Genomic DNA, 56858 nt, shown 5'->3' with positions numbered 1-56858 from the left:
CCGGTCGCGCACCTGCTGCTCGACCAGGCTCTCGAACTGCCCCGTGAGTTTCAGCACGCGGATGAAATCTTCCGTGTCGATCGCTTCGTCGTCGATCCGTACGATTGTCGTCATTGCGTTCCCCTGATTTCCGATTCCCGAAATCTGAACTGGTGAATATCTTCAGCCAGCGACCTGCCGGAACGGGTCCAGCGCGAAATCGATCAAGCGCCGCTCGCGCACTACGATTTCGGCGGTTGCCGTCATACCGTAGCGCAACGGATACGTCGCGCCGCCAATCGAAAAATGATCGCGCGCGAGACGCACGCGACCCTCGTAAACCGGTTCCTTCGTCTGCACCTGCGGCTTCGTGGTTGGCGAAATATATTCGAGCGTGCCGTCCACCACGCCATAGCGCTGGTACGGAAACGCGTTGAACTTCAGCTTCACGGGCAAGCCTTCATGCAGGAACGCGCGGTCCTGCTCCGCAATCGCCACCTTCACGACCGGGCGCGCGTTGGCCGGCGCAATGCCGCCTAGCGGCGTGTTCGCCTGGATCTTGTCGCCGGGCTGCGTCGTCGTCACGTCCGTGATCACGCCCGAGACCGGCGCGAGCACGAGCAGGAAGTTGTCCTTGTCGATGTTCTCGAAGCGGATGCGCGCCGCTGCGTCGGCGGCAAGGCGCGCGGTTTGCACCTGCAGGCGCAACTTGTCCTCGGTATTGGCGATTTCGCGCTCCGTCGCGTCGTATTCGATGCGCAGTGACGTGAGCTGCCCGGCACTGCCTTCGAGCTGCGCCTTCGCCTGAGCGAAGTCGTGGCTCGTTTGCGCTTGCAATTCGCTGAGCCGCGCCTGCGCGATCCGGTAGTTGTTATCGGCCTGCAGGAACGCGCTGCGCTTTTCCTCGACCTGGCTTTGCGAGACCCCGCCGCCGCCGGGCAGCGCGAACAGCCGCTCGTACTTGTCCTGGTCTTCCTTCGCGAGGTCACGCACGTGGCGCGCGTTGTCGATATTGCCGCGCGCTTCGTCGAGCTGGGCGTTCTCGGCCTGCTGGAGCTTGCTCGTGCCTTCCGCCACGCGCGTTTCATGCAGGTGCGTTTCCACGTCCATCTGCGCCTTGAGCGCCTCGGCTTTGCGCTCCATGAGCGCCTTCTTTTCGGGGAACGCCTTCCAGTCGCGCTCGGCGTCGTCGAGTTTCAGGCGCGCGTCGAGCGCGTTGGTCGCCGCCTGGATCGCGCCGCGTGCATTGATGCGGCCAATGACGTCGTCCTTCTCCACGGGCTGACCTTCGGCGATGTAGATATCCACGAGTTCCCCATCCACGGGCGCGTAGATGCGGCGCACCTCGGACTCCGGGGCAAGCGCGCCCTGCGCGCTCACGATGACGTCGGCGCGGCCGACGAACGACCACAGGAGGCCGCACACCACGAGCGCCACCATCGTGATGATCGTCGCTTCGATGAGGCGCCACGGACGCGCGGTGAGGATCGCCACCCCTTCCTCGCTGTGGTCGCCCAGCGCCTCGCCGAGCGGCCGCGGCGGTTCGGGCGCGGCATGCCCATCATGCATGACGAGCGCCTTGCGCAGGCGCTCAATGAGCTGGCGCGGATTCACCATGCCCTCCCGCTAGCGCAAGCTTTTCGAGCGCGCCCGCATGGGCCGCGAACGGCGGCGTGGCGAAGTGAGCGGCGGCCAGGCGGTCGTGCACGGCCTGCACATGGCCCGCGTGCGCCTCGCTGTCGATCTGCTGATACTGGTCGACGTCGGTGCGCACGGCATCGAGCCCCGCGAGGCGCGGATAGCGCTGCGCATAGTCGCTCAGCATCGCGGTGAGCGCGTCGAAGCGGTCGCTCGCGAGTGCGCTGTCGATTGTCTGCTGGATGCGCTCGAGCGCGGCTACATACACCGAGTCGTCGCTCTGCAGCTTGCGCAGGTGGCTGAGCGAATCGGCATACACGGCGGCAAACGCCGGCACGTAGGCCGAAATCCGGTCGAATGCACGCTGATGCTCGCCGGGGTCGTCGTTCCAGCGGCTCGTCAGCGCATGGATCGGCGCCTCGTCGCGATAGATGCGGATCGGCGCCTGCGGGCCGCCCCGTCCCTGCACGAACGATTGCAGTGCGCCGATCCAGCCGATGTTTTCCACGAGCGACGCGGCGTCCGGGTTGTGGCGCGCGAGCGTACGCATGTCCTCCACGATGGCACGCGCACGGTCGAACGCGCGAGCGTTGATCGCGGCGACCCAGTCGGGCACGTCGGCCTTGATGAGCGCTTCCGTCCCCATCGCGCGCCACGTGCTGTCGTTCGGGTGGCGCGTGAGATATTGATCGGCCATGCGCGCCGCGCTTTCGAACTGTCCGCTCGTGAGCAACGCCTGCATGTCGCGCTGCGGCGCACCCTGGAAATACGTGAGCGCAACGAGCGCGACGATCACGGCAATCGCGCCGCCGCCCCAGCGCGCGAACCCGCCCATGTTGATCTTTCCGCTGCCGCCCAGCGCTTCGCTCAACTCACTCAGGAAGACCTCGATCCTGCCGCGCCGGCGTCGCGCGTCGTGGCCCGGCTCCGGCGCGGGTTGCGGCGCATCGGGATTGATTTCGTCGTCCTGGGCAGGCGCGGGCGGCGTGCAGAAAATATCGAGAAACGAGTGCGCGCTGCCAATGAACGTCGTGCGGTCTGCATCTTCGGCGAGCACCGAGGCGCGGCGCTCGCGCGTCGCCGTCACGGTGGCATCGCTTCCACTCGTGCTTTCGAGGCCAACCCGGTAGACGAAGTGCTCGCCGCCAAAGGCGATCCGCTGGCCGTCTTCGAGCTTGACCGCATGATCGTCGAGTCGCTGTCCGTCAAGGAACGTGCCGTTGGTGCTGCCCAGGTCTTCGACGTACATCGCATCGTCTTCGGCGTAGATGTGCGCATGACGGCGCGACAAATAGTTCACCTGGTGCGGATACGCGTCGTGATACTGCGAAAAGGTCTCGTCGGCCTTGCTGACGAGGAACGGAAAGCTCGTCACGACAATCTGCTGCAAACCCAGATCGGCGCGCACCGGCGTGAGCGTCACCACGGTCGCCCGCGCGGGCGCCCGCACCGTACGCGGCGCGAAGCTCACGCGAAACGCGAGCGCGCCGGCAAAGCTGAGTTCGTCGCCGTCTTTGAGAACGTGAGGCTTCTGGGTGACTTCGATGCCATTGACCGCCGTGCCGTTCTTGCTGCCTAGGTCGGCCACGTAGGCCGCCGCGCCCTCGCGGAAGATGCGCGCATGACGGCGCGAGACATCGACGACTACCTCGGGCTTCGCCTCGGCAAAAGGCGGCTGGGTCCGCCCGACTGCGAAAAGATCCTTGTCGATGCGGATCTCGCCCAGCTCTGCATGCGATATCGGCCGCAGCACGATATCGAACGTTCGGTCGAGCGATGTCTGGCTCTCGGCAATGGAAGCGGCGTCAGGCACCATGATTCCGCCAGCGATCAGCAGTTGTGAGCCGGGACGCGCGTGGCGCAGGCGCCGCGTGCGCACTGACTCTCCGTGTGGAGCCGCGCGCCTTGCACATGGCGATCGGGGTGTGAGAAAAGTGTAGGCGACTGTTGGCTGGAGTCAAACAACTGACGCGGCCCGCTGCGACCAGCGCGCTCACTTGACGGGCGCTGCCGACACAGCGGAATTCGAGGCCACGCTGGCGACATCGACGTCGGGCCAGCCGCCGCCGATTGCCTTGTAGAGGGTGACGGTGTCGCTCAGGATCAGTTCATGGTTGGACAAAAGCGACTGTTCTGCGTTTGCGAGCGAACGTTCGGACTCCAATACTTCGAGCTGCGACACCAGCCCCTCCTTCAACTGCGCCTCGACCTGCGCCGCGACGGTGCGCAGCCGCTCGTTCTGCTGCAGCAGTTCGATGCGCTGCTTCTTATGCGCGTCGAGGTTCACGAGCGCGTTCTCGACTTCTTCGAACGCCGTGAACACCACCTGGCGATACTGCTCTTCGGCGACCTTGCTCTGGGCCTCGGTCGTCTTGATGTGGGCATGCACGCTGGGGTCGAACATCGGGAAGTCGATGCTCGGCATGAAGCTCAGCGTGAACACCTTGAATAGATCGGAGAGCGAGAACGCGGCCGTACCGGCGCGGCCCGTAAGACTGAGAGTCGGCAATTGCGCGAGCCGCGCGGAACCGACTTCGTCATATGATTCGAGAATGCGGTACTGCGCGGCCACCACATCGGGACGGCGCCCCAGCAGCTGCGCGGGCAGGCCCATGGGCACATCCGGCAACTTCACGCGCTCGCGCAACTGGCCCGACGGCATCTTGAACTCGCCGGCGGGCACGCCGACCAGCGTGGAAAGCGCGTTTTCGGCGGTATCGCGCTCGCGGTGCAGTTCGAGCAGTTCGTTCGTGACGCCATTGACTTCCGCGCTCTGGCGCAGCACCTCGGTCTTGGGCGCGACACCGTTTGCGTACATCTGCTGGTAGATGGTGAGAATCTGCTTGTTCCGCCTGAGCGTGTCTTCCTCGTCGCGGATCTGATCGTCGAACTGGAGGATCTGGAAATAAGTGCTCGCCACTTTCGTAACGAGCGTCAAATAGCCTGCGCGCCAATCCGCTTCGCTAGCGTGATACTCGGCCTTTTGAGCCTGCACGCTTTTTTCGACTTTGCCCCAGATATCGATGTCCCAGTTGACCTGAGTGGCGACGTTATAGGTCTTCGAGAGCGCTAGCCCCGTGCTCTTCTCATAGTCGATACCCGCGCCCGCGTCGACCGTGGGAAGTGCACCGGCCTGCACTTCCCCGATCTGCGCGCCGGCTACGCCAATGCGCGCCGCCAGCACCCGGATATCGATATTGCCCGCAATCGCCTTTTCGATGAGTGTATTCAGGTAGGGATCGTCGAACTCTGTCCACCACTGCGGATTGACCGTATCGGCCGCGGAAAACGTGCGGCTCGTATGCGCCCAGGCGTCCTTCTCAGGCATGTCCGGGCGCCGATACGCAGGCGTGCCCAGATCCGTGCAGCCGCACAGCGCCACGGCACACAACCCGGCCGCTCCGACGACGCGGGTCAGCCAGCGCGACGCGCCGCGACATACGTGCGCGGCGGACGGCGAGAGCAGTGTGTTCACGATCGACTCCTTAAGGGAAAGGCGGCGAAGGACGCGACGAAGAAGCGGTGTGCAGCGGATGCGGTGGAGGGCGGCGCCGTGGAGGCGGGTAAGCCTCCACGGCTGGCAGCACGATCAGAAGTTGATCGTGTTGTGAGCCGTTTGCACGGGGTTGGTCGAAGCGTGGAGGTTGTTCACGAACGCCACGTCGTTGCCCGTGTTGGACAGGATGGTGTTCGTCTGGCCGATCAACTGCGATGCGGAGAAGTTGGTGGAGTCGACCTTCACGCTCGGCATCGTCGGGTAGCAGACGGGCCACAGGCCCAGGCCGCCGCGCACGGCGCTCATTTCACGGCGGTCGAGTTCTTGCGCGACGCTCAGGTCGGCGATCATCAGCTTGCTCATGGCAGTTCTCCAGGAATGGATGCAACACTGTTGGGATTGTGAGCTGCATGGTTGCGGGCTCGGGTCCAACAAGGCATGAGGCGTGCCAGATGCACGAGTGCGCGTGCGCACGGCGCGCATCGCCCGTCGCATAAGGACTGTTCTGGAATTCCCGGAGTCTCACACGCGGCGCGTGGCGCGTGCGCGTCGTGCGTGGTGACGGGCGCGCGCCAACGCGTCGATCGGCTTATGTTGGCGCGCTACGAACACTGTTTGCTGGGGGAAAGTGAAAGCGTCGCAAACGTTCGAATCATCCCGCAACATTCGCGATCGATTCGTATGGATCACTTAACGTAAATGGTGATCTTCTTCGAGTACACCGGCGGGTTGTGCGGCACGTGGTGGGCGTCGCCCATCAGCAGCTGCAGCGTATGTTTGCCCGGCGGCAACTGCAGCATCGTTTCGGTCTGGCCAGCGCCGAAGTGAAGGTGATTGCGATCGGATGGAATGGGCTGATCCATCGGCGGCAAGTCCGTATCGACGAGCAGGTGGTGGTGGCCCGTATTGGGAAACTCGACTTCCGCGGGCGCCACGCCCATGTTGCGCAGGCCGAACCAGACGCGAAATGGCCGCCCGGCCGGCATGACCTGGCCGTCGTTGGGCCAGCCGATATAAACGTGCGCGTTCGGGTCGACCGGCGTCGTGCCTGCTTGCGCCGCACCGCCCGCGAGCAGCACGAGGCTGGCAGCAAAAACGAGGAACCTCTTCATGGCGTGCACTCCCGCTTCTTTTGCGCTGCGGCTAAAGCCGGATGTCCTTCGCTACTTGACCGTGACCGTGATCTTCTTCGAGTAGACCGGAGGATCGTGCGGCACGTGATTGTAGTCGCCCATCAGCAACTGCAGCGTGTGCTTGCCCGGCGCAAGCTCGACCCGGGCTTCCGTTTCGCCCGCGCCGAAATGCAAATGATTGCGATCCGACGGGATCGGCTGATCGAGCGGCGGCAGGTCCGTGTCGATGAGCAAGTGATGATGGCCCGTGTTCGCCTTGTTGATCCCCTTGGGGCAAACGCCCATGTTGCGCAGGCCCATGCGAACCCAGAACTTGCCGGTGGGAATCGTCGCGCCGTCGGGCGGCCAGATGATGTAGACCTCCGCGCCGGGCGGCGACGGGGTGCGCTCGGCAAACGCGAGGCGCGGCATCAGAACGGCCGCTGCCAGGGCCAACAGGGTTGCTCTTCGTTGCATCTTCGTGCTCCTTGTTCGGCAGACGGCGCGCCGCTTTGGAGTTCGGTGCGTGTTCTACAGCTTAGGACGGATTCAAGCGGACGGAGATAAATCGGCGCGGCGCGTGCGGGTGCCACCGAGTTACTGCATCGCGCGGCGTGCGTGCTATTTTGTAGTTGTGCGCAGGCAGTGCCTGTGCCGGCGGCGGCCCGCGTTTCATGCGAGCGCGGCTGGCGACTGCAGCGGGGTAGCGCACCGTCGGCATTGAAAGGCGATGACGCCTGGGTATGCACCCGGGTTGGCACCTGATAGGGAGAACGAACATGTGGCGGCTAGTGTTGCCTGTGTGCCTCTTGATCTCGCTAGGCCTGACTTCGACGCTACGTTCGGCCGCGCCGGCAGCGCATGACCGTTCGGCTCCGGCACGCGAGCAGCTGCGTCTCGAGCCGCAAGGTCCTGGCCGGTACGCAAGCGCCCACGCCGGACATGAGCGCCTCACCGATGCCGGCGCAGCGCGGCAACGCTATGGCGTCGCGATCGTGCGCGTTGGCCTGATGCCGAAAGACACCTCCCAGGAATACGAAATCACGTTCTGGAATTCGATCAAGGACAGTCAATACGCGAGCGACTATGAGGCGTATCTGAAGGCCTATCCGAACGGACGCTTCGCGCCGCTCGCGCAGGCCCGCCTGACGCGTTTGCGTGCGGAGGCATCGAAACCCGCTGCAGCCTCCGCCACGCCCGCTGCTTCCACCCCGCACCCGGCTAACACCCCCGCGGCCGCCGCTCCCACCCCGGCACCCGCGCCAGCGCCTCAGGCAAAGACACCGCCGCCCCCACCCGCGCAGACCACGGCAGCGCCCGCCTCCGCACCGCCGGGCGCCGCGACGAACGCGGCAACGGCTGCAGCTGCGGCGGCAGTTGCTGCCAAGGGCAATCCGGCCATTTCGAAGCCGGGTCCCCACGACATTCAGGACTGCCCATCTTGCCCGGTGCTGGTCGCGGTGACGCCCGGCAACTTCACCATGGGCATCGACACCGACGACGCCTCGGAGCGGCCCGCGCACCACGTGACGATCAGCCATAGTTACGCGCTCGCGAAGTATGCGGTGACGGTGGCGCAGTGGAACGCGTGCGTTGCCGCGAGCGCCTGCCCGCGCCTGTCGAACGAGAACAACGCCTCGCCGAACGCCCCCGTGCGCGACCTGAGCTGGGACGACGCGCAGCAGTACGTGAAATGGCTTTCGAAGATCAGCGGCAAGCCCTACCGCCTGCCGACGGAAGCGGAATGGGAATATGCCGCGCGCGCCGGCACCGAAACGCGCTACTGGTGGGGCAACGACATGCGCAAGGGCACGGCGAACTGCAAGGACTGTGGCCCGCCGTGGCACGTCGAGGCGCCCGACGACGTCGGGTCGTTCCCGGCCAATGCGTTTGGCTTCTACGACATGGCCGGCGGCGTTTGGGAATGGGTCAGCGACTGCTGGCACAACTCGTACAAGAACGCGCCGAACGATGGCCACTCGTGGGACGAGCCCAACTGCCAGACGCGCGTGATTCGCGGCGGATCGTGGCGTGACGGCGCGGGCTATATGCTCGCCGCCACGCGCTTCAAATACGACAGCAGCGTTCGCTACGAAGCCAATGGATTTCGCGTAGCGCGCGACATGAAATAATGCGGATCGCGCTGCGGGTCTCGCCTGGAGACGCACATGGCTTGCGATGTTCCGATCACTCGCCGGACATTCCTCAAGGCCATGGGGAGCGGCGCGGTCACGATGTCGGTCAGCTCCATCACCGCGTTCACGGCCGCCAGCCCAACCGTACCTGGCGCGACGCGCGCCCACTCCGCACTACCGCCGCCGAACGGCACACCCGACTGGGCGCCGGAGCCCGGCAAGGCGCGCTGGCGCATCGAGGGCGTGAGCAAGGTCACGGGTGCGAAGATCTACGCGCGTGATTACAAGGCGCGCGACTTCGAAGGCTGGCCGAAAGAAGAAAACTGGCTATATGCGCTGAGATGCAATTGCGTCGACAAGAATTTCGAAGGCTTCGATCTGAGCGTATTGCCGCGCAATCTTCGCCCGATCGCCGTGGTATCCAACCAGACGTTGAATGACAATCGCATCTATCTCGCGGCCGAAAAGGATCCGGTCGCTAGCCAGGATATCTATCTTTTCGCGCAGAAGGGCAAACCTGCCAATTGCTACGGCCAGCCCGTCGCCTTGTTGATCTTCGAAGACTTCGATACGTATCGCCGCGCAAAGAAACTGCTCGATTTCAACGAGTCCGTGATCCGTTACGGCGCAACGGTACCGGAAAGCGCCATCACCACTTTGTATCCGTCCGCGTCCAAGGTTTATGTGCGCGACGACGCGAGATCGTTTTCGAACCTCCAGCGTAGCAGCCTCCCCTTTGAGAAGTTCACCAAGGCACGCGACAGCGCAAGTAAAGAAATTTACGATCTGGCCAGCGCCAGGGTCGACAGCAAGGCCTGGCACCAGTTCGATGGCGCCTTCAGAACGCCCGCAATCGATCCCGTCTTCATGGAACCGGAGTCGGGACTCGCGTGGTTTCAGGCGGATTCCGGTTGTCTGAACCTGGTGCTCGGCACACAATCGCCGCGCGGCGACTGCATATCCGCATGTAAGTTGTTCAAGGACAGCAATATCAACGTCAAGCACGTTCACGTGATCAGTTGCTACCCAGGCGGCGGATTCGGCGGCCGCGACGAATCGTATTTTCCCGTTTATCTCGCGCTCGCCGCGCCCTTCGCGAAGGGGGCGTTGCGCTGGCAGCAATCGCGCTATGAACAATTCCAGGTCGGATTGAAACGCGCGGAGACGGATTTCACGGAGTCCATCTGGCTCGACGAGAGCGGCAAGCTCCAGGCGCTCGTCAGTTCCTTCAGCTTCAATGGCGGCGCCAAGGAAAATCTCACAGGCCCCGTTGGCGACCTTGCTGCCATGAGCGCCATGAGTTGCTACGACATTCCGCGCGCCATTGCGCAAAGCTCCGTGAGTTATACGCCCGCGTTGTTCGGCGGCTCGCAGCGCGGCTTCGGCGGTCCTCAGGCTTACCTCGCCATCGAAACGCTCATGGACGAGGCCGCCCAGGCGCTGCACAAAAGTCCATTCGACATCCGACGCACTAACCTGCTCCGCAAGCAGCACGGCAAAACGCTCACTGGCGCACCCATTCTGTTCCATCTGCAACTCGCCGAGCTGCTGAACCAGCTTGAGGCCCACGAGTTATGGCGCAACAGGGAAAGCGTGCGCGCGCAACGCCACGCGCTCGGCTTACGGTATGGTGTTGGGCTCGCCATGTCGAACCAGGCCTACGGTACCGGCAAAGACGCCGTATTCGCGATGGTGCAGATTCAGCCGAACGCGGGCCTGCATGTGCTCACGCATTACACGGACATGGGCAATGGCGCGGCGACGACGTTGGCCCTGGCGCCTGCGGCGTGCCTTGGGCAGAACGCGCAGAAAATCACCATGAACGAAGTCGAGGCGTTTCAGATACCGGGTTTCGATTACACAAAGCTGGGCATCCTGGATGCCACCGGAAGCAAAGCGATTTCGGCCCCCTTCGGTTCTTCGAGCGCCTGCCTCGGTGCGTTCCATCACTTTCAGGCCGTAGATCGCGCCGCGATGGTGTTGATGCTGCAAAGCGTGCTGCCTGCCGCACGCGCAATATGGAACAACCCGCACATCGAGCGGCATGACCTCACGTGGACAAATGGCAAGCTGACCGCGGCCGGTCACCCGGCAATCAGCTGGCCCGCGTTGCTCGACGAGATCAACCGCCAGCAGTTGCCTACCGTGGCCGCCGCCCATGTGACCTATGCCGGCGGATTCTGGAGAAGCCGGTACACGTTCGCCTCGGGCGCCGTCGAGATGGACTGCGACTTCATAGCCGTTGGCCCCGATACGCACCATCTCGAGGGCTTGCCTCACGGCAAGTTGCTGCCGCCACGCGATACGTTCAATTTCGGGCGCACGAACTATGCGCCTTCGGCAGCGCTCGTCGCGGTGTCCGTGAACCCCGAAAGCGGCCACGTAAAGGTCGAAGAGGTCGTCACGACACTCAGCGCCGGCCGCCTGATCTGTCCTGAAATCGTGCAAGGTCAGTCGCAAGGCGCGGTGGCCATGGCGATGAGCAATGTGCTGAGCGAAGCGTGTCCGCTGGGCAATCACGGCCCCGGCGACGGCACGTGGAACCTCGACCGCTACCTCATCACGCGCATGACCGACGTCCCGCGGCAGGAACTGATCGCGCTGCCGCCGCCGGAAGGGGACCTTCACAGCGCGCGCGGCATCGGCGAGGCCGTGATGTGCCCCATTGCGCCGGCACTGCTGAATGCGCTGGCCATGGCAACCGGGCATCGCTTCAGGGAAACCCCCGTCACGCCCGACAAGATACGCGAGGCCCTGCAGTGAACGAAGCCGACGTCAAGATTCACGTGAACGGACGCGCCGTGACGGTACCGGCCGCCGATACCGACATGAGCCTCGCCGAATTCCTTCACGAACGCCTGGACCTGACAGGGACCAAGGTGTGCTGCGGCATTGGCGCGTGCCGTGCGTGCACCGTGGGCCTGCGCAGCAGCCAGGACACGCTGATGGAGAAGACTCTGGCGTGCGTCACACCAGTAAGCGCTGTCGCGAATCAATATATCTTTACCGTGGAGAGCCTCGCGGACGGCGACAGGCTTTCGCCGCTGCAGCAGACTTTCCTCGAATCTTTTGCGTTTCAGTGCGGCTACTGCACGCCCGGTTTTCTGATGGCCGCAACCGCCATGCTCGAACATGTGAAGGCGTACCGCATCAGCGGAGACCAGCTAGAAACGGAAATCGACACCTGGGTGGGCGGAAACCTGTGCCGATGCACAGGCTACGTGAAGTATCGCGAGGCGATTCGCAAAGTTGCGCAAATGCAGATGAAAAGCGGAGGATGACCATGTCTGTCCGCGTCCGCCTGTTCGCTCTGTGCTTCCTCTTCGCCGTGCCGCTTGCCGCTTTTACGCATGAGCAGACCTTGCTCGAATACGCCGATCAATGCGTGAAGGAAATTGGCGAAATCCCGCCGTTCAACTGCAATGACGGAACGGATATTCCCATTACGATCGATGGAAAGCCGCCCGGGCCAAACGAGTCCCCGACGCGATGCGACAAGCCTTCATTGCTGAGTCCAACTTCGGAAGCAAAAGGTCAATGCATTCCGTTTTCGAAGATCCTGAATCTATCGCGCGGCAACACGCAAATTTCCGCGTATTGCCGGCGCGACGCGCTGCGCCCCGATAACGACCCGCACTATGACGGCGTAGTCGTCGTGATGCATCACTCAGGCAGCGGCAGGACCTGCTGGTTCGAGGCGAAGCCACAACCCACATCGCAAGCCAGCGTGTCCGCGAGTGGTGGATTCGTGGCGACCCGCGTGCCGCCGCCGAACGAGAGAAAGCCACCTGCAGGACACACCTCCGCAGTCGAATTCTGGGCGACACCCGCAGTGGTCGCCTCCGAAAAGCCCACCTGCCTCCAATGCCACGACGCAGGCCCCTTCATCTTCAGCCCGTATATCGGGCAAGTGTGGGACAAGGTGCCCACCGACCCATGGGGTAAGTATTCGAGCATCGGGCAGGCTTTCTCGTCGTTTCACCTCATGACGATGAGCACACCGGGCAACACCTGCATTGGCTGTCACCGCATCGGCAGCGAGCAGAGCTGCACCGCCTTTCTCGGGCTCTCTGTGGGCAATCAGAAAGCGCCTGGCAACGACCGGCTCGCCAACAGCTATCCATGGGACCACTGGATGCCGACCGACAACGCCATGAGCAATGAACAATGGGACAAGGCAAATCTCGCGTCGGTCAAGGCCTTGCTGGACTGCTGCAAAGACGCGGCGCACAAGGACCCGAATTGCACGTTCACACCCATGCCTTCGAGTTCGAACAACCGGTCATTGCATTGAGCGCGCCCGGTTCAGGTCGGCATGCCGGCCCAGTAAGACACGGCGTCCTGCCGATCGAACACGAACGTCTTGAGCGCGACCTGGCTCTCGGGAGAAAGCGTGTCGAATTCGAGTCCGTGCAGGGTGAGTCCTGCCTGCGGGTTATCGGCGCGCAGATTGCGAATCACGGCGACGGCCTGGAACGTCGCCCCGACGTTCCCCGCTTCGATCGGAAACACCACGCATATGCGCTCGCCGACCTCGCCGATCTTGCGCCCGGCGGCGAGCGACATCCCCAGCACGCTGATATCGCAGCCAATGCCGAGCCGGTCCAGTTCCGAGCCCGTCAGGTCCACGCCATAGCGCACCGCGAGTTGCGTGCGCACGCGCACGGCCCGGCGTTCGCGCAGCCGGCGTATCGTGCCCGGTTCGGAGAGCACGAGATAGCGGAACGGATGCGTGCAGACCGCCTCGACGGTGCAGACGAGCCAGAACACGGCTTGTGTTGCGATCGCAACGATCTCGACCTGTTCGCCCTGAAACGGCTCCCACGCGGGTTTGGCCGCGGCGGGCGGCGTGACGAACATCGCGCCGCCGGGCCGGAAACCGATCAGCCGGCACGGCAGCATCTCGCGCCCCATGCCCGCCTGGCTGCGTATGCCTAGCAGCGCGCCAATGGCGAGATTCATGTCGTCCAGCGTCAACGGCCCTTTGCCACGCTCGCCACGGTCGGCCAGGCTGTCTTGCGTGCTCGCTAGACTCGCCTCGTCTGCCGTGTTGCGATAAGGCTGGAAGTGCGCGAAGAGGAAGTCGCGCTGCTCGCCGTTCAGCATCCCGCCTTGCGGCAGCAGCATCGTTCCATCATGGTGAAACACCGCCAATGGCAGCGGCGTTTCGAGGGGCAACTGCCCGGGGTCCGCGAGCAGTTCCAGCGTTTTAGACGCAGTACCGCTGCCAGGCTCGTGAAGGTGCATGACCGATAGCGTGTGAATTTGTTGGTTTTGTTCGATGCTGCATTGTGACCGAAATATAGTGACAGATGTCAATAAATATGCGGCTATCTCGGGTCTTGTTTAACGAAATATCCATGCCACATAAAACCCGCGATTACGCGCCACAATATTTCTATTTCCGGATCGTCTACACGGGTATGGAACCGCCGCCCACCCCCAGCCCGCCGAGTACGCAGGACCGCGAAATCGCCGACACCGTCGCCCGCGAGCGCCCCAGGCTGCGCAATTTCATCCGCCGCCGCGTGATCGACCAGGACGAAGCCGACGACATTCTTCAGGACGTGTTCGAAGAACTGGTTCAGGCGTGGCGGCTGCCTGAGCCCATCGAGCAGGTTGGCGCGTGGCTCTTTCGCGTGGCGCGAAATCGCATCGTCGACCGGTTTCGCAAACGCAAGGAAGTGCCGCTCGTCGAGCCGCAAGAGGGCGAAAGCGAGTATCGCCTCGACCTCGCGCTGCCCTCGCCCGACGCCGGCCCTGAGGCCGCTTACGAACGCGCAGCGATGCTCGACGCACTGCGCGCCGCGCTCGACGAATTGCCCGCCAGTCAGCGTGAGGTGTTCATCGCGCACGAACTGGACGGGCGCAGTTTCAAGGAGCTGGCCGCCGCGAGCGGGGTGGGCGTGAATACGCTGCTCGCGCGCAAACGTTATGCGGTGCTGCATCTGCGCGAACGTTTGCGCGCGTCATGGGACGACCTCGAGATTTGAACCGAAGGAGAATGGAATGAAGTTTCGCCGCAAAATATTCGCCAAGGCGCTGCTGATGGTGGCGGTCATCGCACTGCTGGGCGCAATCGTCATGGGCCTGTGGAACTGGATCGCACCGGCGATCGTCGCCAATGCGCATGCCATCGACTATCCGCGCGCAATCGGACTGCTGGTGCTGTGCCGGATCCTGTTCGGCGGTTTCCGCGGGCATGGCGGCTGCCGCCGACGCATGCACTGGCACCAGTGGCAACAATGGCAGCACATGACGCCCGAGGAGCGCGAGCAACTGCGCAATGGCGCCGCGCCGCCCGCGCAATAAACCCGTGCCAGCCTCGCCCCGCCTCGGGCTGGCACAATCCCTTCATTGTCGATCCGCCAGGAAGCTCCATGCCAGATGTCGCCGCCCGCCGCCCTTCCCGCGTCGCGCCCCTCTTCGCCCTTTTGCCCTTCCTGCGCCCCTATGCGGGACGCTGGGCGCTTGCTTTCCTCGCGCTCCTGACCTCGGCGGGCGCGACGCTCGCGCTGCCGGTGGCATTCAAGTACCTGATCGACCGTGGCTTCGCGAGCGGCGATCGCACGCATATCGACCGCTATTTCATCGCGCTCTTCGTGGTTTCGCTGATCCTCGCCGCGGCGACGGCGCTGCGCTTCTACTGGGTCTCGTGGCTCGGCGAGCGGGTGACGGCCGACATGCGGCGCGCCGTGTACGACCACGTGATACGCATGAGCCCGCAGTTCTTCGAGACCACCCAAACGGGCGAAGTGCTCTCGCGCCTCACCACCGACACGACCCTGATCCAGACCGTGGTGGGCACCAGCCTCTCGCTGGGCCTGCGCAACGTGCTCCTCACGGTCGGCGGCGTGGCGATGCTCGTCGCGACGAGCCCGGTGCTGTCCGGCTACATCATCGCGACACTGGTCGTTGTGGTCGCACCTATCGTCATCTTCGGGCGGCGCGTGCGGCGGCTTTCGCGCGCGAGCCAGGACAAGGTGGCGAGCGCAAGCGCCCTGGCTGGCGAAGTGCTCAACGCCATGCCCACGGTGCAGTCGTATGCCCAGGAGTCGTTCGAGACAAAGCGCTTTGGGGGCGCCGTGGAAGCGGCCTTCGAAACGGCGCTCACACGCATTCGGGCGCGTGCCGGATTGACGGCCGTGGTGATCGTGTTCGTGTTCGCCGCCGTCGTGTTCGTGCTCTGGCTCGGTGCGCAGGCGGTACTGGCCGGGCAGATGAGCGCCGGCCAGCTCTCCCAGTTCATTCTCTACGCGGTGTTCACGGCCGGCGCCGTGGGCGCCGTTGCCGAAGTGTGGGGCGATCTGCAACGGGCCGCGGGCGCCACCGAACGGCTGCTGCAACTGCTCGCCGCGCGCTCGCCGGTGGCGCAGGCGGCGGCAACCGTGCCGCTGCCCGCTCATGGCGCGGGCATCCGCTTCGACAACGTTGGCTTCTCCTACCCTTCGCGCCCTGGCATTGCCGCGCTCGACGCCTTCTCGCTCGACGTGCGCCCGGGCGAACATGTCGCGCTGGTCGGTCCGTCGGGCGCGGGCAAGACCACGCTCTTTCAATTGCTGCTGCGCTTTTACGACCCGCAATCGGGCAGCCTCAGCATCAACGGTGTGCCGACGCAACAGGTGTCGCTCGCGGCACTGCGCCAGGCGATCGGCGTCGTGCTGCAGGAGTCGGTGATCTTCTCGGGCAGCGTGCTCGACAACATTCGCTACGGCTCGCCCGACGCGACGCTCGAAGCCGTGCAGCGCGCCGCCTCCATGGCGGCGGCAGCCGGCTTTATCGAGGAACTGCCGCAAGGCTACGACACGTTCCTCGGCGAGCGCGGCGTGCGCCTTTCAGGCGGTCAGCGTCAGCGCATTGCCATTGCGCGCGCGATCCTCAAGAACCCGCCCATTCTGCTGCTCGACGAGGCCACCAGCGCCCTCGACGCCGCGAGCGAACGCCTTGTGCAAACCGCGCTGGACAACGCTGCCCAAAACCGCACGACGCTCGTCATCGCGCATCGCCTCGCCACCGTGCAGCAGGCCGACCGCATCATCGTCATGGAGCAGGGCCGCATCGTGGCGCAAGGCCGGCATGCGGACCTGCTGCAGAGTTCGCCGCTTTATGCGCAGCTCGCGGCGCTGCAGTTCGGCGCGCAGCACGCGAATACCGTCACGTAACCATCAACCGGGCCGCCTGGGCGCGATTCGCGATTGCCTGCCTGCGTTGTCGAACGTTCGCAAATCGAAGCGCCGCCCAAGCGTGGGTTAGCGCACATTCAAAGCTTTCAGAAAAATTAATCCTGCTTCCTGTCAATCCGCCCTCTCCGTTTGCGGCGATCGTCGCCGCCATCACCTCAAAATAATCCACTCAGCCTGAAGTCGAACGGGGTCCTTCGCCAGCATGCTTGCGAAGTGTCTTTTCTGCGATGAATTACTTAGGAGAACGATGATGAATCCCCAAGGTACACCGCGCAACCTCGTCGGAGCCCATGCGGGAATGAGCGGCCTGAACGAAGAGTTGACTTCGATTTTCCCGCCGCGCTTCAATCACTATGACCCTGCGCACCTCGCCGTACTCGCGCGAGGCATGCAGTCAGCAGCGGACACCGTATCGAACGATCCCGACCCGGAGGAGAACCTTTATGTACCGGCCGGCTACACGTATTTCGGCCAGTTCATCGATCACGACCTGACGCTCGATACCACGTCGCAGCTAACCTTGATCCGGGCGCGCAAGACCGGACAGCTGCCGACGAACCTGCGCACGCCGCGCTTCGACCTCGACAACGTGTACGGCCCAGGACCCGACGACGCGCCCTACATGTATGCGGACGAAAACCACCCGCACAAAGGGATTTATCAGGGCGCCTCGCTGATCGAAGGTCACGACGATCTGCCGCGAACCGGGAATGCCTATAACGCTCGGGCGATTATCGGCGACAAGCGCAACGACGAGAATTCGATCGTCTGCCAGATCCAGATGCTGTTCCTGCGTTTTCATAACCGCGTGGTCGCGCGGCTCGCGAAAGCCGACGTCACGCTGCGCGGAAGCGATCTGTTCGAAGCGGCGCGCGCACAGGTGCGCTGGGCGTATCAGCGCGTGCTGGTCGAAGACTTCCTGCGTCGGATCGTCGATTCGTCCGTCGTCGATGCATTCGTGACCGCGCACGAGCAGGACCGCGCGCATGCCTACAAGCTTTATGGTCCGGGCCCGGCGAGACGCAACCTGCCGCGCGAATTCACCGGGGCCGCGTACCGGTATGGCCACTCGGGCGTGCGCAACGGCTATGTGCTGAACGACAACTTCAGTGCACCGATATTCGACGGCACGAATGCCAACAAGGACAGCCTCGTCGGTTTCGACCGGCTGCCCGAAACACACGTGATCGACGACTGGCAGCGCGTCTTCCCGCGCGAGCATCCGTTGCCGGGCGAGAAAGGCGGGCCCGGACTCGATGGCGCGAACAAGGCCGCCCCCGGCGTTGCCGACAATGCCTCGAACGACGTCAAGCGTCTGCAATACGCGTACAAGTTCGATCCATCGATCGTCGATCCGCTTTCGAAACTTCCGCACAGCGTGTCCGATGTGCCGATTCCCGACGCGGCAAACAATCTCGCATCGGCGAAGGGCTTTCGTTCGCTGGCCATGCTCAACCTGTTGCGCGGCAACGTCTATGGCCTGCCAAGCGGTGAAACGGTGGCGAGCGCGCTCGGCGTGACGCCGCTCGGTCCCGACGAACTCGTGGTGCGCACCCAGGTTTCGAGCGATCCGTCGAAGACCTTCCGCTTCGATCGCATTGCCTCGCTGAATGCGGATGGCGAGAGCCCGGCGCTTGGCGACACGTTCAAGGACGATACGCCGCTATGGTTTTATATCCTCGCTGAAGCGCAACGGCCGGTGCTCGAACTCGCGCCCGTCGGCGAGACGTTCAGTGAGGACGACATGCTCGGCACGCAGGACGGCAAGCTCGGCGTCGGCGCATTGACGCGCCTTGGCCCAGTGGGGGGCCGCATCGTCGTCGAGGTGTTTTACGGGCTGCTGGACGAGGACCCGGATTCGATCATCCATCGCATTGGTAGCGCGCCCGCGCTCGAAGCCGAGATCTTCAGCAACGCGCCCGCCACGTTCTCGCAGATCATCGCTTTCGCGACCGCCGGCGAATGGCGGCTGATACCGCTGAAGGCGGTCGTCGACCTGGCGGCCTGAAGTCCCCGCTACCGAGGGGCGGCCAGGCGCGCGACGCTGCGCACCTGGCGCGGCAGCACGATATACATGCCCCATGCCACGAGCAGTATCGCGCGCAGTGCGTTTGCAAGTGGCTGCGCAGAGGAGACCCCTACATTGGTAATGGCGAGGCTGGCCGGCAAGGTCCACGCATACGTGATCAAGCCGAGCAGCGTGGCGCGCCAGAAGCCGAAACGCCTGGGTGCGGGCATGGCGTGCGCGGCCAGTCCGCGCCGCACCATGTACCCCACGAGCGGCAGGCTGAGCAGCAAATATGCGAGCATGGGCACGATGAAGGGCATGCCGGCAATCGCAAGCGAAATGGCCGGCGAAGATTGCGCGAGGTCGTGCGGCACCCGGTTCGCGGCGAACGCCATGAGCGGCGTCGCGATCTTTCCGAGCGATAAGCGCAACACGGAGAAGGCCACCACGAAGAGCAGCGCGCTCGCGAGCCACTGACGCCAGGCGCAGGACCACCAGAGATAAAGACGCCGGCCGAACGACACCCCGGGATTCAGCGTAAACAGCGCCCACTTGTCCCGGCGCGCGCCGATGCACGCGAGCACGACGAACAAAATGCCGGCGACGACGAATACGTGCTCATTCCATACCGTCAATTGCGCGTGCTGATCGACACTCGCCGAAGCCGGCGTGTTCGAGGCGAAATTCTGCAGATGCCGCGCAATATACTCAGAAGGGCTGAGGGCCTGCGAGGATAGCGGTGGAGTCATCGCGCCTCCGTCTTCCGTGATGCACTGCCGCATGGCGATTTCGTTCAAAAGCGCACACTGCATCACAACGTGATATATCATCGAGCTGTATCACGACGTCTCAACCCATGCCGATCAGGATGGAGCGATAGCGAGGGACGTATCACTTCCACCCGATCCGGCGAAGCCAACATCCCGGCCGATCGGGGCACGTTTTTTGCGCACCACCGGGACCCTGGTCATGCGTTTTGCATTGGCCATATCGCCCTTGCCTTGGGGGTGCGAAATGAATGCCGATCAACCGGGAGCCACGCTCCTTTCGGACGAAGACGCCCAACGCCAGTTGCGCCGCGCCGTAATTGCCAGCACCATCGGCACGACGATCGAATGGTACGACTTTTTCCTCTACAGCATTGTCACCGGGCTTATCTTCGCGAAGCTGTACTTTCCTGAATCCGACCCGCTAGTCGGCACCCTGCAGGCCTTTCTGATCTATGCCGTGGGCTTCGTCGCACGGCCAGTCGGCGCGGCCATTTTCGGCCACTATGGCGATCGCGTCGGCCGCAAAGCCACGCTGATCGTCACGCTGCTGCTCATGGGAGTCGCCACCTTCGCAGTGGCCTTCGTTCCGACCTATGCCTCGATCGGCATCTGGGGCGCCGTTCTGCTCACGGTGCTGCGCTTCATCCAGGGCGTGGGCGTGGGCGGCGAATGGGGCGGCTCGGTCCTGATGTCGATGGAGTGGGCGCGCACCAATTCGCACCGCGGCTTCGTTGCTTCCTGGCCGCAATTCGGCGTGCCGGCGGGACTCTTCATCGCCAATCTCGTGGTGCTCGCCGTCAGCGCGTTCTCCGGAGACGCCTTCATGACGTGGGGATGGCGGGTGCCGTTCCTGCTGAGTATCGTGCTCGTCGCGATCGGCCTCTATATCCGGCTGAGCATTCTCGAAACGCCGATCTTCGCGAAGCTCCTCGCCGAGAACAAGATCGAGAAAACGCCGATGCTGGAGGTCATTCGCCGCCAACCCAAGGACATTCTCCTCTCGGCGTTGGCGCGCATGGCCGAACAGGCGCCGTTCTACATCTACACGGCCTTCGTCTTCACGTATGGCGTGAAGACACTGCACGTTTCGCGCGACCTCATGCTCACTGCGGTTCTGGCTGCCGCCGTGCTGCAGTTCGTGACCATTCCGTTCTTTGGGCACGTGTCCGACCTGATCGGACGCAAGCGCATGTACATGATCGGCGCGTTGGCCGCGGGCATCTTCGGCTTTATCTACTTCGGCATGCTGGATACGAAAAACACGGCTTTGATTTTCGCGGCCGTGGTGCTTTCGCTCGTGCCGCACGCCATGCTCTATGGTCCGCAGGCGGCGTTCATCGCCGAATCGTTCACGGGGCGGCTGCGGTACAGCGGCGCCTCGCTCGGTTATCAGCTGGCTTCCGTGATTGCGGGCGGCCCGGCGCCGCTGATCGCAACGGCGCTCTTCGCGTATTACCGCACGGGTTATGCAATCGCGATCTATATCGCCGTGTGCGGTGTGATCAGTCTGCTCGCCGCCTGGCGCATGGGCGATTACACGAACAAGGATATTTCGCGCGAATACGACGACGCGCGCGGAACAGGCGATCACGGGCACGCTTCCCGCCCCGCATGATCGGCTGCTGAAAAACACAGCGCGCCCCTTCCCGACGAATCTGGCAGGGGCGCGCTTCTTTCTACCGATCAACAACGATCAGCGATCCTCAACGGTCAAACCTTCGGTGCCTTGTCGAGCACCACGCCCGTCGTCGGATCGAGGTACAGCCTGCGATCTTCGTGGCCGCGGCCGCGGCGGTCGAAGTCGAACATGCCCATGATGCTGCCTGCCGTCGCATCGAACGAACCGCCACCGATGCGCTGACCGTCAAGCCAGTTGTCTTCGATGAAACGCACCACGGACGCCTGGTCGATCAGCGTATGGTCGACGTAGTTCTCGCGCGCCCACGGCGAGATCACGACGAACGGAATGCGCGTGCCCGGACCGCAGCGGCCGTTCACGGGCTTGCCGTTCAGGCCGGCGGGCGCCGAACCCGTGCCGCAGATGCCGGCGGCCGTCAGCTGGTCGGCCACGCTGTCGTACGAAGCGCTGGTGGGCTGCGCGTAGGCATGGTCGTACCAGCCGTCCGAGTCATCCCATGCCACGATCACGGCCGTATCTTCCCAGTCATGCTGATCCTGCAGGAAGTTCACGACCTTCGTGACGAAAGCCTGCTCGTCGAGCGGATCCGAATAACCGGCGTGGCCGTCCTGGTAGGCCGGAGCCTTCAGGAAGCTCACCGACGGGAAATTGCCCGCCTTCACGGCAGCGAAGAAGTCGTCGGTATCGTACTGGTGATTCGCCGGGTCGGGGTTGCCGTTCTTGCCCTCGGTGTGACCGATCGCGGCGAGCGAGCTCGGACGCAGATGCAGCGGGTTCGAGGTCGAAGCATAGTACTGGAACCAGTTGTGGTGCGGAATATAGTCGGCGGTAGCCGAGCCCACCACCGGCGAGACCGTGCTGCGCTTGCAGCCGGTCGTGCCGTTGCTGTTCGTCGTCGCGAGGTTGAAGCCTCCCATGAAGCCGCCCCACGAAACGCTACGCGCGTTCAGCAGGTCGCCGATATTCTTGCCGGTCATCTGCGCCTGGTCGGTCGCGCTTGAGCAGAGGTCGTAGGCCGGATCGACGTCGTTGATCATCGTAAAACCGTTCTGCCCGTCGTTCACATAGTACGAACCGGCGGTCGAAGGCTTCTTGGTCGTGAGCACAACCTTCATGCCGTTGGTCTGGCCCGAGACCACTTCGAGCGCACCGGGCGTCGACGGACCGTAGGTCGACGTATAGGCGTTATCGCTCATCGCGAAGTGCTGCGCGTAGTTCCACAGCGCCGTGACGGTGTTGCCGTCGTAGTAGCCCATCACCTGGCCCTTCGTGCCGAACGCGCCGGCGCCGCCGCTCGTGCCGTTACCCGTGTACAACGGGAAGAGGTCGGCATGGCCGTCGTCGTACGCCTGCTGCTCGGCCGTATAGGCGTGGTTCTGGTCGGCCGTGGCCGCCTGGGTCCGATCCAGACGGAACGGATTGGCAGCGCCCGTGCCATTGGCCGCATTCGTGAAGTTCGGATTCTTCGTCAGCAGCGTGCCCGTCAGACCGTTTACTTCGGGCGTGCCCGGTTGCGCCTTGAATGCAGGCTCGCCGGACGGGTTGGTCGCATGCGGGTAGGTCGCGAAGTAATGGTCGAACGAGACGTTCTCGCCATAAATCACGACCAGGTGCTTGATCGGAGTGGCGGTGTGATTGTGTTCCGGATGATTCTTGTCGTGATCGTCACCAGCACTCCACGCAATTGTCGATGCGAATGCTGCGGCTGTGAGCGAACCAACTGCGACGTGACGCCATTGCATTTTCGGCTCCTGGTTGGTTTCGTATTGTCGGGATCACCGTGAAGCCGGGTGAAGGCGTTATGCAGCTCGCATCGTGGCGCTCATGCCAGCTGAATGCGGAGGCTACACGGCATGAGGATTAAAGCATCGGGTTATGAATGCTCAGCGTCAGACTCCTTACGAAATATTTTCGATTGGAAAGTTTGGCGCTGAATCGGCACTCGGCATTCGATTGGCACGCTCAGTTGCCGACGCAACGATAAAGGCCACCGTGATTTCAGGTATGAAGATTGCTCACCGCGCGCGCCGGTTAGCAAACGAGCTGAACAAAATGAATTGAGCCGCAGTGCGGCGGCCGGCAATGGAACAGGCGGCCTAGATGAAACTGACGCCGCCGTTGACGGCAATGGTTTGCCCCGTGACGAAGCCGTTGCCGACCACCATCAACACGACCTGTGCGACCTCATCGGCTTCACCGAGGCGGCCGACGGGCAGCCGCTCGGCGATGTTCGCGGCTTTCAGCGGCGCGGCCATCTCCGTGTCGATGGGCCCCGGCGCCACGGCGTTCACGGTCACGCCTTCCCGTGCCACGCGTGAGGCGTAGCCACGCGTCAAGCCTTCGAGGCCCGCCTTCGAAGCGTTGTAATGAACGCCGACGAGGCCTGCGCCGCGCGCGGCGACGGACGAAAGATTGACGATGCGGCCCCAGCGGCGTGCGCGCATGCCGGGCAGCACCGCCTGCGTGCAAAGAAACGCCGACTTGAGATTGACGGCGAGCGTATGGTCGAATTCGGCCTCCGTAATCGACTCGATGTCGCTGAACGTGCCCGTGCCGGCGTTGTTCACGAGCACATCGACCGCTCCGAGGCGGCGCTCGATCTCGCCAATCATGCTGGTGACGTCACTCGCCGACGACACATCGGCGCGCACCGCGAGCGCGCGGCCGCCGGCGCTTTCGATCTGCGCGACGACCTGGTCCGCTTCGTCAGCGCGCTGCCGGTAGTTCACGCCAACCGCCGCGCCAGCCGAAGCCAGTGCCAGGGCAATGGCCCGCCCGATCCCGCGCGAGCCGCCAGTCACGAGCGCAACGCGATGATTCAGGTCGGGCAACAGAGCGGACATGGTGGACTCCTTCTGCGGTCGGTTTGCATTTTACAGCCGCCCTTGCGCAAGACGCTCGCCTCGACGCGCTCACGGCGCCGTGCCAATGCCGCCGCCCGGGCCCGCCAGTTCGCCGTCTACGCCCAGCTCAGCCGCGTGGCCGTGGGCGTTCACGCGGCCGCCACGGCGCGAAAACGGCGGCGTGCGCAGCTTCGCGCGGCGACGCGGCCCGGAAACCGGGTCCAGATAGAACATGACGAGCGTGCCTGCCGCGGCGGCCGCTGCGAGATGGAACAGTGCCTTCATGGATGCCTCTCGATAGTTGCAACGCATGCAAAGCGCGGAATGCGGCGCGGTCGACTTGATTGAGTCGACCGGCCATTGCATCGATCCGCGCAGCCATTATGCCGCTGACAACTGTGCGTGAGGCGCCTGCATGGCTTCCGCTCTCAGGAAAAGCCCTCATCCCAGCGTGTATCGCGCACTTGCACCATGCCCGCTTCCACGCGCACCGCGAACACCGCGACGTCCTCATACGCGGGCGGCGCGAGAACCTTGCCCGTCTTGATGCAAAAACGGGCGCCATGGCGCGGGCAAATCACCTCGTCGCCCTCCACGGCGCCGCCCGTCAGCACGCCGCCGTCGTGCGGACAGGTATCCTCGATCGCATAACAGGTCCCTTCGAGATTGAATACGGCGACCGCCGTGCCGTCCACATCGACGCTGCGTACGGAACCCGGTTCAAACTCGGCGTATGGCGCCACGTCCACCCAGTCGGCCATATCAGAGCATCCCCAGTTGCAGCAGCGCCGCTTCGGACATGCGCGCTCTCGTCCACGGCGGGTCCCAAACCAACTCGACGTTCGTTTCGCTCACGCCTTCCACTTCGTTCACGTATTCTTCGACCGTGCCAGGGAAGGTTTGCGCGACCGGGCAGCCCGGCGCGGTCAGCGTCATGCGGATCATCACGTGCCCCGTTTCGGCATCCACGTCGAGTTGATACACGAGCCCCAGATCATAGATGTTCACCGGTATCTCCGGATCGAACACCGAGCGTAACGCGTCGATCACGCGTTCGCGCAAGTCGTTGCTCGCCGTTTGCGTATTCATCGTCATATGCCTCCAGGCCCGCGCGGCCTCATTCCGTCGATACGGTTCCGCGCTCGTCGCGCAACGCGGCGTGCAGCGTGTGCCACGCCAGCGTCGCGCATTTGATGCGCGCCGGAAATTCGCGCACGCCCGCGAGCACCGCGAGCTTGCCGAGACCTTCGGCAGAGGCCGGGCGGTCCGAAGGCGCCGTCGCCATCGCGTGGAAGCGTTCGAACAGCGCCTCGACTTCCGCCTGCGTGCGGCCCTTGAGCGCTTCGGTCATCAACGAAGCCGAAGCCGTGGCGATCGCGCACCCCGCGCCCTCGAACCCGGCTTCCTTGACCACGCCGTCCTCGATACGCAGATACAACGTGACGCGGTCGCCGCACAACGGGTTGTAGCCTTCGGCGCTATGCGTCGCGCCGGGCACCGTGTGGCAGTTCCGCGGCCGCCGGTAGTGGTCGAAGATCGTTTCCTGGTACAGGTCGCGCAAGTCGCTCATAGCGGGAACACCTCCTCCACGCGCGCGAGGCCGTCGAGCAGCGCGTCGACTTCGGCGCGTGTGTTGTACAGCGCAAACGAAGCGCGCACCGTGGCCGGCACGCCATAGCGGTCCATCACCGGCATCGCGCAATGATGGCCCGTGCGCACCGCCACGCCGCACTGGTCGAGTATTGTGCCGATGTCGTGGGCGTGCGCGTTCTCCATGACGAACGAGAGGATGCCGAGTTTTTCTTTCGCCGTTCCGATCCTTCGCACGTTAGGCATTCCACGCAATGCTTCGTCGGCATACGCGAGCAGATCGGCCTCGTGCCGTTGCGCTACTTCCAGGCCAATTGCACTTATGTAGTCCAGTGCCGCGCCGAGCCCGATCGCCCCCGCAATGTTCGGCGTGCCCGCTTCGAACCGCCATGGAATCACGTTGTACTCGGTCTTCTCGAACGTCACGGAGCGGATCATGTCGCCGCCGCCCTGCCATGGCGCCATGGCTTCCAGTAGCGCAGACTTCGCGTACAGCGCGCCAATGCCGGTCGGGCCATAGATCTTGTGACCCGAGAACGCATAGAAGTCGCAATCGAGCGCGACTACGTCCACGGGAACATGCGCGATCGCCTGCGCGCCGTCGACCAGCACCGGCACGCCGCGCGCATGCGCAAGTTCGATCATCTGTGCAAGCGGATTGATACTGCCCAGCGCGTTCGACGCATGCGACACCGCCACCATGCGCGTGCGTGGGCCGAGCAGGCGCGCGTAGGCGTCGAAGTCGAGCGTGCCGTCGTCGTCGATCGGCGCCACCTTCAGCACCGCGCCGGTCTGCGCGCAGACAAGTTGCCACGGCACGATATTCGAGTGATGCTCCATCGCGGTGATGAGCACTTCGTCGCCGGGCTCAAGGCGCGGCCGCGCGTAGCTTTGCGCCACCAGATTGATCGCTTCCGTGGTGCCGCGCGTGTACACGATCTCCTTCTCGTGCGTCGCGTGAATAAAACGCGCAATGCGCGCGCGGGCGCCCTCGTAGGCATCGGTCGCGCGCTGCGATAACAGATGCACGCCGCGATGCACGTTGGCATTGTCGTGCTCGTAATAGGCCTGCTCGGCGGCGATCACGCTCGCGGGCTTCTGCGTGGTCGCCGCGTTGTCGAGGTACACGAGCGGCTTGCCGTGCACGCTTTCCCGCAGAATCGGAAAGTCGCGGCGCCAGGCCATGACCGCTTCGGCGTCGGGAATGCCCACCGGTTCGAGTAGATTCATGACAGTCCCCGCAGGTACTCGCCACCGGGCAGGCGCGCGAGCAACTGTTGCGTGAGCCGGCCGCGCAGCGCGGCGCTTTCCACGCGATCCACGCTCACGCGCGCGAACGACCACACGAGGAGCGCGCGCGCCATGCGCTCGTCTATGCCGCGCGAGCGCAGGTAAAAGAGCGGGCTCTCGTCGAGCTGGCCGACGGTCGCGCCGTGCGTGCACTTCACGTCGTCGGCGTGAATCTCCAGTTGCGGCTTCGTGTCGATCTCGGCGTTGCGCGAGAGCAGCAGATTGTCGTTGCCTTGATGCGCATTCGTCTGCTGCGCGTCCTGATGCACGATCACGCGGCCGTCGAACACCGCATGCGACGCGCCGTCGAGCACGCCGCGATAGTATTCCCGGCTGGTGCCGCGCGGCATCTCATGGTCGATGCGCGTGTGATGATCCACGTGCTGCCGCGCGCTCACGAAATACAGGCCGTTCAGGTCGACTTGCGCGTCTTCTGCGTCCAGACGCGTGTCGATCTGCGTACGCGACAACGCGCCGCCGAACGCGAACGAGTGCGAGGTGAAGTGGCTCGCCCGCCGCTGCGAAACACCGACATGCGCGATATGAAACGCGCTGCGCGCCTCCTGCTGGATGCGGCAATGCTGAACGTCGGCCTCTTCATCGGCGACAATTTCCGTGGCGGTGTTGACGAAATAGGCTTCGTCGGTAATGCCCGCGAACTGCTCGACGATCGAGCAACGCGCCCCGCGCTCCGCGACCACCGCGTTGAACGGGTGCATGGCAAGCGCGGCCTCGCTGCTGAAGAACAGCACGTGCAGCGGCCAGTCCAGCGCGCAGCCGGGCGGCAGCACGACCATGTAGCCGTCGCTGCGAAACGCGCCGTTGAGCGCCGCAAAGCCGTCCTCGGGCGCACGCCGCGCCATGATCGATTCGACCCGCTCAGGAATCCTGCGCATTGCCTGCGCGAGCGTGCCGACGAACGCGCCTTCCGGCAAGGGCGGCAACGACGAGAGCTTCGGCACGTGGCGGCCGTTCACGAACACGATACGCCCGCCCGCGTCGGCGGGCACGAGGTCGTCGATCAGGCGGGCGTAGTCGGTCTGCTCGCCGTCCGAAGGCATGAAATGCCAATGCGGCTTCGCAATCGGCATCACATTGGTGTATTTCCACGCTTCGAGTTGCGTGCCGGGAAAGCCCAGCGTCTCGAACCGGTCGAACGCGTGCCGTCTCGCCTTGCGCAACCACGGCAGCTCGACGCCAGCCAGCGTCCCCGCCATCGTGCGGAAGGCGTCGCGGTAATGCTCGCGCGTTGATTCGCTCATCGTTGCTCCCTGGCGGCTGCCGTGTGTTGCGTGCCGGCGCCCTGCCCCGCTGCCGGTTCGTCGCCATCCTGGCCGCCGAGCCAGCCATAACCCTTGCGCTCCAGCTCGAGCGCAAGCTCATGCGAACCCGAGCGCACGATGCGCCCCTGTGAAAGCACGTGTACCTGGTCCGGCACGATGTAGTCGAGCAGGCGCTGATAGTGCGTCACGAGCACGATGGCCCGGTCCGCGCTGCGCATCTGGTTCACACCACGGGCGACGAGTTGCAACGCGTCGATATCGAGCCCGGAATCGGTCTCGTCGAGAATGGCGAGACGCGGCTCCAGCACCGTCATCTGCAGCACCTCGTTGCGCTTTTTCTCGCCGCCCGAAAACCCTTCGTTCACGCCCCGGTAGAGCAGGTCTTCCTTCATCTCCATGGCCGCCATTTTTTCCTTCACCAGTGCGAGAAAGTCCATGGCGTCGAGTTCCGCCTCGCCACGATGCTTGCGCTGCGCGTTGAGCGCGGCCTTGAGCAGATAGATATTGCTCACGCCCGGTATTTCCACCGGATACTGAAACGCGAGAAAGAGCCCGCGGCGCGCGCGCTCGTCGGGCGCCAGCGCGAGCAGGTCGCAGCCGTCGTACTGCACGCTGCCCCCCGTGACCACGTATTGCTCGCGCCCCGCCAGCACATGGGCGAGCGTACTTTTGCCGGAGCCGTTCGGCCCCATGATCGCGTGAACCTCGCCCGCATTCACGCGTAAATCCACCCCGCGCAGAATCGGCTTGCTTTCCACTTCGGCATTCAGATTGCGAATTTCCAGCATTCTTTCCTCCCTCTCAACCTACGCTGCCTTCCAGGCTCACGCCCAGCAGCTTCTGCGCTTCCACGGCGAATTCCATCGGCAATTCCTTGAGCACGTCCTTGCAGAAGCCGTTGACGATCATCGACACCGCGTCCTCTTCACTGAGCCCGCGCTGCCGGCAATAGAACAACTGGTCTTCGCCGATCCGCGACGTCGATGCTTCGTGCTCGACTTTCCCGCTCGGGTTCTTCACCTCGATATAGGGAAACGTGAAGGCGCTGCAGCGATCGCCGAGCAGCAGCGAATCGCACTGCGTGTAGTTGCGCGCGTTCTCGGCCGAGCGAGCCATTTTCACGAGGCCTCGATAGGCGTTCTTGCCGCGGCCGGCCGAGATGCCCTTCGAGAGAATCGTGCTGCGCGTGTTGCGACCGATATGCACCATCTTCGTACCGGTATCGGCCTGCTGATAGTGATTGGTGAGCGCCGCCGAATAGAACTCGCCGATCGAATTGTCGCCCTGCAAGATCACGCTCGGATACTTCCACGTAATGGCGGAGCCGGTTTCCACCTGGGTCCACGAAATCCGCGCGTTCGCCTCGCGGCAGTCGCCGCGCTTCGTCACGAAGTTGTAGATGCCGCCGCGCCCTTGCGCGTCGCCCGGATACCAGTTCTGCACCGTCGAATAGCGGATTTGCGCGCCTTCCAGCGCAACGAGTTCCACCACGGCGGCGTGCAGCTGGTTTTCGTCGCGCATCGGCGCGGTGCAGCCTTCCAGGTAGCTCACGTAAGCGCCCTTGTCGGCCACGATGAGCGTGCGCTCGAACTGGCCCGTGTTGCGCGCGTTGATGCGGAAGTACGTGGACAACTCCATCGGGCAGCGCACGCCCGGCGGGATATAGCAGAACGAGCCATCGCTGAAGACGGCCGAGTTGAGCGTCGCAAAGAAGTTGTCGGTGTACGGCACGACCGAGCCGAGATACTGGCGCACGAGGTCCGGATGGTCGCGCACCGCTTCCGAAAACGAGCAGAAGACGATGCCAAGCTCGCCCAGCTGCCGCCGGAACGTCGTGGCAACCGACACGCTGTCGAATACCGCGTCCACGGCCACCCCCGCGAGCATCTCGCGCTCCTGCAGCGGCACGCCGAGCTTTTCGTAGGTGCGCAGGAGTTCCGGATCGACTTCCGCGAGGCTCTTCGGGCGGTTTGCCTGGGTAAGCGGCGCCGAGTAGTAGGCGATGTCCTGGAAATCGATGGGCGGGTGTTCGATGCTCGCCCAATGCGGCTCGGTCATCGTGAGCCAATGCCGGTAGGCGGCGAGCCGCCATTCGAGCATGAAGTCCGGCTCCTGCTTGCGCGCCGAGATAAGACGGATCACGTCCTCGGACAAACCGCGCGGCAACGTGTCCGACTGCACGTCCGAAACGAAACCGTGACGATATTCCCGCCGCAGCAATTCCTCGAATGTTTTCGCTTGTGTATCCATGACGTTATTACGGTCTCCTTTACACTCATGACCTCATTCTAGAACCCCTGGCAAAACCCTGGCATGGCCGGGGTTTAAGCAGAGCACATAAGGCGCGAAGCAGGCACGCGCGATGCGGAAGACCCTGTTGACAAGAGAGAAATGACAACGCATCCGCGTGAAGCCGACCCTTCCACTACTGGCCGTCAGTTTCTTCGCCGCGGACGTACAGGCGGGCGCGGGCCCCTTTCTCGGCATCTATCTCCAGGCGCATGGCTGGACGCCGGAAACGATCGGCACCGTGCTGACCATGGGCGCGGTGATCGGCACGCTCGCGACAGTGCCCGGCGGCGCGCTCGTCGACGCCATTTATCACCGCCGCGCGGTGGTCGTCGGCGCCAGCCTGTTGACCATCGTGGCCGCTTGCGTGATCTGGCTTTCGCACGGCTACTGGCCGATCGCGTTTTCGCAGATCGCCACAGCCGTCGGGGGTTCGGTCATGGGCCCCGCGTTGACGGGATTGACGCTCGGCATGGTCGGCCGCAAGAACTTCGACCGGCAATACGGGCGCAACCAGGTCGCGAACCATGCCGGCAACATCATCGCCGCGGCGTTGTCCGGCGCGCTCGGATGGTGGCTCGGCGTTGCCTATGTGTTCGTGCTGGGCGCGGCATTCGGTCTCGCGTGTATCGCGTCCGTGCTGCTCATTCCCCCGCGTTCGGTGCACCGGCACTACGCGCGCGGCCTCGTGCACGACGACGAAAAAGATCGTTCGCAGGTGCGCGCCGAACGCATGCGCATGTTGTTGCATTGCCGCCCCCTGCTGTTGCTCGCGGCGTCGCTTGCCGCGTTCAGTCTCGGCAATTCCGCCATGCTGCCGCTCTATAGTCTTGCCGTCGCGGCAGCCCATCACGGCGACGCTAACCAGATCACCGCCGCCAACATCATCATCTCGCAGATCGTGATGCTCACCGCCGCGGTCTTCGCAAGCCGCATCATTCGCCGCTGGGGCTTCTGGCGGGTCATTCTCGCGACGCTCCTCACGCTGCCGCTGCGCGGCGTGTTCGCCGCGTGGCTGGCGTCGCCGTGGGGCATCCTGCCCGTGCAGGTCCTCGACGGACTCGGCTCCGGTTTGCAGAGCGTCGCCATCCCCGCGCTCGTGGTGCATTTGCTGCATGGCAGCGGCCGCGTGAATCTCGGTCAGGGTGCGGTGCTCGCGGTGCAGGCAGCGGGCGGCTGCCTGAGTCCGCTGCTGGGCGGGTGGCTCGCGAACCGCTTCGGCTATCCAGCGGCGTTTCTCGCGCTCGGCAGCCTCGCCGTCGTCGCGTTGGCTATCTGGGTCACGCAGGGCGCGACCATCCGCCGGTCGTGCGACACGCGCCGCGACGAACTGGAACAACTCGCCGACGTCGACACGTCGGCGTTGTTTCACTGACGACGATGGCCGCACGTCCACGCTTGCGGGCACGCGATTCGCGGCACCTTGCAGGGCATGACGATGAAGACCAGGGAGGAGCCATGAAGCCACTGCATGTTCCCGTCTGGGGCGCGATCGCCTGTTTGGCGCTCGCCGCGTCCTCGTTGTCCGTCAACGCACAGACCCAAACGCCCGCTCATCCCCCTGCGCCGCCGATGGTGAAACCGCCGGCAGCCGTGCCAGGCACGGCAAGCGAATCGAACCCCGCCAACCCCGATAACATGCCTGTGAAGAAACCCAAGGGGCCCGCCACCCACGACAAGATGATGCGCAGCGACCCCGCCAGCGACGCTCAGGCCAAATAGCACAAAAAGAAGCGCAAATAGGACTCACCCCTGGCTGCGCCAGGCTCTACCCTTTAACAATAGAACTCACGGAGGACCAGGATGAGAATCGAATTCACGAGTCGCCGTCACGCCGTGGCTGCCGCACGCGTCGCGTTCGAAGCCAACGTGGACAACCGCCCGGTATGGTGCAGCGTGTCGCTCGACGCGCTGAACGACCGCTTCGGCAACACCGGCACATCGGCGCATGCGCTATTGAGCGCCTTCGAGGCAAACCGCCCGAGCATCGAACTGGCCGCGCGGCACGCGCTGGAGAAAAACGGGGGCCAGTCCGTGGAGCTCGAAACGCGCGATCTAGAGTAAGCGCGCCGACGCAAGCGCAACGGCAATTGCAACCGGGTTCGAGTCGTCAGCCGAACGGGCCTGCTCCCGGCACGCCTCGAGACTTCCCAAAGAACTGGAGAGCGCTCGCCCGAGTGCAAGTCTGGCGAAGCCGAGGTGTCCATAATGGCTGGCATCCGTACACTGCCGCTCGGTTCAATTGCGCATCGCAATCGGCTAATCTTTTCTTGCGTCCGCGACCAGCGCCACCCTTTCGTGTGCGTCGCGTTGTTTCCCCCGGCGCTTGCCGCGGAACGCACCTGCCAGCCGCACTACGCTTGAACCCGTTCGCCTCGACGCGACGGCCCTGACGTGACAAGGAGGCAGACATGGACGCATTACAGTGGGGAACCGCCATCGGCGTCATGGTATTGGTCATCGCGGCCACGGCCGTGATTGCGCACTATCGCCGCGAACGGCGCCGCGCAAGTCTGTTGCGCAACCTCCACCACCACAACGGCATCCGCTCTTCGCACCTGCGCTAGCCAGTCATACGCCAGCCGTCTTGCGCGCACATCTGGAGCATGGTGCGCAGCCGTCCGATATCGGCGGGCTTCGCGAGATGCGCATGGAAACCGGCCGCCAGCGCCGCCGCCCGGTCGCTGTCCGAAACATGCCCGCTCAGCGCGACCAGCATCACGTTGGCGTGACCCGGCATGGCGCGCATGCGCTCCGCCAGTTCGTAGCCGTTCATGCCCGGCATGCCGATATCGACGAGCGCAAGATGCGGCTTCCATTGCCTAAGCATAGTCAGTGCGCTCGCGCCGTCGCCGGCCGTTCTGACTTCATGCCCTTCCAGTTCGAGCAACGCGCCGAGTGCGAAACACGCGTCGGCATTGTCGTCGACGATGAGCACGCGCGCCGGGCCGTTGCCCGCCAGCACGGCGGGGAGCGGCTTGACGGTTTCGGCGCTGCCGGTTCGCACGGGAATCGAGAGGCGCGCCAGCGTGCCGCGTCCGATTCCCTCGCTCGTCACGAGAATCTCGCCGCCATGCAACTGTGCGAGACGCTGCGCAATGGGAAGGCCGATGCCGAGGCCCCCTTCCAGCCGCGCGCTCTTGCCCGCGAATTGCGCAAACGGCTCGAAAATGCGCGAGAGCACGGCCGGGTCGATCCCGATGCCGTTGTCGCGAATCGAGATCTCGACACAGCGCGCGCCGCCCGTGCTCTTCTGTTCGACGACGAGCGTAATCTCGCCGCCGTCAGGCGTATAGCGCACGGCATTGGAAAGCAGGTTCACGATCACCTGCGTGAGCCGCGTCGGGTCTGCGAACAACCGCAGGTCGCCGGCAAGCGGCCGCACGCTCAGCGTATGCCTGCGCGCCTGCACACGCTCGCGGATGGAGGCGAGCGCGTCGGAGAGGATTTCGTTCAACGACGCGTCGGTGGGATCGACGTTCAACTTGTCATGGTCCAGGCGCGACGCATCCTGTAGTTCGTCCATCAGACGTTTGAGCTGCGCGATCTGGCGCTGCGCAACCGCGAAGTATTCGCGCTGCGGCGCGCGATCTTTGCAGATCATCTGGAGCGCCTGAAACGCGTTTTCGAGCGGCGCGAGCGGATTGCGGAACTCGTGTGCGAGCACGGCGATCACTTCCGAATAGCGCTGTGTCTGCATGCGGCTATGGTCGCGCGCCTCGACCAGATCGAGCGCCGAGCCGGCCACGGCGGCAAACTCGCCGAGCACCCGCTGGTCTTCGCGGGAGAAACGCGATCGTTCCTCGAGCGAGGCGACCCAGATCGCGCCCAGTGGCCGCCCTTTCGAAACGATAGGCAGAATGAGCGCCTCCTGGACGTCGGCGCATGCGGGGGCGAGAATTGGGAAATCGTCGCTCAACGCGGTGAAAAGCAGCGGCTTGCCGGCTTCGAGCACGGCGGCGCACGGACAGTCGCTCCAATGGATTCGGCTTCCGCACAGGTTCGCGAACTTGCCGGCCACGCTGTGCCAGCGAAAGTAGCGCTCTTCGCCTTCGCGCTCCAGCAAACTGATGCCGGCCGATTGCGCGCAGCACAAACGCATCGCAAAGTCTGCAATCCTCTGCAACAGCACTTCGCGCGAGTCCAGTTGCGCGGTGACCAACGCGAGAAGCGCCTGGTTCTCGCGCGCATGGTCGGGCGCGCGAGACGGTCGCGCATCGATATCGGCGATGGCGGGCGACCTGCGTTTCGGTGCCATTGCGGTCTCCTCCGGTGGCCCGATGAAGCTATTTATGTCGTGGTAATGGGGCTGAGACATTTTATGCACCGCCGAAGAGAATGTTAATTGCCGCAGGATGTTCGTAATGGCAGCATTCCGGACAGGTGCTCACTGCACACCGCAGCGCGAATGACGCGCAATACAGCGGACGAAAAAAACGGAAACAGTGACGGCGAGTGACAAAAACGCCCGGAATTCCGGGCGTTTTTTCGAAGGGGACGCTGCTGCTTCAGACCTTGCGCGCGCGGAGATATTTGAAGAACTCTGCGCCCTCCTGCAGGCGCCGCTTCATCATTTCCCAACTCACCAGCATCTCGCGGACGATCTCCCAGATCTTCGACGGCCGGAAATAAAAGCGCTTGTAGAACTCCTCGACGCCAAGGTAGATCTCTTCGCGCGACAGGTGCGGATAGCCGATCGTCGAGGCCTGCGTACCGGCCGAATTGATGAGCGTGATGACCTTGGTATCGTTCAGCCAGCCATTTTCGACCGCCTGCTTATGAAGCACGGTACCGGGATAAGGCGCGGCGAGCGAGACCTGAATGGTATGGGGATTGATCTCTTTTGCGTACTGAATGGTCTTCTGGATCGTTTCGTGCGTCTCGCCCGGCAACCCGAGGATGAAGGTCCCGTGAATCTTGATGCCGAGCTTGCGGCAATCCTCGCTGAACTGGCGCGCGAAGTCCGTGCGTACGCCCTTCTTGACGTTCACGAGAATCTGGTCGTCGCCGGATTCGAAGCCCACGAGCAACAGACGCAAGCCGTTGTCCTTCATCACCTTGAGCGTCGAGTACGGTACGTTCGCCTTGGCGTTGCACGACCACGTCACGCCCAGCTTGCCCAGCCCGCGCGCGATCTCTTCGGCGCGCGGCCTGAGATCGGTGAACGTGTCGTCGTCGAACATGATCTCCTTGATTTCGGGCATGTTGTCCCGAATCCATTTCACCTCTTCCAGCACGTGCTCGACCGAGCGCGTGCGATAACGATGCCCTCCCACTGTATGCGGCCAGAGGCAAAAGGTGCAGCGGGACTTGCAGCCGCGCCCCGTGTAGAGCGAGAGATACGGATGCTTGAGATAGCCGCTGAAATAATGCTCGGGCGTGAGGTCGCGCTTGTAGATCGGCGAGACGAAAGGAAGCTGATCCATGTCTTCGAGGATCGGCCGCGCGTCGTTGTGCATGATGCCGCCGTCGGGCAGCCGATAGCTCAGGCCCAGGATCGATTCGAACGGCCGCCCCTGGGAGATCTCGAGGCAGGTGAAATCGAATTCTTCGCGGCACACGAAATCGAGCGCGTCGCTCGCAGTCAGTGAACCATGCGGATCGACCGCCACCTTGGCGCCGATCATGCCGATGAGGACCGTGCTCTTGCGCCGCTTCAGGTGCTCGGCGAACTGGATGTCGCTCTGGAACGAGGGCGAACTCGTGTGAATGATAATAAGTTCGTATTCCTGTGCAATATCCAGGGTCGCTTCGAGCGTCAGGTCGTCTGCGGGGGCATCCACCACGCGACTGCCTTCGACCAGCGCGGCGGGCTGAACGAGCCACGTGGGATACCAGAACGAGCGGATTTCGCGCTTCGTTTGAAAGCGCGAGCCCGCGCCGCCATCGAAGCCTTCGTAGGAAGGTGCCTGCAGAAACAGCGTTTTCATGAATGCCCTCGGAGAAAAATCGTGAATTTGTCTCGAAGCCTACAAAAACATGACACTTTGCTGGATGGCAGCTTTGCCCGGGTCAAGAATACTACGACTTGCTGCCGCGGCACGTCGAAATAATGTCTGTACCACTTATCGAAACCCCCACTTAACAAGGCCGCCGCCGGTTGGAACACTGCAGAACAACCGCATTCGTCGGCATGAGCGATGCTTTCTGTACTATATTTTTTGACAGCCGCAGCAGCATTCACAGCGCTCCAACGCGGGAGGCGAAGTATGTCGCGACATCACGACATGCCGGAAGGCGTGCCGGTTGGCAATGGCCACCGTATCAGCCCAGCGGACTTTCTGTTGATGGCGGGCTTTCTCGCCTACCGCGCCCCGCTCGCGTCGGTCGATGCCCGCGCGGCGGCCCGGCGTATTCTCGATGCGGTTCTCTGTGCAGCGGCCGCGCACGGCTTCGCGGACTCGGCAGCGCTGGAATCCATGATGGCGAGTGCCGAGAAATCGGCAGATGTGCGCAGTCTCGCGGAGCAAGCCAGCGCTGCAGTGGGTGACACGTTCGCTTACATGCAGGTGATCCGCGGGGCGGGCGTCGCGCTGGAAGCCGACCCTTATACGCTGATTACTTGAGATCCGGCGTTCCCGCGGCGGCGCGTATGCGCAGAACCGTCTGCCGCGAAGTGCCGAAGCGCCGTGCCACTTCGCTCACCGAGAGTCCGCTGCCCAGCGAACTCATCACGCGCGCGCGGTCGTGCGCCGAAAGCGAGGCGGGCCTGCCCGTGGGACGCCCGCTGCGCTGCGCGAGCTTCAGGCCGTTGCGGCTGCGTTCGCTGCGGGCGGCCGCCTCCATGCGGACCACCGCGCGCAGCATCTTGACCGCTTGCGGCTCGGGGCGCCCCGTGAGATCGACGCCGCCCAGTTCGACACAGCGCACGCCAATTTTCCCCTTGCGGCAGTTGAGCAGCGTAGCGAGCACGTCGCGCGCGTTGCAGCCCAAAGCGGAAAGCTGCAGGACCACCAACTCGTCCTCGGCATCGATGCGTCCAAGCAGCCTCGTCAACGCGGGCCGTTCGGCGGCGGCTACATACGGCGCCACCGCGTCGATGGCCACGCGGCTGAGCGCCACGGTGTAGCCCGCCTTGTCGAGCTGGATCAGCTCCCGCTCGGGAAACTCGCCGTCGCTCGCGCCGTTGATGTAGAAGAACGTCCGTTGCACACGTGGCTCCCGTACTCGCCCGGAGGCTCGCGAACTAGCGTCTCAAGCGCGCGAAAGTCGCCAGCAGATCTTCGAGCTGTACCGGCTTTTTGAGGTGCGCGTCGAAACCCGCCTGCTCGGACTGCTCCACATCGGCCTCCTGGCCAAAGCCGCTCAGCGCGATGCAGATCACGGATTCGAGCGCGGGCTGCGAACGCAGCTTGCCAATGAACTCGTACCCGTCCATGCCCGGCATGCCGAGATCGGACAGCACGAGATCCGGCGCGTTGCCGTTGAGCAGCGTCAGCGCTTCCTCGCCGCTCGTGGCCGTCTGCACATTCGCGCCTTCGCTCTCCAGCAGCAGCTTGAACGTCTCGACCGTGGTGGCGTCGTCGTCGACCATCAGGATATGGAGCCCCTGCAGCGACGCCACGGCCGCGCCGTCGTGGCTTTCCGCATGCGCGAACGAACGCTGCATCGGCAGCGTCACCGTGAACGTCGCGCCGCGCCCCAGGCCCTGCGACTCCGCGCGCACGCTGCCGCCGTGGATCGTCACGAGTTCCCGCACGAGCGCGAGGCCAATGCCGAGACCCGAGCGCCGCGCGGCGGACTGCCGGCTTTGCTTGTACATGTCGAAGATATGCGGCAGGAGCGCCGGTTCGATGCCGGTGCCGGTGTCTTTCACGCGCAGCACGGCTTCGTCTTCGGCGACCTCCAGCGAGACGTCCACCGAACCGCGATGGGTGAACTTCATGGCATTGCTGATGAGGTTCCAGACAATCTGCTCGATGCGCGTGAAATCGGCATGCAGGATCACCGGCGTCTGTGTGACCGAGACGTTCAGCGCAATGCCGCGCTGCTGCGCCTCGAACTGCACGGCGTGGCAAACGCGCTGCACGATCTCGCGCATGTCCACCGCCGAGCGCATGACCGAAAGCTTGCCGGTACGCACGCGCGAAATATCCAGCAGGTCGTCGATGATCTGCGCCTGACCGACCACGGTGCGCCGGATTGTGTCCGCCGCGCGCGTGAGGTTCAGGCTCTGGCGCGTTTCCGGCGCCCGCGCAATGAGTTCGGCGCTCGCCGAGATCAAGTTCAGCGGATGCTTGAGTTCGTGCGACACCACCGCGAGAAACTCGTCCTGGCGCCGCTGCCCGTCGCGCTCGCCGGCGTCGCGCACCTGTTCGAGCGTGGCGTTGTGCAGGTCCGCGTCCGCGGGCACGAGCTCGCCCAGGTCGCGCGCGATCTTGGCAAAGCCGCTGACGCCCGCTTCGTCGAGGCGCGAGAGCACGCCGCTCGCGAAAAAGCGCGTGCCGTCCTTGCGCAGGTGCCAGCGTTCCTCGTCGGTGCGGCCATGCTGGCGCGCGAGCGCGAACTCGCGGTCGGCGACCTTGTTCACGCGGTCTTCTTCGGTCGAGAGCAGATCGGCGGACTGACCGATCATTTCGGCCTCCGTATAACCGAAAATGCGTTCCGCGCCCGCGTTCCAGCTCGTGATGTAACCTTCGTCGTCGAACGTGATGATCGCGTAGTCCTTCGTGCCCTCGGCGACGATGCGCATGCGCCGCTCGCCTTCGCGCAACTGGTCTTCGGCCTGGCGGCGCCCGGTGATGTCGATGAACGAGAGCACCGCGCCGTCGATACGGTCTTCGGTCGTGCGATACGGCACGAAGCGCGCGAGATACCAGCGCCCGTCGTTGCTCTTGAGCTCGCGCTCGATCAGGCGCAGCGAGTCGAAGGCTTCGGCGGCGTCGTCGGCGAGCTTGTCGTATTCGAGCCGGTGCGTGATGTCGAGCAGCGAGCGGCCGATATCCGAAGGAATGATGCTGAACACGTCGGTCGCGCGCGGCGTGTAGCGCTTGATGCAGATGTTGCGGTCCACGAAGATCGTACCGATATCGTTCGCCGCGATCAGGTTCTGCAAGTCGTCGTTGATCTTGCTGGTCTCTTCGACCTTCGACTTCAGCTCCGCGTTGACGGTGGTGAGCTCCTCGTTGATCGACTGCAGCTCTTCCTTGCTGGTTTCGAGTTCCTCGGTCGCCGAGCGCAGTTCCTCGTTGATCGCCTGCAGTTCCTCGTTGGACGCCTTCAGTTCTTCCGTCGAGGTTTCCGACTGCTCGATGGTCGACTGCAGCTGCTCCTTGGTGCGCTGCAGTTCGCGTTCGAGCTGGGTGATGATCGGGTCCTTCTGCACGTCTACGGAAGCCGTTTCCACCCCGCTCATGCTGTCTTCGACTTCGTCGAAGAGCACGAGCACGAAGTCGGCGTTCGCCTCGGGGTCGTGCACCGGCCGCGCCGTCATGTTGACGAAATACGAGCGCCCGTCGCGCTCCAGACGTACGCGCCGCGCCTCGACGCTGCGGTTCGTGTGCAGCGCCTGGTAGATCGCGGTGCGCAGCTCGAGCCGCAATTCCGGGCGCACGGCGGCGACGATGTTATGCGAAGGCTCGCCGCCCGAATACTGGAGGAAGCGGCCCGCGCGGTCGGACAGATGCACGATTTCCGAATCGCGGCTCACCAGCACGCTAGGCGGCGCGTACTGTTCGACGAGGCGCTGGTGCAGGTCGCCGAACGAAAAGCGGCGGCGCCCCGGCGGCTGCACAGTCGCGACCACGGGCCGCGCGTTCATCGTGCCGGCAATCGCCACGGGCACGGGCGTGTCGCCGCGCACCGCCATGTTCGCCCGGTAAATGCGGTTGCGCTTGTCCACCACGGTAAACATCGAACTCACGCTGTCCGCGGATTCGGAACTGCCGAGGAACAGCACGCCGCCCGGCCGCAGCGCGAAGTGGAACATCTTGAGGATTTCGATCTGCGCTTCGCGGTCGAGATAGATCAGCAGGTTGCGGCAGCAGATCAGGTCGAGGCGCGAGAACGGCGGATCGCTCAGCACGTTGTGATGCGCGAACAGCATGTGCTCGCGCAGTTCTTTCTTCACACGATAATGCGCGGCGTCCTTGGAGAAGAACTGGCGCACGCGTGCCGGCGTGACGTCGGCGAGGATCGAGTCAGGGAAGAGCCCCGTGCGCGCGAACGAAATCGCGCGTTCGTCGATGTCGGTTGCGAACACCTGGAACGAGGTGCCTTCCGTCGACTTGAGCGAGCGCTCCTGGAGCAGCATCGCCAGCGAATAGGCTTCCTCGCCCGTGGCGCAGCCCACGGACCACACGCGGATGCGGTCCTGTTCGCCGCGCCCTTCGAACAGCTGCGGCAGGACCTCGCGCTCGAGCACGTCGAACGCTTCCTTGTCGCGGAAGAAGTTGGTGACGCTGATGAGCATGTCCTGCAGCAGCGCCTGGGTTTCCTCGGGATGCAGATGCAGATGGTCCCGGTACGCCTGCAGGTCGGTGATGCCGTTGACCTGCAAGCGCCGTTCGATGCGGCGCAGGACGGTGGCGCGCTTGTAGTGGCGGAAATCGTGCGCCGTGCGCGTGCGCAGGATGATCATGATCTCGCGCAGCGCCCGCTCGGCCGCCTCGTTGATATGCTCTTCGCGCCGCTCCTCGCTTTCCGCGACCGGCAGTTGAATTTCCTTCGTCGTCGACCAGAGGTCCATCAGACGCTGCGGCATCTCCGCCGCCGTGGTGACGAAGTCGACCATGCCGGTGGCGATGGCGCTGCGCGGCATGCTGTCGTATTCCGCCTCCGAGGGATCCTGGGCAAACGTGATGCCGCCCATTTCCTTGACGCGCGAGAGGCCGGCGGAGCCGTCCGAGCCCGCGCCCGAGAGCACGATGCCGATGGCGCGCTCGTGATGCGTTTCGGCGAGCGTGCGGAAGAACACGTCGATCGCCGCGCGGCGGCCCTCCTGAGGCTGACTGGGAGAAACGCGCAGATAGTCGTCCACCATCGCCAGATCGAGTGACGGTGTGATGACATACACATGGTCGGGCTCGATGGGGGTCGGGCTCGTCACCTCCACCACGGGCATGTCGGTCGCCTTGCGCAGCAGCGCGGCCATACTGCTTTCGTGGTCGGGCGCGAGATGGACGACCACGACGAACGCCATCGAGGTGTGGGAGGGAAGGGATTCGAAGAAGGCCAGCAGCGCGCTAAGGCCGCCTGCCGATGCGCCGATACCGACGATCGGATAATTGGTCTGGCTGCGGGGCATATGGCCACGTCGTTTCGGCATGATCGCCAGGTCCTGAAGTTGGAATGAATCGCGTTCGCACTCGCGCGCTCAGGCCGCGGGTGCTGCGCCGACATTATCCCTCCAGGAGCATCGACTGCAATAGTCCTGCCGCATCGCCCGCACGCCGCGCGGTTTCCTCCTCCCGCTGCTGCGCATCGCGGTCGCCGCACTGCCGGTAGTGTTCGCTCTGGGCACGGCTCATCGATTCGCGCTCGCGCAGCGCGCGCAGCGCGTCGCGCAACGAGCGCTCCACGTCGCGGCTGCGGCCCCGGTTGAGCGAGGCCGCCGTGTAGGCGTGGCCCGTATGGCAGCGGTAGCGCAGCAGACGCGAGTAGTCGAGGCGCCAGAGCGTGCCGTTGCACTCGGGGCAGGTGAACGTCGAAGGCGTGCCGATGCTGGTCAGATCGCCGGCCAGTCCATTGCCCTCGCGCCAGGCGCGCAGCTCCGTGCTGACGAGCCCGGCGGCGCGGCGTCTCGCGACGCCTTCCTCGGCCGTTGCGGGCGGCGCGCGGTCCGTCAATTCCACGAGCCGGTGGGCCACGCCCGCGAGCGGCAGGATGTAGTCGGCGAACGGCGCAGCGTTGAGCGGCATTTCGCTGGCGAAGGCGTCGGACGGGTCCTGGACGATCCCGGTGCCGCCGCAGGCCTGGATGGCCTCGAGACCGGCCGCGCCGTCGTCCAGCAGGCCCGTAAGAATCACGCCGATGCTGCGCGGGCCCAGTTCCGCGGCCACGCTGCGAAAGAGCGGGTCGATGGCCGGACGGGCAAAGTTTTCCTTCGCGGCATGCACGAGCCGCAGATGCGAGCCCTCCACGATCATGTGCTGGTCGGGGGGCGCCACGTAAATCCTGCCGCGCGCCCAGGTTTCGCCGTCCGCGGCATGCACTGCGCGCAGCGGGCCTGCGCTGTTGAGCAGCGAAGGCAGATGGCTGTAGTGGCTGCCCACATGGAGCACGATTGCGATCGTCGCCCGCAAGTCGGGCGGAAGCGCGGACACAAGACTTCGAAGCGCATCGACGCCGCCCGACGATGTGCCTATGGCGATGAAGTCTCGGTAGATCAATTGGTGTCCAGGCTGGCAGGTGAATCGGGATCAATCCGTCACTTTGCGCAATTGCCGTGCCTGCAGGGGTGGCAGAGAGCGAGCGCGGGGGCCGCGGCATCTGCCTTGCTGTTTCGTCGGGGACTGACGAACAGGACGGAGGGCAGGCCGATGACACGATCCACGCGCGCCGCCGCGGCCATGGCGAGCGTCGCGGCGGGCGCCGCGCTCGCCATGTGGTCCACGCGCAGCCTGCGCGAAGCTGCGCACGCACGTGCGAGCGGCAAGCACGTGGCCGCAGCGCGCAGCTTCAATCATGGGTCGGCGCTGCTCGCGCTCTCCGTACTGGCCGACAGCGCCATGGAGCACTATCGCGGCTCGTTCGAAAACCGTGCGATGTACCTGCCGCCCGCCGTGGCGCTCTGCTCGCTCGCCGCGGCGCTGCATGGCGGCGCGGACCGGCGCGCGGCCTCGCACGGGCTGCGTCACGCGATCCAGCTCACCAGCGCCGCGACCGGCGTGACGGGCACCGCCTTCCATCTTTACAACGTGACGAAGCGGCCCGGCGGATTCAGCTGGCATAACGCCTTTTACGGCGCGCCGGCGGGCGCACCCTTCGCGCTGGTGCTCTCCGGCGTGCTGGGCGCAGTCGCCGAGCAGTTGCGCGACGAGCCCGGGCACGACCCGCAGCTCTTCGGCATGCCCGCGGGCAAGGCGCTCGCGCTGGTGGCGGGCGTGGGGCTGCTCGGCACAGCGGCCGAGGCGGCGCTGCTGCACTTTCGCGGCGCGTTCCAGCATCCGGCGATGTACGCGCCCGTGACCATCGTGCCTGTGAGCAGCGCGTTGCTCGCGCATGCGGCGTGGGCCCCGCCCCGCCATGCGGCCCGCGCGAGCGTGTTCGCGCGCTTCTGGCTGCGGCTCACGGCGGCGCTCGGTTTTGCGGGCTTCGGCTTTCATGCGAACGGCGTGGCGCGCGCGCAGGGCGGCTGGCGCAACTGGTCGCAAAATCTGTTCGCGGGGCCGCCCCTGCCCGCGCCGCCCGCTTTCAGCGCGCTCGCGCTCGCGGGGCTTGCGGCGTTGCGCATGCGGGAGACCGAACGATGACCCGAACGCCGACTTATCCCGGCTACGACGTGCTTGCCAAACGCGACACGCCTTCGTGGGACGCGCCCACGCGTGCGGTGATCGAGGCGCGCCTGAACATCCCGAACCAGGCGCGCTATCTCGGTCCATCGCAGTGGCAGACGCTGCTCGCGCTGTGCGACACGATCGTGCCGCAGCCCGGCAACGTCAATGGCGAGCACGCTCCGCGCGTGCCGGTCGCCGCGCTCGTGGAAGGCAAACTGCTCGACGACCGCCGCGACGGGTTTCGCGACGCCCGCCTGCCGCCGTTGCGCGCCGCCTGGGAGACGGGGCTCGCCGCCCTCGATGCGGAAAGCGTGAAAGCCTGCGGGGAGCCCTTTGCGCAGTTGCACGACGAACGGCGGCGTGCGCTCGTCGCCCGCATGCAGCGTGGCGAGCTGCGCAGCCGGGCCTGGCACGGCATGCCGTGCGACCTGTTCTTCGCGAAGCGCGTGCTGCACGACGTGAGCGCCGCGTACTGGTCACACCCGCTCGCGTGGAATGCGATGGGCTTTGGCGGCCCGGCGAATCCGCGCGGCTACGTGCGCCTCTATACGAACCGGCGCGATCCTTGGGAAGCCGTCGAAGCCGCCGACGAAAGCGACGCGGCGCACGAGGCGGCCCGCAGGGAGAACGAGCGTGTGCGCTGATCTCGCCGACTCGACCGACGCCAGCGAAGCGCCGCGTGGCAAGCACGGCCGCGCGCCCGACGTGTTCCGGCGCGGCGGCTGGATGCGCATGCGCGAATACGCGCTCGACGATCCGGTCGATTTCGCCATCGTCGGCACCGGCGCGGGAGGCGCGACGCTCGCCTGCCGGCTTGCGGAGGCGGGCTTTCGCGTGGTGGCGTTCGACGCGGGCGCATGGTGGCGGCCCCTCGAAGAATTCGCCTCCGACGAGACCCACCAGGCCAAGCTCTACTGGACCGACGAACGCATCTGCGACGGCGAAAACCCCTTGCAGCTGGGCAGCAACAACAGCGGCCGTGCGGTGGGCGGCAGCACCGTCCACTTCGCCATGGTCTCGCTGCGCTTTCGGCCCGAGTGGTTTCAATCGCGCACCAAACTCGGCTATGGCGTGGATTGGCCGCTCGACTGGCGCGAGATGTGGCGCTACTACACCGAGGTCGAGCAGGCGCTCGGCATCTCCGGGCCGGTGAACTATCCGTGGGGACCCAAACGACCGCGCTATCCGTATCGCGCGCATGAAATCAACGGCGCGGGCCTCGTGCTCGCCCGCGGCTGCGAGGCGCTCGGCATTCCCTGGGCGCCCACGCCGCTCGCGACGCTCTCCGCGCCGCGCGGCGACGCGCATCAGTGCGTCTATCGCGGCTTTTGCGTGTCGGGCTGCGCGACCAACGCGAAGCAGAGCGCGCTCGTCACGTGGATTCCGCGCGCCGTGCGCGCGGGCGCGGAAATCCGCGATCTCGCGATGGTGGGCCGCATCGAAACCGACGCGCTGGCGCGCGCCGCCGGCGTGCATTTTCATCGCGAGGGGCGCTGGCATTTCCAGCGCGCGCGCAACGTGGTCGTGGCGGGGTACGCCATCGAAACGCCGCGCCTGCTGCTGCTTTCCGCGAACGGACGCTTTCCCGAAGGCCTGGCGAACCGCTCGGGACTCGTCGGCAAGAATCTCATGGTGCAGACGAACCAGGCCGCGTGGGGCGTATTCGACGACGAAATCCGCTGGTACAAGGGGCCGCCTTCGCTGGCGCTCACCGAACACTGGAACTATCAGGACGAAGGCAAGGACTTTCACGGCGGCTATTGCTACATGAGCCAGGGCCCGCTGCCGCTCGTCTGGGCGGCGACGCAAACGAGCCGCGGCCTGTGGGGCGACGCGCTCATGCGCGAGATGACGAAGTACAACCATCAGGCGGGTCTCAAGATGGTGGGCGAGACGCTCCCGCAGGAACGCAACCGCGTGACGCTCGCCGACGAGAAAGACGCGCTCGGCCTGCCCGTCGCACGCGTCACATGGTCGATGGGCGAGAACGACCGCCGGCTCGTGAACCACGCGCTGGACTATATGAGCCGTGCATTGGAGGCGGCGGGCGCGCGCGACATCTGGACCCAGGACGACGACACCTGCCACCTGAACGGCACGGCGCGCATGGGCAGCGACGCGCAAACGAGCGTCGTCGATGCGGACTGCCGCTCATGGGACATTCCGAATTTATGGATCTGCGACGGCTCCGTGTTTCCGACCGTAGGCGGCGTCAATCCTTCGCTCACCATCCAGGCCGTTGCGTGCCGCACCGCCGACCGCATCAAGACGCTGGCCGCGCGCGGCGAGCTTTGATGACCATCGCGCGGGCACGCGTCGTGCGTTGACGCAGATGTTTTTCAAAAGGAGGCCATCATGCCACTCAGCAAGGGAAAAACCCGCGAAGCGATCTCGAAGAACATCAAGACGGAAGTGAAGCAAGGCAAGTCGCAGAAGCAAGCCGTTGCCATCGCGCTGAACCAGGCGCGCAAATCCGGCGCGAAGATTCCGAAGAAGAACCAGAAGTGATCGGGCGCGCCGCGCACGCGGCGCGTCTTTCATCACGCGTTTCGTGTTTCGTGAGTTAGCCATCCTCGCCGACTTCGGCAGGTTCCGGCAGGTCCGGCAACTCGTGCGGCTCCGCCTGAGGGGCGCCGGATTCGCGCTCGTCGGGTTCTGCGCCGCCGCCCGGATCGTTCTTTTTCGGCGGCGTGGCGGGCTCCATCTGGACGCGTCGAAAACGGGGCAGGTCGTAAGGGCTTTGCATGCTCGATCTCCATAAAAAACGCCGGTAAAAGCGCGTAGCGGGCCTGCCGGGATCGCGCAGCGCGTGTGCCTGGCTCGCGCAGCGATGAGGCGTGCATGGGCATGCCGGGTGCGCAGGCGAAAAACGTTCTGGACGCCTACGCTGCTGCGCCGCTCATGACCCCACTTGCCTACTTCCTGCACAGCGCGGGCCCCGCATCGGGTCCGGTGCAGGCGCTCGACTGGGGCCTCGCCGTCCTGTGCGTGGGCGTGTGCATCGTCATAGCGTCGTTGCTCTATCTGGCGATCCGGCGCAGGCGTCGCGGTGGCGCGGCGCAAGATCAAGCTTTGCTACAAACCAACGTTGCCGACGAGCAAGGCGAGCGCACGGCGAACCGCATCGTTGCCGTCGGCACGGCCATTTCATCGGTGCTGTTGCTGGGCGCGCTCGTGGCGATGCTGCGCGTGCTGGCCGCCGTGGCCGACCCGCCGCGCGAGCCTTCGCTCACCGTGACCGTCACGGCTTACGACTGGTGGTGGAAAGTGAGCTATCGAACGCCCGAGGGCGCGAGCTTCGAAACCGCCAACGAAATCCACATTCCCACGGGCGAGCCCGTGCGCGTCGATCTGCAAAGCGCCGACGTCGTGCACGCGTTCTGGGTTCCGGCGCTCGCGGGCAAGACGCAGGCCATACCCGGCCAGGTCAATCACCAGTGGATCGAGGCCGACCATCCCGGCGTATGGCGCGGGCAGTGCACGCAGTTCTGCGGGGCACAGCACGCGCATATGGCCATGGAAGTGGTGGCGCAGGCCCCCGCCGATTTCTCGCGCTGGCTCGATGCGCAACGGCAGCCCGCAGCGGCCGCGCAAAGCGGCGCGGCGCAGCGCGGCGAGCAACTGTTCGCCGCGCGCTGCGGCGGCTGCCATGCCGTGCGCGGCACGCAGTCGGGCGGCATGCAGGCGCCCGACCTCACGCATCTCGCCTCGCGGCGCCTGATCGCCGCGGGCACGCTCGCCAACACATCCGTCAACCGGCTCGACTGGGTCGCGCACGCACAGCAGCGCAAACCCGAATCGCTCATGCCAGACATTGCCCTCACTCCGGCCGAGGCGAGCGACCTCGGCGCGTGGCTCGACACACTCCAGTGACATGAACGATATCCCGGCCTCCCCCGCAGCTTCCGACCGTCCCGCCAGCGCGACGGTGCCGCGCCGTCCGCGTGCCGGGCGCCTCTCGCGCGTGCCGGAAACGGGCACGGCGCCGCTCGACGAAGCCACGCTGCGCCGCCTCCAGGAGATGTGGGAAACGCGCCCTGGCTGGCGCGGCTGGCTCTCCACGGTGGATCACAAGACCATCGGCCTCCGCTATCTCGTCACGGCGTTCGTGTTCCTCGTGCTGGGCGGCGTGGAAGCGCTCATCATGCGCGCGCAACTCGCGCGCCCCAACGAAACGCTGCTCACGCCCGAGCAATACGACCAGCTGTTCACGATGCACGGCGTCACGATGATCTTTCTCTACGCGTTACCCGTGCTGAGCGGCTTTTCGAACTACCTGTGGCCGCTCGTGCTCGGCTCGCGCGACATGGCGTTCCCGCGCCTGAACGCGCTCTCGTACTGGGTCTTTCTCGGCGCGGGCATTCTGCTCTACGCGAGCTTTCCCGCGGGACAGGGCGCCAATGCGGGCTGGTTCAACTACGTGCCGCTTTCCACGGCCGCCTACAACCCCGGGCCGAACATCGACGTCTACGCGCTCGGCATGGTGCTGCTCGGCATTTCCACCACAGTGGGCGCGGGGAACTTCGTCATCACGTTCCTGCGCATGCGGGCCAGCGGCATGTCGGTCGCGCGCCTGCCCATCCTCGTCTGGGGCACGCTCACGGCTTCGGCCGCCAATCTGCTCGCCGTGCCCTCCGTGAGCCTCGCGTTCTTTATGCTCTGGCTCGACCGCAACGCGGGCTCGCACTTCTTCGATACGACAGCCGACGGGCGCCCCCTGTTGTGGCAACACCTCTTCTGGATCTTCGCGCACCCGTGGGTCTACGTGGTCGTGCTGCCCGCCATGGGCATCGTGTCCGACGCGCTGCCCACCTTCTGCCGCCGCCCGATCGTCGCCTACGCGGCCGTTGCGCTGTCAACGGTCGCGACGATGCTCGTGGGCTTCGAAGTGTGGCTCCATCACATGTTCGCCACGGGCCTGCCGCCGCTCGCCCTGGCCTTCTTCGGTGCGGCGAGCATGGTGATTTCCGTGCCGAGCGCGATTGCGGTGTTCGCGTGGATCGCCACGATCTGGACCGGCAAGCCCGTGTTCAAGACGCCGTTCTACTACTTCGCGGGATTCGTGCTGATGTTCACCGTGGGCGGCGTTTCCGGCGTGATGACCGCCGCCGTGCCGCTAGACTGGCAGCTCACCGACACCTACTTCGTCGTGGCCCACCTCCACTACGTGCTGCTCGGCATCAACGTGTTTCCGGTGCTCGGCGGTCTCACGTACTGGTTTCCCAAGTTCACCGGACGGCTCATGCACGAGCGCTTCGGCAAGTGGACCTTCTGGGTCACGTTCATCGGCTTCAATCTGGGTTTCTTTCCGATGCACATCTCCGGGCTCCTCGGCATGCCGCGGCGCATCTATACCTACCCGGAAGGCATGGGCTGGGACACGGCCAACCTGCTCACGAGCATCGGCGCATTCGTGTTCGCGATCGGCATCGCCATGTTTATCGGCAATGCGCTCGTGAGCGCGCGGCGCGGCGCACGCGCGAGCGCGAACCCATGGAATGCGGCGGGCCTCGAGTGGGCGACCTCGTCGCCGCCGCCTCCGTACAACTTCGCAATCCTGCCGAGCGTGCGCTCGCGGGACCCGCTCTGGCAGCCCGATGCAAATGTGCCGCGTCCCGGCTATCTGCTCCATCGCGGGCGCGAAGCGCTCGGCGTCACGCCCCTCATGGGCGAGCCCGACGTCATCCTCAAGATGCCCGAGGACAGCTACGCGCCCTTCGTGCTGGGCGTGGCTTCGACGCTCGTGTTCGTGGGGTTGCTGTTCCATTCGACTCAGTTCACCGCGCTCGCCGGGCTCGCATGCGGACTCGCGCTGCTCTCGTGGCTGTGGCCGCGGCGCTCGCTAGGACAGCGCGAACCGTTCGCGCCGCAAGGCACGACGCCCGCCGGCAAAGTCGCCGAGACGACTGCGATCCGCAGCGAAGACGAAACCCTTGCCTTGCCCGTGGGCAGCGCCGGCGAACATGCGGGCGGCTGGTGGGGCGTGCTCACGCTCGTCGTGACGGAAACCGCGCTGTTCGGCTACCTGATCTTCTCGTACCTCTATCTCGCTTCGCAGAGCGCACAGCCCTGGCCGCCCGATGGCCTGCCCAAGCTCGGCATGAGCGGACTGAACACGGCGCTGCTGCTCACGAGCAGCGTGTTCGTATGGCTCGCGGGCGCGTTCGTGCGGCGCGCGCGCTCCTGGCCCGCGTTCTGGTCGATGATCGCCGGCATTGCGCTCGGCGTCGCGTTTGTCACGATCCAGTTCTTCGAGTGGCACGACCGGCCCTACGGGCTCGCGACGCATCTGTATGGTTCGCTCTACTTCACGATCACGGGCTTTCACATGGCCCACGTGATGGCGGGTGTGCTGATGCTCGCCGCGCTCGCGTTCTGGATCGCGCGCGGCTACTTCGACGGCAGACGCGATGCGGCGCTCACCATTGGCGGCCTGTACTGGCACTTCGTCGACGTGGTGTGGCTCTTCATCTTCTCCGTGCTCTATCTCTCGCCTTACTGGATGCGAGGACGATGATGCAATCCGCCGCGTCTCCAGCACCCGTGCCCGCACGCATCCGGCCCACGCTGCGGCAGCATATTGCCGTGTGGTACGGCATTTTTGGCGTGCCGGCCATCTGGGCGGTCCACTTGCTGGTCTGCCAGACGCTCGCGGCCACCGCGTGTGCCGGCGGCGTCCCGCAACGCAATGGCGAGCCCTGGGAGGTCGTGCACTGGACGCTTGCGCTCGTCTCCGCCGCTGCGTTCGCTCTGGCGCTCACCGGCGCGCTGCTGGCGCGACGCACGTGGCGCGAAAGCGCCGCCGTCGACACGCCGCAGCGCGACACCTTCCGCTTTCTCGCCTGGAGCAGCATGGCCGTTGCCGTGGCGTTCACGATCGCGCTCGTATTCACGATCTCGGTGCTGTTCGCGTTGCCGCTCGAACGGCTATGCGGGGCGTTGCGATGAACTCCCGCGCCGGTTCGAGCGCTGTGCTCGCCGCCCTCGTGCTGCTCGCCGGCTGCCACCGCGACGAGCCGTTCGCGACGACGAAGCCGCCGCCCGATGCCGCCCAGATCGCACTCGGGGAAAAGCTCGCGAAAGCGGGCGATTGCGCCTCGTGCCACGATTCCGCCAAACGCGAACCCTTCGGCGGCGGTCTCGCCGTGAATTCGCCGTTCGGTCCGATTTACGCGAGCAACATCACGCCCGACCCCGTGCACGGCATCGGCGACTACACGCCCGCGCAGTTCGCCGCAGCCTTGCAGCGCGGCGAAGCACGTGGCGGCAAGCGGCTCTATCCCGCGATGCCTTATCCGTCGTTTGCGGCGCTGGCGGCAAGCGACGTGAACGCGCTCTACCAGTACTTCATGTATGGCGTGAAGCCGGTGCCGAATGCCGCGCCGCAAACGCATCTGCCGTTTCCGTTCAACCAGCGCTGGGTGATGATGTTCTGGCGTCTCGCGTTCGCACAGCATGGCCGCTTCGAGCCCGACCCCGGGCAGACCGCGCAGTGGAATCGCGGCGCCTGGCTCGTGCAGGGTCTCGGCCACTGCGGCGCGTGTCACACGCCGCGCGGGCCCGCCTACAACGAAATGGGCTACACGCAAAGCAGCCCGCTCTACCTCACGGGCGGCGTGAACGACCACTGGTACGCGCCGAATCTCACGGGCGACCCCGGCAGCGGCCTGGGCCGCTGGAGTGCCGACGACATCGCCGCGTTCCTGCGCGACGGGCACAACGACCGCGCCTATGCATTCGGCGCGATGGCGCCCGTGGTGGGCGCGAGCACGCAATACCTGGGCGACGACGATCTGCACGCCATCGCCACTTATCTGAAATCGCTGCCCGCACGCGAGGCGAGTGGCCAGTATGCCGATTCCCCGGCCGCGCGCGCCTCGACCATGGCGGCATTGCACGGCGGCACGCCGGAGCGGCCCGGCGCCGGCCTCTATCTCTCGTACTGCGCAAAATGCCACGGCGCCGACGGCGCCGGCAAACCCGACAAGGCGCCGCCCCTTGCGGGCAGTTCGCTCGCGCTCTCGTCCGACGCGACAAGCGTACTGCGCCTCATCGTCGAAGGCAGCCAGAGTCCGCAAACCGGTAATGGCGGCATGCCGCGCAAGATGCCCGGGTTCCGCACCCAGTTCACGGACAGCGAGGTCGCCCAGGTGGCGAGCTTCGTGCGCGGCGCGTGGGGCAACGACGCGGCGCCCATCGCACCCGCCGAAGTTACGCGACTGCGCGGCGCGATCCACCGTTGAGCGTTCCTTCCAGTCAAACATGGCGCGCGGTGGGGAACGACCGCGCGCCATCCGGGTCAGGGGCTACCTGACGAGCTTATTGCCCCTTGGTGTCGCTGCTTGCGTCCGCACCCGGGGTGTTGGTCGTGTCGTTCATCGGTTTGGACATCGCCTTCGTGTGCTTCTTGTGATGAGTCGACTTGTGTGTCGTACCGGTAGCGGCAGGATTCTGCTCGACGCCCTGAGTCTGCGCCGGATACACGTCACTCGCGCCGCCGGTCGCAGCGCCTGGACTCGTGCTGCTGCTGCCGCCGCCTGAACCCTGGGCGAGCGCGAGACCCGATGTAGCAAGCGTCACGCTCGCTAGTGCAGAAATGAAATAGTGTCGTGGCTTCATGGTTGGCTTTCCTCGTCATCGTCTGGATAAGAAAAAACGGGCGGTGCGTGCTGAAAACCACCCGCGCGCTAGCCCTTCGCAGCGCACATGGTGTGCCACGCATGCGAGCGTCTGCCGCAGCGCAGGGGCATACGGCTTGCGCGCACGTTTGCGTCGCTATGGGCCGAGCCTGCAATGAGCCCTGCCGATCTCATGAACCCGATGCCGCTCGTCGTTACCCGGCCCGATTTCGCGGCGCGGCTGATCGGGGCGATCGTGGCCGGCGGGCCAATCGGCCTGACGACCCGCGCCGGCTCACCTGGCGCGGCGATGGCCCTTCGCCGATCCGCTCAGCAGCATTGCCGTCTTGACCACGGCCAGATGACTGAGCGCCTGCGGGAAATTGCCCGCCAGCCGCTGCGCCCCCACGTCATACTCTTCGGCGAGCAAACCGACGTCGTTGGCCACGGCCAGCACGCGCTCGAACTGGGCGATGGCCTCGTCCACGTCGCCGCGCAGGTAGAGACAGTCGGCCATCCAGCACGAGCACGCGAGGAAGGCGCCTTCGTCGGGCGCTTCGTCCCCGCCGAGCCGCCAGCGACGAATCAGGCCGCCTTCGCCCAGTTCGGCGCGAATCGCGTCGATGGTGGCCGACATGCGCGGCTCGTCGGCGCGCATGAAGCCCACGAGTGGCATGAGGAGCACGCTCGCATCGAGCGCCTCTTCGCCGTAACCGCGGACGAAGGCGCCGCGCCGCGCGCTCCAGCCGTGTTCGCAGACCTCCTCGTACAGGGCCTTGCGCATCTGCAGTGCGCGTTGCACCAGCGGGTCGCCTATGCCCGGGCCGTCTTCACACCAGTGTTTGATGAAGCGGTCGAGCGCCACCCACGCCATGACGCGCGAAAGCGTGTAGTGGCGCGCGTGGCCACGCGTCTCCCAGATTCCCGAGCCCGGCTTCCCGCCATGATCGAGCAGCCAGCCGATCAAGCGCGCTTCGAGTTCGGCCTCCTCCTGCGCCGCGACGATGCCGGCGCGCCGCGTGAGATAGAGGCAATCGAACGCCTCGCCGAACACATCCGGCTGATATTGCATACACGCCGCATTGCCGAAGCGCACGGGCCTCGCGCCCTGCCAGCCCGCCAGGGCGTCGACCTCGCGCTCGCGCGGCACGTGGCAGCCATCGACGCAATACATGACGTGAATGTGTCCGCGCACATGGCCGATCGTACGCAGCAGCCAGTCGCGCCAGGCGCGCGCTTCGTCGTGAAAGCCCGCTTCGAGCAACGCTTCCAGCGCGAAACTCGCGTCGCGCAGCCAGCAATAGCGATAGTCCCAGTTGAGTTCGCCGCCCGGCGCCTCCGGCAAAGACGTGGTGGGCGCGGCGACCATCGCGCCCGTCGGACGGTAGACCAGCGCGTAGAGCGTGAGGAGCGAGCGCCGCACCGCTTGCGGCCAGAGCGTTCGATCGTTGTCGAAGTGGTCGATCCAGCGGCGCCAGTGACGTTGCGTGTCGTGCAGCGCCGTGACGGCCGATGCGGGATCGACGCCCACGGCCTCGCCCGGGCATAGCGTGAAAACGAAGCGCTCGCCCGCGCGCACCGTGAACGCGGCTTCGAGCGCCTGCGCGTGGACACGCAACGGCACCTCCGCGCGCAACGTCATCGGGCCACACGCGGCGTGCACGGTCGCCGCGCCGCTTGCGTCTATCGTGTGTGGCGCAGCGTGCCCATCCGCGCGGCGCGGCTGCGCGATCATGTGCATATCCACACTGCCGTCCACGCCTTCGACGATGCGCATGATGCACGGTTCAGCGCTATCAGCCGCCATGAAGTCGATCACACGCGCGCTGCCGTGCGTGCCCTTCCAGGCGGTTTCGACCATGAGCGTGTCGCGCCGGTAGCTGCGGCTCGCGCGGCGCGCCGGATCGGCGGGTGCAAGGCGCCAGTGGCCATCCTCTTCGCGGCCGAGCAGCGCGGCAAAGCAGGGTTCGCTGTCGAAACGCGGCCAGCAGAGCCAGTCGATCGAGCCATCGCGAGCGAGCAGCGCCGCGCTGCGGCCATCGGCAAGCAATGCGTAATCTTCGATGAGGCGTGTTCGGGTCATGGACGATAGCGCTACCCGCGCACGAATGGGCGCGCTCGAATCCGTGCGAGCACTTCGGATTCCCGAAAGGTTTGCAAGCCCAATGAGGGCGCGTCCCTTTGCAATGGCTGCGCACACCGTCTTTTCGCGCTGCAGTCGGCCGCGCGCGAACTTGCATCGATTACGTGTAAGGCTTGAAACGCGTGCGCAGCCCACGCCCGGCTTGCCAATGCGACGAATACACTCCAGGACATCTCGCAGCGTCGCGTGCGCGCAGCGTGAGCATCGAAGATCAAAGGGCGTCGTGCCACTGACGCATCACTACGAGCTTGCCGCGCAGGTGCCCCCCGGCGAGCCGCTCGAAGCCCCTTGGCGTGTCGTCGAAGTCGAAGCGCTCGACCACTTCGGCCTTCACCGCGCCCTTCTCGACGAGCTCGACGATATGGGCGAGCTGCGCGCCGTCCGCTCGCGCGGTGTAGCGCGTAGCGCGCGCGCCGTGGCGGCTCGCTTGCGCCTGCGAAGGTTCGCCCAGCGTCGAGACCATCGCCCCGCCGTTCTTGACGACCTGCCACGAGCGTTGCTGGGCTTCGCCGCCCACGAGGTCGAACACGAGGTCCACCTCGCCTGCCTCCTCTTCGAAGCGCTGCGCGTGATAGTCGATGACTTCGCTCGCGCCGAGCGCCAATAGCGCGTCGCGTTCGCTCGCCGAGGCCGTCGCGACGACGCGCGCGCCGCAATGGCGCGCGAACTGCACGGCGAAGCGCCCCACGCCGCCGCTCGCGCCTTGAATCAGCACGCGCTCGCCGCCTTGCAGCTTGCCGTGCTCGAACAAACCCTGCCACGCCGTGAGCGCGGCGAGCGGAATGGCGGCCGCCGCGTCCACGGCGCAGGTTGCAGGCGCGCCCGCCAGCGCGGTTGCGTCGACCACCACGTAATCGGCGAGCGCGCCAGACCCCTGGCCCACGAACGCGCAGACGCGCGCGCCTTGCGGCCATGCCTGTGCGCCTTCGCCCCTGCTCACCACCACGCCCGTCACGTCGCGGCCCAGCGTATACGGCAAATCGCCTTCCGTAACGAGCGGATAGCGGCCTTGCAGCGTCTTGAGATCGACGGGATTGAGCGCGGCAGCCTGCACTTCGATCAGCACTTCTCCATGCGCGGGCTCGGGCACGCTCAGGCTTTCCTGGCGCAACGACTCCACGCCGCCAAAGCGCGGCACGCGCCACGCGAGCATCGTCTCGGGAATATCAGCGTCCATCGATGGCTCCTTGTGCGCCCATCACTTCTTGCCCGGAATGACGCTCGCCATCACCTGGCGCGCCGTGTTCGCAATCACGCCGCCCTCGTCCGGGTCGCCTTCCATGAGCGCGCGCGCGAAATGGCGCGCCTGCTCGATCGTCACATGCGGCGGCAGCGGCGGCACGTCGGGATCGGTCTTCACTTCGAGCACCACGGGGCGCGGCGATGCGAGCGCCTGGTCCCAGGCGTCGCCCAGCTGCTCCGCGTTGTCCACGTAGATGCCCGTGAGCCCCACCAGTTCCGCAAAACGGTGATACGGCACATTGGGAATGTCCTGCGAGGCTTCGAATTTCGCGTCGCCCTGCATCACGCGCTGCTCCCAGGTCACCTGATTCAGGTCCTCGTTGTTGAACACGCAACAGATCCAGCGCGGGCTCGCCCATTGGCGCCAGTACTTCGCCACGGTCACGAGTTCGGCCATGTTGTTCATCTGCATGGCGCCGTCGCCCACGAGCGCGATCACGGGCCGTTCGGGATGCGCGAACTTCGCCGCGATGGCATAGGGAACGGCCGCCCCCATCGAGGCGAGACCGCCCGACAGCGAACACATCATGCCGCGCCGGATCTTGAGGTCGCGCGCATACCAGTTCGCGCACGAACCCGAGTCGCTCGTGACGATCGCGCCATCGGGCAGACGCGGCGACAGCTCGGTCACCACGCGCTGCGGGTTCACCTTGCCGCTCGTCGCCGCGTGCGCGCGATCCTCGAGTACGCGCTGCCAGCGCTCGCCAGCATGGATGAGGCGGTTGCGCCAGCTCCCGGCGTTCTTCTGCTCGAGCAGCGGCAAGAGCGCGCGCAGCGTGGCCGCGCTGTCGCCCACGAGGCTCACCTCCATCGGATAGCGCACGCTGAGCATGCCCGCGTCGATGTCGATCTGCACCGCGCGCGCGTCGCCTTCCTTCGGCAGGAATTCCGAATACGGGAAGCCGGAGCCAATCATCAGCAAGGTGTCGCAAGAGGACAACATCTCGTCGGTCGGCTTGGTGCCGAGCAGGCCGATGCTGCCCGTCACCCAGGGAATGTCGTCGGGCACCACGGCTTTGCCGAGCAACGCTTTGGCAACGCCCGCGTGCAGGCGCTCGGCCACGGCGACCACCTCGTCGCCGGCGTGCATCGCGCCCGCGCCGACGTGTATCGCCACCCGGTGGCCCGCGTTGAGCTCCTCGGCCGCGTGCTTGTGGTCGGCGT

Annotated in this window: 50 protein-coding genes and 2 pseudogenes (1 of these 52 running past the window's edge); 23 read left to right on the top strand and 29 right to left on the bottom strand. The window is 65.1% G+C overall.

The window, feature by feature from the left end; all coding sequences use genetic code 11:
* The 7 genes from AB4Y43_RS13030 to AB4Y43_RS13000 all read right to left on the bottom strand — a co-directional run.
* Window positions 1-114, bottom strand: the beginning of a protein-coding gene (locus tag AB4Y43_RS13030; RefSeq protein WP_069262259.1) for a peptidylprolyl isomerase. The gene continues 639 nt to the left of window position 1, outside the view; 114 of the gene's 753 nt are visible here — the first part of the coding sequence; the start codon lies at window positions 112-114; the stop codon falls past the left edge of the window.
* Between the two features lie 48 nt (window positions 115-162).
* Window positions 163-1548: an HlyD family efflux transporter periplasmic adaptor subunit gene (locus tag AB4Y43_RS13025; RefSeq protein ID WP_342948363.1), complete on the bottom strand. Its 1386-nt coding sequence runs from the start codon at window positions 1546-1548 to the stop codon at window positions 163-165.
* A gap of 22 nt (window positions 1549-1570) precedes the next feature.
* Window positions 1571-3496 (bottom strand): FHA domain-containing protein, encoded by a 1926-nt coding sequence (locus tag AB4Y43_RS13020; protein WP_368727951.1) that lies wholly within the window; start codon window positions 3494-3496, stop codon window positions 1571-1573.
* A 114-nt stretch (window positions 3497-3610) separates the two neighbouring features.
* Complete coding sequence (locus tag AB4Y43_RS13015) at window positions 3611-5083, bottom strand: efflux transporter outer membrane subunit (RefSeq protein WP_368727993.1); 1473 nt, start codon at window positions 5081-5083, stop codon at window positions 3611-3613.
* A gap of 123 nt (window positions 5084-5206) precedes the next feature.
* On the bottom strand, window positions 5207-5476 hold the full coding sequence (locus AB4Y43_RS13010; RefSeq protein ID WP_069262261.1) for a hypothetical protein: 270 nt from the start codon (window positions 5474-5476) through the stop codon (window positions 5207-5209).
* 323 nt (window positions 5477-5799) lie between these two features.
* Window positions 5800-6225 carry a DUF4399 domain-containing protein gene (locus AB4Y43_RS13005; protein ID WP_368604649.1) on the bottom strand — a complete coding sequence of 142 codons (426 nt, stop codon included), beginning with the start codon at window positions 6223-6225 and terminating at the stop codon, window positions 5800-5802.
* Window positions 6226-6276: 51 nt separating this feature from the next.
* Entirely contained in the window at window positions 6277-6702 is a 426-nt protein-coding gene (locus tag AB4Y43_RS13000; RefSeq protein ID WP_069262263.1) for a DUF4399 domain-containing protein, read from the bottom strand.
* 527 nt (window positions 6703-7229) lie between these two features.
* On the opposite strand from AB4Y43_RS13000, the pseudogene AB4Y43_RS12995 reads away from it, so the two are divergent.
* From AB4Y43_RS12995 to AB4Y43_RS12980, 4 genes and pseudogenes are all read left to right on the top strand, one after another.
* Window positions 7230-8357 (top strand): annotated as a pseudogene (locus AB4Y43_RS12995) (formylglycine-generating enzyme family protein); the annotation flags it as partial.
* A 36-nt stretch (window positions 8358-8393) separates the two neighbouring features.
* A complete protein-coding gene (locus AB4Y43_RS12990; protein WP_368727950.1) occupies window positions 8394-11123 on the top strand; it encodes a xanthine dehydrogenase family protein molybdopterin-binding subunit in 2730 nt (909 codons plus the stop codon).
* A complete protein-coding gene (locus tag AB4Y43_RS12985) occupies window positions 11120-11641 on the top strand; it encodes a (2Fe-2S)-binding protein (protein ID WP_368683722.1) in 522 nt (173 codons plus the stop codon). The genes AB4Y43_RS12990 and AB4Y43_RS12985 overlap by 4 nt, the downstream gene beginning before the upstream one ends.
* On the top strand, window positions 11569-12654 hold the full coding sequence (locus AB4Y43_RS12980) for a hypothetical protein (protein ID WP_368727992.1): 1086 nt from the start codon (window positions 11569-11571) through the stop codon (window positions 12652-12654). The genes AB4Y43_RS12985 and AB4Y43_RS12980 overlap by 73 nt, the downstream gene beginning before the upstream one ends.
* Window positions 12655-12665: 11 nt before the next feature.
* On the opposite strand, the gene AB4Y43_RS12975 is transcribed toward AB4Y43_RS12980, so the two are convergent.
* A complete protein-coding gene (locus AB4Y43_RS12975; protein ID WP_342948262.1) occupies window positions 12666-13607 on the bottom strand; it encodes a flagellar brake protein in 942 nt (313 codons plus the stop codon).
* A gap of 176 nt (window positions 13608-13783) precedes the next feature.
* On the opposite strand from AB4Y43_RS12975, the gene AB4Y43_RS12970 reads away from it, so the two are divergent.
* From AB4Y43_RS12970 to AB4Y43_RS12955, 4 genes are all read left to right on the top strand, one after another.
* Entirely contained in the window at window positions 13784-14353 is a 570-nt protein-coding gene (locus tag AB4Y43_RS12970) for a sigma-70 family RNA polymerase sigma factor (protein ID WP_342948367.1), read from the top strand.
* A 16-nt stretch (window positions 14354-14369) separates the two neighbouring features.
* Complete coding sequence (locus AB4Y43_RS12965) at window positions 14370-14672, top strand: hypothetical protein (protein WP_368683721.1); 303 nt, start codon at window positions 14370-14372, stop codon at window positions 14670-14672.
* A gap of 68 nt (window positions 14673-14740) precedes the next feature.
* Window positions 14741-16522 carry an ABC transporter transmembrane domain-containing protein gene (locus tag AB4Y43_RS12960; protein WP_368604653.1) on the top strand — a complete coding sequence of 594 codons (1782 nt, stop codon included), beginning with the start codon at window positions 14741-14743 and terminating at the stop codon, window positions 16520-16522.
* A 268-nt stretch (window positions 16523-16790) separates the two neighbouring features.
* Entirely contained in the window at window positions 16791-18551 is a 1761-nt protein-coding gene (locus AB4Y43_RS12955) for a peroxidase family protein (protein WP_368727949.1), read from the top strand.
* Between the two features lie 8 nt (window positions 18552-18559).
* Here the strand turns inward: AB4Y43_RS12955 and AB4Y43_RS12950 are convergent, their stop codons facing one another.
* Window positions 18560-19300, bottom strand: a complete 741-nt coding sequence (locus AB4Y43_RS12950) for a hypothetical protein (RefSeq protein WP_141710579.1) — start codon at window positions 19298-19300, stop codon at window positions 18560-18562.
* Between the two features lie 265 nt (window positions 19301-19565).
* On the opposite strand from AB4Y43_RS12950, the gene AB4Y43_RS12945 reads away from it, so the two are divergent.
* Window positions 19566-20936: an MFS transporter gene (locus AB4Y43_RS12945; protein ID WP_069262271.1), complete on the top strand. Its 1371-nt coding sequence runs from the start codon at window positions 19566-19568 to the stop codon at window positions 20934-20936.
* 95 nt (window positions 20937-21031) lie between these two features.
* Here the strand turns inward: AB4Y43_RS12945 and AB4Y43_RS12940 are convergent.
* Window positions 21032-22591 (bottom strand): annotated as a pseudogene (locus tag AB4Y43_RS12940) (phospholipase C); the annotation flags it as partial.
* 244 nt (window positions 22592-22835) lie between these two features.
* Between AB4Y43_RS12940 and AB4Y43_RS12935 the strand changes: the two are divergent.
* Window positions 22836-23021, top strand: coding sequence for a hypothetical protein (locus AB4Y43_RS12935; RefSeq protein ID WP_368727948.1), 186 nt, complete (start codon window positions 22836-22838; stop codon window positions 23019-23021).
* Window positions 23022-23056: 35 nt separating this feature from the next.
* Here AB4Y43_RS12935 and AB4Y43_RS12930 read toward each other — a convergent pair whose 3' ends face one another.
* The 9 genes from AB4Y43_RS12930 to sufB form a co-directional block, all read right to left on the bottom strand.
* Window positions 23057-23803, bottom strand: coding sequence for an SDR family NAD(P)-dependent oxidoreductase (locus AB4Y43_RS12930; RefSeq protein WP_368727947.1), 747 nt, complete (start codon window positions 23801-23803; stop codon window positions 23057-23059).
* A gap of 69 nt (window positions 23804-23872) precedes the next feature.
* Window positions 23873-24088, bottom strand: a complete 216-nt coding sequence (locus AB4Y43_RS12925) for a hypothetical protein (protein ID WP_069262273.1) — start codon at window positions 24086-24088, stop codon at window positions 23873-23875.
* A gap of 143 nt (window positions 24089-24231) precedes the next feature.
* Entirely contained in the window at window positions 24232-24564 is a 333-nt protein-coding gene (locus tag AB4Y43_RS12920) for a non-heme iron oxygenase ferredoxin subunit (protein WP_069262274.1), read from the bottom strand.
* A gap of 1 nt (window position 24565) precedes the next feature.
* The gene (locus AB4Y43_RS12915; RefSeq protein ID WP_368604657.1) at window positions 24566-24892 is read right to left on the bottom strand and encodes an SUF system Fe-S cluster assembly protein; all 327 of its coding nucleotides are present in this window, start codon (window positions 24890-24892) and stop codon (window positions 24566-24568) included.
* Window positions 24893-24920: 28 nt separating this feature from the next.
* A complete protein-coding gene (gene sufU / locus AB4Y43_RS12910) occupies window positions 24921-25373 on the bottom strand; it encodes a Fe-S cluster assembly sulfur transfer protein SufU (protein WP_368617414.1) in 453 nt (150 codons plus the stop codon).
* On the bottom strand, window positions 25370-26623 hold the full coding sequence (locus AB4Y43_RS12905; protein WP_368727946.1) for a SufS family cysteine desulfurase: 1254 nt from the start codon (window positions 26621-26623) through the stop codon (window positions 25370-25372). Before AB4Y43_RS12905 ends, sufU begins: the two co-directional genes overlap by 4 nt.
* Entirely contained in the window at window positions 26620-27945 is a 1326-nt protein-coding gene (gene sufD / locus AB4Y43_RS12900) for a Fe-S cluster assembly protein SufD (protein WP_069262278.1), read from the bottom strand. Before sufD ends, AB4Y43_RS12905 begins: the two co-directional genes overlap by 4 nt.
* The gene (gene sufC / locus AB4Y43_RS12895) at window positions 27942-28754 is read right to left on the bottom strand and encodes a Fe-S cluster assembly ATPase SufC (RefSeq protein WP_368727945.1); all 813 of its coding nucleotides are present in this window, start codon (window positions 28752-28754) and stop codon (window positions 27942-27944) included. The genes sufD and sufC overlap by 4 nt, the downstream gene beginning before the upstream one ends.
* Before the next feature lie 13 nt (window positions 28755-28767).
* Window positions 28768-30216 (bottom strand): Fe-S cluster assembly protein SufB, encoded by a 1449-nt coding sequence (gene sufB, locus AB4Y43_RS12890; RefSeq protein WP_368604661.1) that lies wholly within the window; start codon window positions 30214-30216, stop codon window positions 28768-28770.
* A 157-nt stretch (window positions 30217-30373) separates the two neighbouring features.
* Here sufB and AB4Y43_RS12885 point away from each other — a divergent pair, with 157 nt between their 5' ends.
* The 4 genes from AB4Y43_RS12885 (at window position 30374) to AB4Y43_RS12870 (ending at window position 32822) form a co-directional block, all read left to right on the top strand.
* Window positions 30374-31630, top strand: a complete 1257-nt coding sequence (locus AB4Y43_RS12885; protein WP_368727944.1) for an MFS transporter — start codon at window positions 30374-30376, stop codon at window positions 31628-31630.
* 83 nt (window positions 31631-31713) lie between these two features.
* Window positions 31714-31977 (top strand): hypothetical protein, encoded by a 264-nt coding sequence (locus AB4Y43_RS12880; protein ID WP_069262282.1) that lies wholly within the window; start codon window positions 31714-31716, stop codon window positions 31975-31977.
* Window positions 31978-32058: 81 nt separating this feature from the next.
* Window positions 32059-32319 (top strand): DUF1488 domain-containing protein, encoded by a 261-nt coding sequence (locus tag AB4Y43_RS12875; protein WP_028204289.1) that lies wholly within the window; start codon window positions 32059-32061, stop codon window positions 32317-32319.
* 347 nt (window positions 32320-32666) lie between these two features.
* Entirely contained in the window at window positions 32667-32822 is a 156-nt protein-coding gene (locus AB4Y43_RS12870) for a hypothetical protein (protein WP_169739106.1), read from the top strand.
* Here the strand turns inward: AB4Y43_RS12870 and AB4Y43_RS12865 are convergent.
* On the bottom strand, window positions 32819-34513 hold the full coding sequence (locus AB4Y43_RS12865) for an ATP-binding protein (RefSeq protein ID WP_368727943.1): 1695 nt from the start codon (window positions 34511-34513) through the stop codon (window positions 32819-32821). The genes AB4Y43_RS12870 and AB4Y43_RS12865 overlap by 4 nt on opposite strands.
* 250 nt (window positions 34514-34763) lie before the next feature.
* Entirely contained in the window at window positions 34764-36185 is a 1422-nt protein-coding gene (gene hpnJ / locus AB4Y43_RS12860) for a hopanoid biosynthesis associated radical SAM protein HpnJ (RefSeq protein ID WP_342948275.1), read from the bottom strand.
* 297 nt (window positions 36186-36482) lie between these two features.
* On the opposite strand from hpnJ, the gene AB4Y43_RS12855 reads away from it, so the two are divergent.
* On the top strand, window positions 36483-36821 hold the full coding sequence (locus AB4Y43_RS12855; RefSeq protein ID WP_256094501.1) for a hypothetical protein: 339 nt from the start codon (window positions 36483-36485) through the stop codon (window positions 36819-36821).
* Here AB4Y43_RS12855 and AB4Y43_RS12850 read toward each other — a convergent pair.
* The 3 genes from AB4Y43_RS12850 to AB4Y43_RS12840 form a co-directional block, all read right to left on the bottom strand.
* Complete coding sequence (locus AB4Y43_RS12850) at window positions 36814-37407, bottom strand: recombinase family protein (RefSeq protein WP_069262286.1); 594 nt, start codon at window positions 37405-37407, stop codon at window positions 36814-36816. The two genes, AB4Y43_RS12855 and AB4Y43_RS12850, sit on opposite strands and share 8 nt — an antisense overlap.
* Window positions 37408-37441: 34 nt before the next feature.
* The gene (locus AB4Y43_RS12845; RefSeq protein WP_342948277.1) at window positions 37442-41521 is read right to left on the bottom strand and encodes a CheR family methyltransferase; all 4080 of its coding nucleotides are present in this window, start codon (window positions 41519-41521) and stop codon (window positions 37442-37444) included.
* A gap of 73 nt (window positions 41522-41594) precedes the next feature.
* Window positions 41595-42584, bottom strand: a complete 990-nt coding sequence (locus tag AB4Y43_RS12840; protein ID WP_069262288.1) for a chemotaxis protein CheB — start codon at window positions 42582-42584, stop codon at window positions 41595-41597.
* Between the two features lie 213 nt (window positions 42585-42797).
* On the opposite strand from AB4Y43_RS12840, the gene AB4Y43_RS12835 reads away from it, so the two are divergent.
* From AB4Y43_RS12835 to AB4Y43_RS12820, 4 genes are read left to right on the top strand one after another with little or no spacing between them, the layout of a single operon-like run.
* Window positions 42798-43667 carry a hypothetical protein gene (locus AB4Y43_RS12835; RefSeq protein WP_256094515.1) on the top strand — a complete coding sequence of 290 codons (870 nt, stop codon included), beginning with the start codon at window positions 42798-42800 and terminating at the stop codon, window positions 43665-43667.
* Window positions 43664-44335 carry a gluconate 2-dehydrogenase subunit 3 family protein gene (locus AB4Y43_RS12830; protein ID WP_342948278.1) on the top strand — a complete coding sequence of 224 codons (672 nt, stop codon included), beginning with the start codon at window positions 43664-43666 and terminating at the stop codon, window positions 44333-44335. The genes AB4Y43_RS12835 and AB4Y43_RS12830 overlap by 4 nt, the downstream gene beginning before the upstream one ends.
* Complete coding sequence (locus AB4Y43_RS12825) at window positions 44325-45986, top strand: GMC family oxidoreductase (protein ID WP_368604665.1); 1662 nt, start codon at window positions 44325-44327, stop codon at window positions 45984-45986. Before AB4Y43_RS12830 ends, AB4Y43_RS12825 begins: the two co-directional genes overlap by 11 nt.
* A 60-nt stretch (window positions 45987-46046) precedes the next feature.
* Complete coding sequence (locus AB4Y43_RS12820; RefSeq protein ID WP_176732830.1) at window positions 46047-46199, top strand: DUF6496 domain-containing protein; 153 nt, start codon at window positions 46047-46049, stop codon at window positions 46197-46199.
* Window positions 46200-46254: 55 nt separating this feature from the next.
* Here the strand turns inward: AB4Y43_RS12820 and AB4Y43_RS12815 are convergent, their stop codons facing one another.
* Window positions 46255-46437, bottom strand: a complete 183-nt coding sequence (locus AB4Y43_RS12815; RefSeq protein ID WP_342923528.1) for a hypothetical protein — start codon at window positions 46435-46437, stop codon at window positions 46255-46257.
* 101 nt (window positions 46438-46538) lie between these two features.
* On the opposite strand from AB4Y43_RS12815, the gene coxB reads away from it, so the two are divergent.
* Genes coxB through AB4Y43_RS12795 form a run of 4 tightly spaced genes read left to right on the top strand, consistent with a single transcriptional unit; the run spans window position 46539 to window position 51934 of the window.
* Window positions 46539-47564, top strand: coding sequence for a cytochrome c oxidase subunit II (gene coxB, locus AB4Y43_RS12810; RefSeq protein WP_368727991.1), 1026 nt, complete (start codon window positions 46539-46541; stop codon window positions 47562-47564).
* 1 nt (window position 47565) lies between these two features.
* Window positions 47566-50208 (top strand): cytochrome c oxidase subunit I, encoded by a 2643-nt coding sequence (ctaD, locus tag AB4Y43_RS12805; protein WP_368727942.1) that lies wholly within the window; start codon window positions 47566-47568, stop codon window positions 50206-50208.
* Window positions 50205-50639, top strand: coding sequence for a cytochrome C oxidase subunit I (locus AB4Y43_RS12800; RefSeq protein WP_368727941.1), 435 nt, complete (start codon window positions 50205-50207; stop codon window positions 50637-50639). Before ctaD ends, AB4Y43_RS12800 begins: the two co-directional genes overlap by 4 nt.
* On the top strand, window positions 50636-51934 hold the full coding sequence (locus AB4Y43_RS12795) for a cytochrome c (protein ID WP_368727940.1): 1299 nt from the start codon (window positions 50636-50638) through the stop codon (window positions 51932-51934). The genes AB4Y43_RS12800 and AB4Y43_RS12795 overlap by 4 nt, the downstream gene beginning before the upstream one ends.
* A gap of 76 nt (window positions 51935-52010) precedes the next feature.
* Here AB4Y43_RS12795 and AB4Y43_RS12790 read toward each other — a convergent pair whose 3' ends face one another.
* From AB4Y43_RS12790 to AB4Y43_RS12775, 4 genes are all read right to left on the bottom strand, one after another.
* A complete protein-coding gene (locus tag AB4Y43_RS12790; protein ID WP_368727939.1) occupies window positions 52011-52310 on the bottom strand; it encodes a hypothetical protein in 300 nt (99 codons plus the stop codon).
* Window positions 52311-52604: 294 nt separating this feature from the next.
* Window positions 52605-54392, bottom strand: a complete 1788-nt coding sequence (locus AB4Y43_RS12785) for a glycoside hydrolase family 15 protein (RefSeq protein ID WP_069262295.1) — start codon at window positions 54390-54392, stop codon at window positions 52605-52607.
* A gap of 271 nt (window positions 54393-54663) precedes the next feature.
* Window positions 54664-55629, bottom strand: a complete 966-nt coding sequence (locus AB4Y43_RS12780) for an NADP-dependent oxidoreductase (protein ID WP_069262296.1) — start codon at window positions 55627-55629, stop codon at window positions 54664-54666.
* A gap of 21 nt (window positions 55630-55650) precedes the next feature.
* A partial coding sequence (locus AB4Y43_RS12775; protein ID WP_368727938.1) for a thiamine pyrophosphate-dependent enzyme occupies window positions 55651-56858 on the bottom strand: 1208 nt, incomplete at its 5' end.

Origin of the sequence: Paraburkholderia sp. BR10872 (genome assembly GCF_040965835.1) — a bacterium.
Taxonomy (GTDB): domain Bacteria; phylum Pseudomonadota; class Gammaproteobacteria; order Burkholderiales; family Burkholderiaceae; genus Paraburkholderia; species Paraburkholderia nodosa_A.
Note: the sequence above shows the minus strand (reverse complement) of the source record. Positions and strands in the feature narration are given on the sequence as shown.

What these genes read in the sequence shown, in the direction of transcription:
- AB4Y43_RS13010 (WP_069262261.1), bottom strand. Translation starts at nt 5,476, where the DNA reads ATGAGCAAGCTGATGATCGCCGACCTGAGCGTCGCGCAAGAACTCGAC.
- AB4Y43_RS12800 (WP_368727941.1), top strand. Translation starts at nt 50,205, where the DNA reads ATGATGCAATCCGCCGCGTCTCCAGCACCCGTGCCCGCACGCATCCGG.
- AB4Y43_RS12975 (WP_342948262.1), bottom strand. Translation starts at nt 13,607, where the DNA reads ATGCACCTTCACGAGCCTGGCAGCGGTACTGCGTCTAAAACGCTGGAA.
- AB4Y43_RS13025 (WP_342948363.1), bottom strand. Translation starts at nt 1,548, where the DNA reads ATGCATGATGGGCATGCCGCGCCCGAACCGCCGCGGCCGCTCGGCGAG.
- AB4Y43_RS13005 (WP_368604649.1), bottom strand. Translation starts at nt 6,225, where the DNA reads ATGAAGAGGTTCCTCGTTTTTGCTGCCAGCCTCGTGCTGCTCGCGGGC.
- AB4Y43_RS12845 (WP_342948277.1), bottom strand. Translation starts at nt 41,521, where the DNA reads ATGCCGAAACGACGTGGCCATATGCCCCGCAGCCAGACCAATTATCCG.
- AB4Y43_RS12785 (WP_069262295.1), bottom strand. Translation starts at nt 54,392, where the DNA reads ATGACCCGAACACGCCTCATCGAAGATTACGCATTGCTTGCCGATGGC.
- AB4Y43_RS12980 (WP_368727992.1), top strand. Translation starts at nt 11,569, where the DNA reads ATGCACAGGCTACGTGAAGTATCGCGAGGCGATTCGCAAAGTTGCGCA.
- AB4Y43_RS12835 (WP_256094515.1), top strand. Translation starts at nt 42,798, where the DNA reads ATGTGGTCCACGCGCAGCCTGCGCGAAGCTGCGCACGCACGTGCGAGC.
- coxB (WP_368727991.1), top strand. Translation starts at nt 46,539, where the DNA reads ATGCCGGGTGCGCAGGCGAAAAACGTTCTGGACGCCTACGCTGCTGCG.
- AB4Y43_RS12880 (WP_069262282.1), top strand. Translation starts at nt 31,714, where the DNA reads ATGAAGCCACTGCATGTTCCCGTCTGGGGCGCGATCGCCTGTTTGGCG.
- AB4Y43_RS12905 (WP_368727946.1), bottom strand. Translation starts at nt 26,623, where the DNA reads ATGAATCTACTCGAACCGGTGGGCATTCCCGACGCCGAAGCGGTCATG.
- AB4Y43_RS12820 (WP_176732830.1), top strand. Translation starts at nt 46,047, where the DNA reads ATGCCACTCAGCAAGGGAAAAACCCGCGAAGCGATCTCGAAGAACATC.
- AB4Y43_RS12945 (WP_069262271.1), top strand. Translation starts at nt 19,566, where the DNA reads ATGAATGCCGATCAACCGGGAGCCACGCTCCTTTCGGACGAAGACGCC.
- AB4Y43_RS12870 (WP_169739106.1), top strand. Translation starts at nt 32,667, where the DNA reads ATGGACGCATTACAGTGGGGAACCGCCATCGGCGTCATGGTATTGGTC.
- AB4Y43_RS12925 (WP_069262273.1), bottom strand. Translation starts at nt 24,088, where the DNA reads ATGAAGGCACTGTTCCATCTCGCAGCGGCCGCCGCGGCAGGCACGCTC.
- AB4Y43_RS12815 (WP_342923528.1), bottom strand. Translation starts at nt 46,437, where the DNA reads ATGCAAAGCCCTTACGACCTGCCCCGTTTTCGACGCGTCCAGATGGAG.
- sufU (WP_368617414.1), bottom strand. Translation starts at nt 25,373, where the DNA reads ATGAGCGACTTGCGCGACCTGTACCAGGAAACGATCTTCGACCACTAC.
- AB4Y43_RS12965 (WP_368683721.1), top strand. Translation starts at nt 14,370, where the DNA reads ATGAAGTTTCGCCGCAAAATATTCGCCAAGGCGCTGCTGATGGTGGCG.
- AB4Y43_RS12990 (WP_368727950.1), top strand. Translation starts at nt 8,394, where the DNA reads ATGGCTTGCGATGTTCCGATCACTCGCCGGACATTCCTCAAGGCCATG.
- AB4Y43_RS12790 (WP_368727939.1), bottom strand. Translation starts at nt 52,310, where the DNA reads ATGAAGCCACGACACTATTTCATTTCTGCACTAGCGAGCGTGACGCTT.
- AB4Y43_RS12780 (WP_069262296.1), bottom strand. Translation starts at nt 55,629, where the DNA reads ATGGACGCTGATATTCCCGAGACGATGCTCGCGTGGCGCGTGCCGCGC.
- AB4Y43_RS13000 (WP_069262263.1), bottom strand. Translation starts at nt 6,702, where the DNA reads ATGCAACGAAGAGCAACCCTGTTGGCCCTGGCAGCGGCCGTTCTGATG.
- sufD (WP_069262278.1), bottom strand. Translation starts at nt 27,945, where the DNA reads ATGAGCGAATCAACGCGCGAGCATTACCGCGACGCCTTCCGCACGATG.
- AB4Y43_RS12950 (WP_141710579.1), bottom strand. Translation starts at nt 19,300, where the DNA reads ATGACTCCACCGCTATCCTCGCAGGCCCTCAGCCCTTCTGAGTATATT.
- AB4Y43_RS12865 (WP_368727943.1), bottom strand. Translation starts at nt 34,513, where the DNA reads ATGGCACCGAAACGCAGGTCGCCCGCCATCGCCGATATCGATGCGCGA.
- AB4Y43_RS12795 (WP_368727940.1), top strand. Translation starts at nt 50,636, where the DNA reads ATGAACTCCCGCGCCGGTTCGAGCGCTGTGCTCGCCGCCCTCGTGCTG.
- AB4Y43_RS12875 (WP_028204289.1), top strand. Translation starts at nt 32,059, where the DNA reads ATGAGAATCGAATTCACGAGTCGCCGTCACGCCGTGGCTGCCGCACGC.
- AB4Y43_RS12920 (WP_069262274.1), bottom strand. Translation starts at nt 24,564, where the DNA reads ATGGCCGACTGGGTGGACGTGGCGCCATACGCCGAGTTTGAACCGGGT.
- AB4Y43_RS12915 (WP_368604657.1), bottom strand. Translation starts at nt 24,892, where the DNA reads ATGAATACGCAAACGGCGAGCAACGACTTGCGCGAACGCGTGATCGAC.
- AB4Y43_RS12930 (WP_368727947.1), bottom strand. Translation starts at nt 23,803, where the DNA reads ATGTCCGCTCTGTTGCCCGACCTGAATCATCGCGTTGCGCTCGTGACT.
- AB4Y43_RS12830 (WP_342948278.1), top strand. Translation starts at nt 43,664, where the DNA reads ATGACCCGAACGCCGACTTATCCCGGCTACGACGTGCTTGCCAAACGC.
- AB4Y43_RS12970 (WP_342948367.1), top strand. Translation starts at nt 13,784, where the DNA reads ATGGAACCGCCGCCCACCCCCAGCCCGCCGAGTACGCAGGACCGCGAA.
- AB4Y43_RS12855 (WP_256094501.1), top strand. Translation starts at nt 36,483, where the DNA reads ATGCCGGAAGGCGTGCCGGTTGGCAATGGCCACCGTATCAGCCCAGCG.
- hpnJ (WP_342948275.1), bottom strand. Translation starts at nt 36,185, where the DNA reads ATGAAAACGCTGTTTCTGCAGGCACCTTCCTACGAAGGCTTCGATGGC.
- ctaD (WP_368727942.1), top strand. Translation starts at nt 47,566, where the DNA reads ATGAACGATATCCCGGCCTCCCCCGCAGCTTCCGACCGTCCCGCCAGC.
- AB4Y43_RS12960 (WP_368604653.1), top strand. Translation starts at nt 14,741, where the DNA reads ATGCCAGATGTCGCCGCCCGCCGCCCTTCCCGCGTCGCGCCCCTCTTC.
- AB4Y43_RS12935 (WP_368727948.1), top strand. Translation starts at nt 22,836, where the DNA reads ATGAATGCTCAGCGTCAGACTCCTTACGAAATATTTTCGATTGGAAAG.
- AB4Y43_RS12955 (WP_368727949.1), top strand. Translation starts at nt 16,791, where the DNA reads ATGATGAATCCCCAAGGTACACCGCGCAACCTCGTCGGAGCCCATGCG.
- sufB (WP_368604661.1), bottom strand. Translation starts at nt 30,216, where the DNA reads ATGGATACACAAGCGAAAACATTCGAGGAATTGCTGCGGCGGGAATAT.
- sufC (WP_368727945.1), bottom strand. Translation starts at nt 28,754, where the DNA reads ATGCTGGAAATTCGCAATCTGAATGCCGAAGTGGAAAGCAAGCCGATT.